This is a genomic window from Pseudoalteromonas rubra (assembly GCF_000238295.3).
GTDB lineage: Bacteria > Pseudomonadota > Gammaproteobacteria > Enterobacterales > Alteromonadaceae > Pseudoalteromonas > Pseudoalteromonas rubra.
On the sequence record NZ_AHCD03000020.1, the window covers coordinates 461372 to 517678 of the forward strand.

Here is a 56307-nt window from a genome sequence, read left to right on the forward strand (position 1 = left end):
GTTGAAAAGGGCATTTTGTATCAAGGCAAACGTCATGATGGTACGCCAAAATTGGCGGGTACTCATCTTAGTTTTGAACCACTTGAAAACTGGAAAATAGGCATCAACCGAATGATGCAGTTTGGCGGTGGACCAAGGGAAGTTGGCTTCAAAGATGTCTTAAAAGCCTACTTTGATCCCGCGGGCAACGACAATGTTGACAAGGTTGGGAGCTCAGATGAAGAACTTGGCGATCAGTGGGCAAGTATTACCTCTGTCGTTAAAACCAGCTGGTTGATGCCAGTAGAGTGGTATTTTGAGTATGGTGGCGAAGACACGAAAGACCACAAGAACTACCAGTTTGGCAACATCGCTTCTAACTTTGGTTTTTATCTACCAGCCCTGACGCAAGACCTGACATTCAGATATGAATATACCAATATGCATAGCCTGTGGTACCAGAACTATATTTACCCAACGCAAGGCAATACGATAGATGGGTTTGTTGTAGGTCATGCGGTGGCGAACCAGCGCACTCTTTACGATGGTGTACCTGGGAAAGGTCATTTGATCGAGGTGACTTATCGAGAAAACCTGGATTCAATGTGGCGCCTGGAGCTATCGACGGTCAAGAATAGCAACCGATTTGTCACTTTCGACAGAGTGCATTTACGAGACTACGAGCAGGCCAGACAACTTCAGCTTGCCAATACTCGGCGCATGTATGACAAGCAAGTAGAGACATCACTGACCTACGGCAAAGATGTCTTTGGCGAAAGCTACACTTGGTTGTCTGTCAATGTATACTGGTAGTCTGACGCACAGCGTCACCATTTAATTTAACACGGGTTAGTTTTTGACTTTGTCACGATGACAGAGTCGCATTATTTATTAAGGATCACTATGTCAATCAATGATCACATCAAACAAAGCTATCAGGCCAGCTTAGAGCGACATATGGCGTTGTTCGCAAAAATGGCTGATTATCACACTCAGTCCGTGGAATTACTGGCTGCCTGCAAAGCAACCTTAGAGGCAGGTGGCAAGGTGATTTGGTTTGGTAATGGTGGCAGCGCGGCCGATGCTCAGCATTTGGCAGCCGAGTTTGTGGTCCGCTATAAACTCGAACGTGGTCCTCTGGCGTCGATTGCTTTGACGACTGATACCTCTATTTTAACGGCACACAGCAATGACTATCATTTCAATACGGTATTCGAACGCCAGGTGCAAGCGCTATGTAAACCACAAGACTTGGTGATTGGCCTGACCACGTCAGGGACCAGTGAGAATATTAACCTGGCATTGCAGGCGGCCAATGACATTGGTGCGTTCACTGTGGCCTTGACCGGGCGCACGGGCGGTACTGTGAAAGACATTGCCAAGCTGCCAATTATCATCGACTTTGATGAGACCGCACGGATCCAGGAAGCCCATATGTTTATCGGGCATTGGTTATGTGAGGCAGTGGATATGGTAATTGCGGAGCAGTCGGCATGAATCTGAATGCACTGAGAAACTTAAACCAGGCGAAGGTCCTGGTGGTTGGTGATGTGATGCTGGATCGTTACTGGCATGGTAATACAGGCCGTATTTCACCAGAAGCGCCTGTTCCCGTGGTCAAGGTGAGCAGCCTTGAAGATAAAGCGGGTGGGGCGGCGAATGTGGCGAAGAACATTGCTCACCTGGATGGCCAGGTTGGGTTGCTGGGCCTGATTGGTGAAGATGACAATGGTCGCCAGCTGGAGTCTATTCTGGCAAAAGAACAAATTGCTTCACAACTCGTCAGTGTTGCGGAGTTGCCGACAATTGCCAAAATGCGTGTCATCAGTCGTCACCAGCAGGTCGTACGATTAGACTTGGAAGAGCCCTTTGTGCAGTCTCACAGCCAACTGTTGCTGACGCGATTGGAACAAGTCATTAATGACTATGATTTTGTTCTATTTTCAGACTATAACAAAGGTGCCTTAAGCTGCATCGAAGAAATGATTAGTGTGGCCAAGGTTGCGGGTAAAACGGTACTGATTGACCCTAAATCGTCTGATCTGACCCGTTATCGGGGCGCGGATTATATTACACCAAACCTCAATGAATTCCGTTTGGCCGGTGGTGATTCCAGCAGTGAAGAAGCTTTGACGGTGAGCGCCCGTAGTCTGATAAAGCAAGCAGGCATTGGCGCTATGCTTTTGACTCGTTCTGAACAGGGTATGTCCCTGATCACCCAGGATGAGAAGCATGATTTCGCAGCGCAGGTTCAGGAAGTCAGTGACGTTACCGGTGCGGGAGATACCGTTATTGCGACATTAACGACTATGTTGGGTGCTGGACTATCGCCCAGTGAAGCGGTAGAGCTTGCGAACTTAGCGGCGGGGATAGCGGTTGCTAAACTGGGCGCTGCTACTGTGACACCAGAAGAACTGAGCCGCAAACTGGGACAGTATTTGCGTCAGACTGGTGAGCATTATCAAACCCCGTATGAAGAAGTGCTTAAGCACATTGAATTTGCCAAACAAAATGGCGAAAAAATAGTGTTTACCAATGGCTGCTTCGACATTCTGCATGCAGGCCATGTGCGTTATCTGGCACAAGCGAAAGCCAGAGGAGACCGGTTGGTGGTCGGGTTGAATAACGATGATTCAATTTCTCGTTTGAAAGGTCCTGAGCGTCCAATTAACCCCCTGAACGAGCGGGCTATGGTCCTGTCCGCTCTGGCTTCTGTCGACTGGGTGATCCCGTTTGGCAAAGAGAGTGAGGGTGACACACCGGCTAAGCTGATTGAACAGATCAGCCCGCACATACTGGTCAAAGGTGGCGACTACCAGGTATCTGAAATAGCAGGAGCAGATCATGTCCTTGCTATGGGAGGTCAGGTAGAAGTGTTAGCGTTTCTGGATGGTTGCTCAACCTCTAATATCATTGCGAAAGCAAGAGAGACAGAATAGCGACCTCTGACGATACAAGAAGCCGGTTTTAAACCGGCTTTTTTTTCATCTCACTTTGATAGGCATCGATAAAGCTTTGCCAGTCTTGTGGTGGACAAAAGAACTGCGCAGAGCGGTTAGCTTCTTTTTTAAGTGAGCGTGCGAGACGGTCAATATTGGCCATCTGCCATTCTTTTGCAGGCGTTTTTAACGCACCTTTGTCGAAATCAATGAGGTACACTTCCCCGCAATCATCGAACAGAATATTGTTGCAGTTTAAATCATCGTGATAGGCGCCTGCGTGATGAAAGCGCGCCAGCGTGGCAGCAACCTGCTGCCAGTCTTGTGCACTGAGTGGCGCCGACTGTAGCCGTTCACACAGACTTTGTGCACCAGAGATGGCATGTGTCAGGATATCGGCGCGATAAATCCCCGCTGATACGGTTACTTTGGCACCCAAAGGGGTGGGGACTGGCAAGCCTAAGTCGGCGAGTTGGTTCAGCAGGTGTAGTTCGAGGTATACCCGGGTGTTCTTGAGGCCTGTAAACAGGTATTGATCTTTGAGTAACTTACCAATTAACCCGCCACGCCAGTAGTGTTTGAGAACAGCAATATCCTGGTTGGTATAGCGTACGAACCAGGCTGCTGCACGACCTTGTTTTGAGGTCACAACGGCATTATTCCGCTGCCAGAATGCCATGTCGAACCAGTCCAGAGATAAAGTATCTGGCGTATGGTTGGTGCGCAACAAGTAGTGATTATGATGTTGTTCAATTTTTAGCATGACCGAATAATAGCAGGGGCTGAATGGATAAACGCCCAGTGTAACGGCTTTTGTTGTCAGGGAGAATCTCATAGGTTGCAAAATAGTGGGTTTTATTTAAGATCGGGTGCTTATTTTCAGTTACAGGCGAAATGTGTGTCTCAGGCAATTTCTTCCATTTGTATTCTCCGGCTTTCGGCCATCGGTGATGTGTGTCATGCCGTCGCGGCTGTACAGGCTATCCAGCGTGCGCACCCACAGGCGAAAATAACCTGGGTTATAGGCAAGGTTGAAGCTATGCTGTTAGCCGATTTGCCTGGGGTTGAGTTTGTTGTCTTTGACAAGAAACAAGGTAAAGCGGCATTTAAACAGCTTAAAGCACGGTTTAAAGGGCACAGGTTTGATGTGCTTTTGCATATGCAAGTGGCGTTTCGTGCCAATCTGGCGGCGCGTTGTATCCCGGCTAAAGTCAAAATTGGGTTTGATAAAGGGCGCTCTAAGGAGTTTCACTCGCTGGTGATTAATCAGCGCATTGAGTCACAGCGGGAACCGCATGTGCTGGAAGGTTTTCAGAACTTTGCCCGGGCAATAGGCGCTGAATGTGGCGCGCCAAGTTGGGACATGCCCGTTAGCGATGAAGATAAACGAGAAGCACAAGCTTTGCTTACCGGGCTGTCACGTATCTTTGTGATTTCTCCTGCTGCCAGCAAGGCGGAGCGAAACTGGTTACCTGAGCGCTATGCTGCGCTGGCTGAACATGCTGCGGAACAAGGTTTTAGTGTGGTTCTGACTGGGGGACCAACTGAACTGGAGCGTAACCTGAGTGACGCTATCATTGCGCATGCAAAGTGCGATATCACCAACCTGGTTGGTAAAACCAAATTAAAAACCTTGCTGTGTGTGTTGGCGCAGGCACAGCTGGTTCTGGCACCGGATACCGGGCCCGCCCATATGGCGGTGACAGTCGGCACGCCGGTCATTGGTTTGTATGCGCACTCCAATCCTAAGCGCACTGGTCCGTATTTGTATCAGGACTATGTGGTTGAGGTCTATCATGACAACCTGATGGCGCAAAAGGGCAAAAATGCACAGCAACTCAAATGGGGCACACGTATGAAGGGCAGCGACCTGATGCGCCAAATTTCGATTGAACGGGTGACACAGATGTTCGATAAGGTAGTAAAGCAGGAACAGTTATGACACACAAAGCCGTATTTCTGGACAGAGACGGGGTGATCAATCAGGATCATGCCTACGTGCATAAAATTGAAGACTTTGAGTTTATCGAAGGCGTGTTTGAGGCTTGCTATCAGTTTCAGGCAATGGGCTACAAACTGATCGTGGTGACTAATCAGTCAGGTATCGGCCGGGGATACTATGACGAAGCCCAGTTTGCGCAACTGACAGACTGGATGTGCCAGCAGTTTCAGGCTCATGGTGTCACCATTGATGGAGTCTATTTTTGCCCCCACCATCCGCATAAAGCACAGCCGCCTTATCAGCGTGAGTGTACGTGTCGTAAACCCAACCCCGGTATGCTTTTAGAAGCCATTGAAGCACATAACATTGACCCAAGACAAAGTGTTATGGTGGGTGATAAGGGGTCGGATATTCAGGCGGCATTGGCTGCGGGAGTTGGTACTAAAATACTGGTTGAGTCGGGACAGACTTTCAGTGAACAAGTACGCGACTCAGCAGACTATGTGTGTGGATCATTATATCAGGCACTTGATCTGCCTCCGTTTATCTCATAAGCGTTTACAAAGCGTCTGCGAACAAGATAATCACAATCCGTGCATTTAAGGTGCGAACCTTTTAAAATATAAGCAACGAATTTTATGACACAGCCGATATTGAGCATAAAGGATATCGGCATTTTAGTGTGTGCCAGGGGCACACACCCCGTGCAACTAATGGAGACTCCCGATGAGAGCAGCGGCATTTTTTAGCCAGCTTCAGCAACAGATTGAAGAAGTAAAAGCTGAGGGTTTATACAAGAAAGAGCGTGTGATCACGTCTCAGCAGCAAGCAGAAATTGCAGTATCAACTGGCGAAAGTGTTATTAACTTCTGTGCCAACAACTATCTTGGTCTGGCTAATCACCCGGATTTGATTGCGGCTGCTCAGGGTGGCCTGGATGAGCACGGGTTTGGTGTCGCGTCTGTACGTTTTATCTGTGGTACTCAGGATATCCATAAAACACTGGAAGCCAAAGTCAGTGAGTTCCTGCAAACTGAAGATACCATCTTGTACTCTTCTTGCTTTGATGCCAATGCAGGCCTGTTCGAAACCATTTTAGGCCCTGAAGATGCCATTATTTCGGATTCACTGAATCACGCATCTATCATTGATGGCGTGCGCCTGTGTAAAGCGAAACGTTTCCGTTACGCCAATAATGACATGGCAGATCTTGAGAAGCAGCTGATCGCTGCTGACGAAGCCGGCGTGAAAACTAAACTGATTGCGACCGATGGTGTGTTCTCAATGGACGGGGTGATTTGTAACCTGTCTGAGCTGTGCGATCTGGCAGATAAGTACGATGCGTTGGTCATGGTTGATGATTCGCACGCAGTCGGTTTTGTAGGCGAAAATGGCCGTGGTACGCCAGAGTATTGTGGCGTGATGGATCGAGTTGACATCATTACGGGTACTTTGGGTAAAGCGCTGGGCGGTGCGTCAGGCGGTTATACTTCTGGTAAAAAAGAAATTGTTGAGTGGCTGCGTCAGCGTTCACGCCCTTATTTGTTCTCCAACTCACTGGCCCCGTCTATCGTGACTGCGTCAATCAAAGTGCTGGACATGATGAAAGAAGGTGAGGCACTGCGTAACAAGCTGTGGGAAAATGCTGCACACTTCCGCAGTAAAATGGAAGCGGCAGGCTTCACCTGTGCCGGTAAAGATCATGCGATTATTCCTGTCATGCTGGGCGATGCAAAAGTGGCCTCTGATATGGCGGACCGCTTATTGGCCGAAGGCATTTATGTGATCGGCTTCTCATATCCGGTTGTGCCTAAAGGTCAGGCACGTATCCGTACTCAGATCTCTGCGGCGCATACCACAGAGCAGCTGGACAAGGCAATTGATGCCTTTATTCGCATTGGTAAAGAACTGGGCGTGATTTAATCACTGCCCCACAGCCAGGGCTGTGAGCGATTTTTAACGCAAGCTGATGGCTTGCGTGTTTCTAATGAGTGAAAACACATGAAAGCACTATCCAAGTTAAAAGCAGAAGAAGGGATTTGGATGACGGATGCGCCCAAACCGGAAGTTGGGCATAACGATCTGCTGATCAAAATCCGTAAAACCGCCATTTGCGGTACTGATGTACACATTTACAAATGGGATGAATGGGCACAAAACACCATTCCAACACCTATGGTCGTTGGGCACGAATATGTCGGTGAAGTTGTCGATATGGGTCAGGAAGTACGTGGCTTTGACATTGGCGACCGCGTATCTGGTGAAGGCCACATTACTTGTGGCCATTGCCGTAACTGCCGGGCTGGTCGTGTACATTTGTGCCGTAACACCATAGGCGTGGGTGTCAATCGGGAAGGGTCGTTCGCAGAATACCTGGTGATCCCTGCATACAACGCGTTTAAGATCCCGGATAACATCTCAGATGAACTGGCATCTATCTTTGACCCGTTTGGTAATGCTGTACACACTGCTTTGTCTTTTGACCTGGTGGGTGAAGATGTTCTGATCACAGGTGCAGGCCCAATTGGGATTATGGCCGCTGCTGTTGCCAAGCATGTGGGCGCACGTCATGTTGTGATCACCGACGTAAATGAATATCGTCTGGAGCTGGCTCGTAAAATGGGCGCAACGCGCGCTGTAAACGTGGCTGAAGAGCAACTTGAAGATGTGATGACTGAGTTAGGCATGACAGAAGGGTTTGATATCGGCCTGGAAATGTCGGGTGTGCCTGTGGCCTTCAATAGCATGCTGAACAACATGAACCATGGCGGTAAAATTGCCATGCTGGGTATTCCACCAAGCGACATGGCTGTTGACTGGAATCAGGTGATCTTCAAAGGGTTAGTGATCAAAGGTATTTATGGTCGCGAGATGTTTGAAACCTGGTATAAGATGGCCAGCCTGATCCAGTCGGGTCTGAATTTAGACCCGATCATCACACACCAGTTCCATGTTGATGAATTCCAGCAGGGCTTTGATACGATGATCTCTGGTCAATCGGGTAAAGTGATCTTAAACTGGGATTAAGGTCTACATGATCCTGTTTTAAAACACCTCGGGTCCGTGACCATTAACGAGGTGTTTTTTGTGTCTGCTTATTAATTAGAGAGTACTATGAGTTTTAAACATATTTCAGTCGCCCAAACCAAAGAAATGCTGGCGCAATCTGAGCTGGTCATTGCCGATATCCGTGATGCTAACTCGTTTGCGCAAGGACACATTCCGGGGGCGGAGCATTTGTCGAATGATAACCTGGGACACTTTTTACAGGAAAAAGAGTTTGAACACCCAATTATCGTGGTGTGCTATCACGGGATCAGCTCTCAGGGTGCTGCGAATTACCTGGTTGAGCAAGGGTTTGAAGAGGTATACAGCATGGATGGGGGGTTCACTCAGTGGGCGCAAGAACTCCCGGATAGCGTGGCAAAATGAAACTGTTAGGCTCCCACGATAACCCGCGCGCGGTTCAGGGAGTCGCTGACTATCTGAAAACCCACAATATAGAGTGTCGGGTGACCAGTGAAGACGGGCAGCAGGTTTCTGTGTGGGTTGCTGAGCAACACTGGTCTCAGGCCAATGAGATCTGGCAGGAGTTTGTCGCAGACCCTTATCAGGATAAATACCTGGCAGCGTCCTGGCAACTTTCGCCAAAAGAATCTCCGCTTGTCTATCAGGGTACCAAACTAAACCTGTGGCAGCGTTTTACCCAGCTTAGCTGGATGCTTAAAGCCGTTTTTATTCTCTCTTTGGGGATATTCATGAGCTTCTTTGTGTATGGCGTTGAACCGGTCTTTGACACTTTGCAGTTTGACCCTCAAACCCCCTGGCGCTGGATCACCCCTGCTTTTTTGCATTTTGGCCTGCTACATTTGGTTTTTAATCTGTCCTGGTGGATTTATCTGGGTAATATGATTGAGCGTCGCTTGGGTAATTGGGTGCTCTGGACTGTCTTTGTGGCCGGTGCGTTACTGAGTAACTGGATGCAGTATCTGTTAGCCGACGCAAACTTTGGTGGTCTCAGTGGTGTAGTTTATGCGTTGTTGGGTTTTTGCTGGATCCACTCTGTTAAGCATCCACAGTCTCCTCCTTTGATAGGAACCCCTGTCGTTGGCTTTATGCTGATCTGGATGGTGTTAGGCTTTACAGATGTGTTGTTCGTCAATATGGCGAATTGGGCACACTTGTTTGGCTTATTGGCTGGTATGAGCGTCGCGATGCTGCTGCGTGTACGCGATTCGGAGCAGGTTTAACGCGAGGCGATTGCCCTCGCGACATTAATGGTACAAATACTTAGTGAACAGCACCTCGCGGATGATTTCTTGTCCGGTTTCTTCTTTGAGGAGTGTTTTCAGCTTTTCCGCACAGCGCTGGCGTATTTCTTCACGCCCGGTCAATGATTTGATGGTTTCTTCTGGCTCTTTACTCAGGATTTGCACGATGGCATCTCGCAAGAGGGGAGTGTGATGCTCCACAACGGCGATATTACTGACATCATCAAGCATTAAATCTACCGTTACCCTGACGTAGCCGAGCTTTTTATTAGACTGCCCGATGTAATTAGTAATGATGTCAGGCTCAAATCCAAAGTAGCCAACGGTTGATTCAGCGCGTGAGTTTGTACTCACACAAAGCAGCAAAAATGCCATCAACACGATACAGATCCGATTCATAATAGCCTGAAAATACTTAACTAAATACCAACAATAGGATTAGTTTATACGTAAAATCAGATTATGAACAGCAGTGAGTAAGGGAAAGGTAAACTTTTTTGCCGGAGTAAGCTTTGCTATTATGGCGCGGTTATTACCTGAATTGAATTACTGACTTGTTTAATCTGCCAAATTTATTGCAATCAAGCTGGGAACCGCTTACCCGGCATAAGGACATCCCGGACGCCCTGCGCGCATTGTTGTGCGAAACTGGCTCTCTGACAGCCTTACTGCGCTCACAGTGTCGTATACTGCATGTCGAGGTACTCAGTGAGCAGGTGCGCCTGCTTGATGGGGAAGTACAAGCGATTCTGAACTGCGACAGCGCCTTGTGTCGAGAGGTCGTGCTATATTGTGATGATGTTCCCGTGGTTTACGGCCAGAGCTGGATACCTGATAGTGCCAATGCGCTGGGGTTAGATAACATTGGCAATACCCCGTTAGGTGAGCGCTTGTTTGACCAACAGGCATGGCAAAGAGGCGACATTGAGGTTGCGACACTGGAACAAAAAGTGCTCCCCTCATTTTTCCCGGCCAAAGAGAAATTATACAGTGATCCTTGTTTTGCAAGGCGGAGCGTTTTTACGCGTCAAACTTGCAAGGTGCTGGTGTGCGAAATCTTCCTGAATGGAGTTAAGGTATGAAGCTATCGCGGCTGCGAGCAGACCACATAAACGAATATAAGCAGCTCATGCGTGTCGAAAAGCCCATTGGTACTTTACTGCTGATGTGGCCAACGCTTTGGAGTTTGTGGATAGCGTCGGGTGGTATACCGCAGTGGCATTTATTGCTCATTTTTGCACTGGGCACGTTTATGATGCGCAGTGCCGGTTGTGTGATTAATGACTTTGCAGATCGAAAGGTTGATGGTGCAGTAAAACGAACGGCACAACGGCCACTTGCCCGAGGCGCTGTCAGTGAAGGCGAAGCGCTTTCTTTGTTCTTATTGTTGGTCGGCGCCTCTTTTGTGCTGGTATTGATGCTGAACTGGCAAACTATCTTATTGTCATTTGGCGCGCTTGCACTAGCCAGTGTTTACCCCTTTATGAAGCGCTATACGAATTTGCCTCAGGTGGTTCTTGGCGCCGCGTTTAGCTGGGGAATACCTATGGCGTTTATGGCTGTGCAGGAAACGGTTCCTGCCATTGCCTGGGTGTTATTTATTGCTAACTTGCTCTGGACCGTTGCCTACGACACTAAATACGCCATGGTTGATAAGGACGATGACCTTGTCGTAGGTATTAAGTCTACCGCTATCTTATTCGGGCGTTGGGACAGACATGTCATTGCTGTCCTCAATCTCGCATTTTTAGGCTGTATGGCCTGGGTTGCAACCCAGGTTTCCCTGTCTGTGTGGTTCTGGTGTGGTTTTGTGGTCGCCGGTTTGTGGCTGACTAGGCTGCAATGGCAGATCAATGACAGAAGCAGAGAGAAGTGTTTTCAGGCATTTTTGAGCAATAACTATGTTGGGTTAGCGATGTTTGTTGGGGTAGTAGTTGGTATCTGACGGGTATCTTCACCCATATTGACTCAGAGGCTTGTTCGTTATTCGTCGTGGCTTTTTTGACAGGAAATGTAAGGGTGAGCGAATTTTTTGACTCTATTACCGCGGGTTTATACTTATAAAACCCGAACAGAATACCTAAAACTCGCTCTAAACTCCCATTTAACCAAACAGTATAAGAAATCTAGTTAGCTAAACGTTAACTATTTACCGCTGTGGCAACGGCGTTTTTCTGTGCTGTTTGTTCGATTAATGACAACAAGTTACTGACGTGTGAACCACTGCCAAGTTGGTGGCTGGTCTGCACGACAATTTGCTCATGACTAGCGTCCTTGTTAGTCTTCAGTAAGATCAGTTCCGGGTCTTGTGCGATGACCTTAGAATGTTCAATGCTTGCAATGGCAAAGCTCTGGCTATTCTTCAGTCCGTCAATCACCTGGCTGATATTACCAATTTTGACATTGGTTGATTTGTTAAGCCCTTCAACCGCCTCATTGAGCATGTTCTGTACCTGTTTGGACTGAGAGAAACAGCCGTACATCGGGTACTGAGCAAGCTCACTGCGACGAATACTGTCTTGTGTTGCCAGCGGATGCTGTTTAGCAACAAACAAAACAAGTTGGTCAGGCAGATGGATATCACTCACTAAGCTGGTTGCAGACTCAAGATAAACACTAATGTCTATTTCACCCAGCTGTAGCTTGCGAAGTAGATCGTGTTCATTTAAAAGTTGCATCTCAACTTTGACGTTAGGGAAATCCGCCAGAAACTGTCCACATGACGTTGGCACTATGCTACTGGCTTGCGCAGTGTAACCAACAACAACACGTTGTTGATCACGACCAAACAAGCTTTGTTTGATAGTGTTTCTGGTTATGTCTAATTCCGATAAGGTCGACTTACAATAATTCAGAAAAAGTTCGCCCTGTTCGGTCAGTTTGACGGAGCGGGTAGATCGTTTGACAAGTTCACAGCCAATTTCATCTTCCAGTGTCTGAATGCTTCTGGTGAGTGCGGAAGTACTGATATTGGTTTGTTCTGCGGCTTGCCTAAAGTGGCGTAAATTGCCTAAAGCAACGAATTGCTCGAGTTGTTCAAATCTCATGTGAAATTCCTTTTATTTCAACAAAAATGCAATGACAACGTTGATTCCCTAATACTAATACAGTTTAGAGAAACATCCAAGTGAATTTTTTACATTTCGCTTACAAAAATTAGTCTGGGTACTGATCGCGTATTGCGAGGAATTGTTCCAGATTTTCTACAAACAGATCAACCAGTTTGGGATCAAATTGTTGGCCACGCTGGTATTTTATCTCTGTTAGAATTTTTTCAAGTGTCCAAACCGGCTTGTAACAACGAACACTTCCCAATGCATCGAACACATCAGCGAGTGCTGTAATTCTTCCGGCAATGTCTATTTGTTCACCTTTAAGCCCTTGCGGGTATCCGCTACCGTCCCACTTTTCGTGGTGTTGGTGTGCGATAATTGCGCCGCATTGCAAAATATCATTTGTTGAGTTTTTTAGTATTTCATAACCCTGTTGGGCATGAGTCTTCATTATTGCCCATTCATCGTCATTCAGTTTTCCTGGTTTATTGAGAATGACATCTGGGATGCTAATTTTGCCAATGTCGTGCAATGGTGACGCTAGTTTAATAATTTCGGCTCTATAATCGTTCAATCCGACCAATTTAGCCAGTAATAAACTGTAATGTGCCACGCGCTTAACATGTGAACCTGTTTCTTTAGAGCGCTTTTCTACGGCCTCTCCGAGTATATAAGACAGCTCTTTTTGTGATTCTTTTACTGTTTCTCTGAGGTTCAGATTATCGTATGCCAGTGCGATGTTGTTCGCGAAGAAGGCGAGCAACTGACAATCCGTGGGTTGCAACAGGCCTTTTTTACTCACGTATAACATGGTCTCCAGACCAGCCTGACTGGTAAAGTAACCGACGTACTCGTGGTCGGACTTACTGGATGTTTTACGATTGTGTGTTTCTATAAAGCGACTTTTCACTTTATCCGGTAAGGCGGTTTGTTCCGGCTCAATGCCTGCACCAGATGCGGCAAGCAGTTGAAACTCTGCTCCTGCGCCGTTTTGCTTGTTCACCGCCGCTGCACAGTAGATATCGGAATCCGTGAGGCCCATCACATCGGCAACGTGCGATAGGATAGTCGAGGCAAAGTCCTGCACGTTATTACATTTAAGAAAGCTTGAAGAGGCATCAATAATGCGCTCCAGCCCTCGCTTATGGCGCTCAATAGTTTGAATATCGCGGTGAGAACGCAGTGCCGAGTAAAGCAAGGTCTTTAATTTGACTGCGGTGAGTTCGGTTTTATTTTTGTAATCATTGATATCATAATCGCGAATAACTGATTCTTCGGGCGCCTCTCCGGGCTGCCCTGTGCGCAAGATCAGGCGAATATCATGGTTGGCCATATCGTTGCGAATGAACTTGATGAGATCGAGCCCTGCGTGGTTGCTTTCCATAACAACGTCGATTAGTCCCACTGAAATGGACTCTTCGGAATTTAGGATATCCATTGCCTGCTTAGCTGAGTAGGCATGATGAAAACGCAAGGGTTTTTGTTCAAACCTGAAATCAGATAACACTAATTTAGTTACCTGATGGATATCCTCTTCATCATCAACCACCAGGATATCCCAGTGGGCATTGTCCACTGTAATTTGCTCCTCATCCTTAAGTGGCTCATTTGTAAAGAGAAAGCTGCTCACATAGAACCTCTGCTAAGTGCCTATTCTCTGTTAGTATAGCCAGCAAAAAAGTGAGTTGCTTAATCTTGTATTGGCTTTTTTTCAATATTGTTGAGCTCAATCTCGATGGCATCACAAGAAATGTGTATCTCATAGAGCGAAAGCAGCAAAGAAAGTGCGAGGCAGCAAAGACTGGCACCAAACAAAATGACCCCTAAAAGAGCCACTTCAATGAACAGGGCAAACATGGACATGGTACAGAGTAAAAAGGCGATGACGCCCCATACCTGCATCAGGCGGATGAGTTTGATACGCTTTTTGAGGTTATCGATTTGTGCAACGACCAGTGGCCTGAGTTGGTCGCCTTCTCTGGCGTTTAACTCTCTTATCAGCTGTGCCAAAACTAAGAATCGATTGGTGTAGGCCAGTAATAACAAAGAAATTGCGGGGAACAGCAATCCGGGTGTGGTGAGCGTCATTTTTGTACTCCGTCTAAGCACGCTACAATAGTGATTATCATAGCAAAATTTTGGAGTCCAGTGATGAGTAATGCAATGTTTGACTGGACGTGCGTATATCGCACGGATAACCCGTTGGAAGCCCATATCGTACTTGGATTATTGGCTCAGGCGCGACTCAAAACGCACGTCGAAGGAGAGGCACTGGCAGCTGCATTGGGAGAGATGCCCTTTGCGCACAACACAATAAAAATATTTGTCTGTGCGATAAAAGTACCCGAGGCAGAAGAAATCTTGGTAAACTATCAGCAAACTAATTTATCGGAAGACTGGCAGTGCAGCAGCTGCTTTGAACACAATGGTTCGGGGTTTCAATATTGCTGGCACTGTGGAAAAAGCTATGACGAAGGCAAATAACTTTCAGCGCATCAGAGAGCTAAATTATTTACAAAAAGCGGTACTTGCGGCTGCGATATTAGAACGTATGCTGCCAAATTACGGTTTGTTCAGTGAAGCGACTGGGTTTGGAGATGAGACGACCCTGCGCAGTGCATTGAATGTTTGCTGGGAAAAAGTGTTGCTGCCGAAAAGCAAAATCAGCTTAGAAAAACAAATTGAAAAAATTGAGCCTAATGTTCCGGAGCTAAAAGACTTTGACATGTTCGGCACCTATGCGGCAATTGACGTGGCCACGGCGTTACTTGGCTTTATCCAAGGTGTGATGAGTAAAGATGAAAGTGAGTTTGTTAATGTGGCCAAAATCTCTCAGGCAACTGTAGCCAGGTACATTGAATTCTTACTGATGGCAGAAGACATTGAGCCGGATAATCAACATGTGAGAGAGCATCCTTTGATGCAATACGAAATCGAGGTGCTTGGTGAACTCATCGATTGTGTTGCACAAATGCCGAGGATTGACAACCAGTCGGTTAAAACGCTCAAGGCACTGGCATTGAGCGACGGCCAGACAAACATTGGTCTGGCAATCGACGCCTGAATTTTTTGTCCAAATTTTTAAGTAGTGGAGAATCAACATTGCGAATTCTAGGTATCGAATCCTCTTGTGATGAGACGGGGATTGCCATCTATGATGACGAGCAGGGACTTTTGGCGCATCAGTTGTACAGTCAGGTAAAAGTGCATGCGGATTATGGGGGGGTAGTACCGGAGCTGGCGTCCAGAGATCACGTTCGCAAAACCATTCCTTTAATTGAAGCCGCTTTTAAACAGGCTGGCTGCGGCCCTGAGTCGCTTGATGGCATTGCTTACACCGCCGGACCGGGTTTAGTCGGAGCTTTACTTGTTGGGACTTCTATCGGTCGCTCTTTGGCATTTGGTTGGAATATTCCCGCAGTGGCTGTTCATCACATGGAAGGGCACTTGTTAGCACCTATGCTGGAAGATGATATGCCCGAATTTCCATTTGTCGCCTTACTGGTATCTGGTGGTCACACTATGATGGTGAAAGTGGCAGGCATTGGGGAATATGAGGTACTTGGTGAGTCGGTGGATGATGCTGCCGGTGAGGCCTTTGATAAAACGGCCAAACTACTTGGATTAGATTATCCGGGTGGACCAATGCTGGCTAAGTTGGCGACGCAAGGTGTGGCTGGCCGGTTTGTATTCCCAAGGCCGATGACAGATCGTCCAGGCCTGGATTTCAGCTTTAGTGGGCTAAAAACCGCAGCGGCCAATACCATTAAGTCGGCAGGGGATGACGAGCAAACCAAAGCGGACATTGCTCATGCATTCCAGACTGCGGTGGTAGATACACTGGCGATTAAATGTAAACGTGCCCTGAAAGAGACAGGCATCAATCGCTTGATCATTGCAGGTGGTGTCAGTGCGAATACAGAGCTGCGTACTAAGCTTGAGCGCATGATGCAGGGGATGAAAGGCAAAGTGTACTATCCTCGCACGGAGTTTTGTACTGACAATGGTGCGATGATCGCCTATGCCGGCATGCAGCGTCTTAAAGCGGGTCAAACCGCTGAATTAAGCATGAAAACCCAGCCACGTTGGCCGCTGGATAGCTTACCACCTCTGTAATGGCCCGACGCTAGTCGACATTTTTCTTACCGAGCTTAGGCTCGGTGCCACTCAGGAGTCGACGAATGTTGGCTCTGTGGCGAAATATGATCAGTAAAGTCAGAAAGCACACTGGCAATGTGTACATAGGTTTGATGAGCCAGGTGTAGGCCGGCGCGGCTAATACGGTGACAATCGCTGCGAGTGAAGAGTAACGTGTCAGTGCCAACACGATCAGCCAGGTGCCAATCAGCATCCCACCAAGCGATAGTCCGATTGGCAACAGTGCCCCAAAGGCTGTCGCAACCGCTTTACCACCGTTAAAGTGGAAAAATACCGGGTAAATATGGCCCAGGCAGGCACACACCGCGACAACGCCCAGCCAGATGGGTTCAATACCCAGAAAGTAGGCTCCCCACACCGGAATTGTCCCTTTGAGAATATCAAATACCAGGACCAGAGCGGCAGGGAGTTTTCCACCCAGCCGTAACACATTGGTTGCGCCAGGGTTATTTGAACCGGAAAAGCGGGGATCAGGCAACGAAAATAGTCTGGAAATCAAAATCGCGGAAGAGATTGAACCAAATAAATAAGCACAAATACATATTAAACTGACTATCACAAGCTTCCTTATTTTTTCTTGCCGTTATTTGGGCTATCATCGTCGCTTTATTTTAAGGCGGCTGAGTACGTGAAAAAGCCGATCCGAATCAGTCATGTCAGGAGTTTACATGGACACGGTCTATATCTCGCAATTACACGTCGAGACCATAATAGGAGTTTACGACTTTGAAAAAGAAAGTAAACAAAGCCTTTTCTTTGATATAGCGATGAAGACTGATATCTCGGCTGCTGCGCGACAGGATGACATTACGCTGGCCGTGGATTATGCCAAAGTCAGTGAGCGAGTAATTGCCCATACTGAGGCGAGTCGGGTTGAGCTACTTGAGACACTGGTTGAGCAACTGGCTGCCATTATCCTACAAGAGTTTGCTATTGAGGCTATCACTATCCGGGTTAGTAAGCCGGCAGCCGTTCCTCAGGCACAAACTGTTGGCCTGGAAATCACGCGGAACCGATAGTATGGCGCATGTGTTTATCAGTATAGGATCCAATGTCGATCGCGACCGTCATTTCCGCCAGGGGCTGACAACGCTCATTCAGCATTTTCCTGATTATGTTCATTCGGACGTTTATGAAAGTGAGCCGGTGGGGTTTAACGGTAAGAACTTTTACAACTCTGTGTTTGCTACGCATACAGATATGTCATTGCCTGATTTGTGTGTGTTGCTTAAACAGATAGAGCGCGATAATGGCAGGACACCTCAGGATAAGAAATTCAGCCCCAGAACACTGGATCTGGATATCCTGTTTTACGATGACGTGATCTGTGACTCCCCGGCTCAGCTGCCACGTGATGAGATTACAAAGAACGCCTTTGTACTCAGGCCTTTGGCTGAAATTGCCCCAGCGTTTATTCATCCCGTATTGGGCTGTAGTATGGCTGAGATCTGGCAAGCTTATGACAACCAAACCCAAAAACTATGGAAAGTGGAGTTTTCTTTACCGTGAGTATCATTGAAATTATTGTCCTGGCATTGATCCAGGGGTTAACCGAATTTCTGCCGATTTCCAGTTCAGCACATTTGATTTTGCCGTCTCAGATTTTAGGCTGGCAAGATCAGGGGCTGGCATTTGATGTTGCCGTGCATGTAGGCTCATTGGCCGCTGTACTCATTTATTTTCGCAAAGAAGTGGCCGACATATTGGGCGCCTGGTTTAAATCCTTCGGCAAACAAGGTTCGACGGATGATAGTCGCCTGGGTTGGTGGATTATCGTGGCAACGATCCCGGGTCTGGTGATTGGGTTTTTGGCTAAAGATCTGGTTGAAGACTTTTCCCGTAGCGCCTGGGTTATTGCGGCAACGACGGTCATTTTTGGCTTGCTGCTTTGGTATGCCGATGCCACTGCAAAACAAACCAAAACCATATATCAATTGAACTGGCGCAGCGCTCTGATCATTGGCTTTGCTCAGGTCGTAGCAGCTTTGCTGCCAGGCACGTCGCGTTCAGGGATCACGATGACGGCAGGGATGATGTTGGGGCTAAACAAGCAAAGTGCGGCCCGGTTCTCTTTTTTAATGTCTATTCCAATCATTGCTGCTGCGGGTGGCTATTACACCTTGAAGCTGGCCACGGGCGATGAGCTGATTGACTGGAGCGCCATCATCACCGGGGCTGTGTTGTCGTTTATCTCCGCCTACACGTGTATTCACTTCTTTTTGAAAGTGATAGAACGGATGGGGATGTTGCCATTTGTGATCTATCGTTTGCTGTTAGGTTTGTTCCTGGTGATTTTCCTGATGGTATAAGCTGACAAAAAGCGGGTATGTTTACCCGCTTTTTGTTATACCGCTTTTCGATAATACACCACATCCATCGGTCCAGCCGGGCCTTCATGAATACCCTCTCGTAAGAAAGTCATGGAGAGCTTTTTCATGATGTTAATTGAGCCCAGGTTCTCTTTGAGTGCCTCTGCGCTGAGATAATCCATTTTATCCTGCTCAGCCAGATGCGTGGCAATGTGTCTGGCAGCTTCGGTTGCATAGCCTTTTCCCCAGGCGATTTGTTTGAAGCGCCAGCCTATTTCCAGATCCCGCTCGTCTATTTCACCATTAAAGAAATACATGGGACGGATCAACACCCAGCCCAGAAAAGTCTCGTCATCAATCAAGCTACAATGCCACAGGCCCCAGCCCTGTTCCGGGTTCGTAAACTTAGCCAGGCGAGGCAGGTAGAATTGCTCAATTTGTTCACGAGAAGTCGGTTTGCCATTGGTTAAGTAGCGCATTACCGCCGGGTCACTGTCCAGTTCGGTGAGTAAATCACCATCATTTTGAGTCATGAGGCGGTATTTCAAACGTGCTGAAGGGGCAATTATCATCATTGTTATACTGCTTTTATTACTAGAATTGTCTAAGATAGCCGGCCCAAGTTTGAGGAGAGAAGTGTGGAAAACTCGGTACTGGCATTACGAGCCCAACAAATAGCATCCGCGCGGCGGGAATTCAAGGCCCGGGGGTCAAAATTACCTCGTTGTGAGCGGTGTTTACTGGCACAGCCGCTGTGTATTTGTGCGGGCATTCAGGTCGCCGAGTGCGATAGTGCAGTTTGCCTGCTTATGTACCATAACGAGAGCTTTAAGCCTTCTAATACGGGGCGACTCATTGCTGATATTGTTCCGGATAACCATGCATTTCGCTGGGACCGAACTGAGCCTGAGCCAGGCTTGCTGACTTTACTAGAAGATCCGGCTTATCAGCCTGTCGTGGTCTTTCCAGCCGAGAATGTGGAACCGAAACGCGTAGTGCACCGTGTAACTCGGCAAAGTGGTAAAAAACCGCTCTTTATTTTCCTGGATGGTACCTGGCGTGAAGCGAAAAAGATGTTTCGTAAAAGCCCTTATCTGGATCAATTTCCGGTGTTGTCGGTAACGCCTGAAAGCTTGTCGGATTACAAACTGAGAGTGGCTCCGCACGCTCATCAGCTTGGTACCGCAGAAGTCGCTTGTGTGGTGTTGGCTGAAAATGGCGAGACGCAGGCTGCAGAGTACCTGACTCAGCATTTTGTGGATTTTCGAGATGCCTATCTGAAAGGGAAAAAAAGTAAGCTTTCTTGAGTGAATGAGAGCACGCGAAGTGGCAGTCAGACAAAATAAGAAGAGCGCGACCCTTGCGGGCCGCGCTTGACGGAATCTTCTAAATAGCATCCTGCTATGTTGATGAGATCAACTCCTTACATGCTCGTCCATGTCTCGCCTTGCGTTGTCATTCTGCGAGATGTACATCCTGTACTGTCCTTTAAGCAATCAGCAGTCCCAGTTGCTGAATTAGTCCATGCTAACCATCCTTTGTGTCGTCATCCTGACTTGTTCCTATCTCCCTGTATTCCAATACACCATCCACCTGTGTATCAACATCCTTACTTAATCGGCATTTCCTGTTGTCCGAAGCCTAATCCTAGTTCCTGACACTCCTACCGCACAAACTCCCTGATAAGCAACTCAATCCATTTCCATGTTGCTTTGTGCTCTCCCCTTGAGATGACTAAAGTATATGGGAGTCTGGGTGAGATAACAGCACGAAAAAACGCTTTGAATTTCGTTTAAATAAGTTGCTTGTAAAAAAACTTGTTATCTAACAAAGACCTTTTTATATTTTGCTGATAAAGTCAGCGTTATCTTCATAGATTGCGACAGGCTTAGTGAGAGATCTCTCACAACTAAATGTCCGGATGTCGCTAATTAATAAAATTGCAATATGTTGAACTATCGGCTGTATTTTGCCGGGATCCGGGTTACCATAGCCTGAGAATAGTTATTGTTATTATTTGGAGCCTATATGAAAAGTGCAATCGCAACACTGCTTGCTGCTGTAACCAGTTTATCTGCTGTCGCTGCGGATGAAGTGAACATCTATTCCTATCGTCAGCCTTTCCTGATCCAGCCGATCCTGGATGACTTTACTAAACAGACCGGCATTAAAACCAATGTTGTGTTTGCCAAAAAAGGTTTGATTGAGCGGGTTAAACGTGAAGGCAAACACGGTCGCGCCGACTTGGTTCTGACCTCAAACTTCAGCGCCATGATCCAACTAGAAGAAATGGGGCTGACTAACCCCATTGACAGCGATAAAGTTGATAAAAATATCCCGGCCAGCTTTCGTGATCCGGATGGTCATTGGGTCGCGCTGACCAAACGCGTACGCAATGTCTATTCGTCAAAAGACAGAGCGGGCAAGTTGACCAGTCTGAGTTATGAAGAGCTTGCTAGCCCTAAATACAAAGGCAAAATCTGTACACGTTCGGGTAAACACCCATACAACCTAGGGCTGGTGGCTTCTATGATTGCGCATCATGGTGAAGCCGAAACCAAAACCTGGCTGCAAGGGGTGAAAGCAAACCTGGCACGTAAGCCACAAGGTAATGATCGCGCGCAGGTAAAAGCCGTAAAAGAAGGCTTGTGCGACCTGGCGCTGGGCAACAGCTATTATTTTGGCAAAATGCTCGAAGACAATAAGCAAAGAGCCTGGGCTGATGCCGTCTATATTAACTTTCCAAACCAGAGTGATCGGGGTTCACATTTGAACGTTTCGGGTGTCGTGATGACCAAGTACTCGAAAAACAAAGAAAATGCCTTGAAACTGATCGAGTTTATGACCGACAATAAAGCGCAGAACATGTACGCCTCGATGAATATGGAATATCCGGTTAAACCGGGCGTCGAATTGTCGAAATTAGTGGCATCCTGGGGCACTTTTAAGGAAGACAGCCTACCATTGTCCGAGATCAGTAAATACCGTCCGATGGCGCTTAAGCTCATCGATGAGGTAAAATTTGACCTGTAAATGCAATTAAAACAAAGTCTGTCCTCGTGGCAGAGCATAGCGTGGTTGATAGGCATTGCGCTGTCAATCCCGCTGGCATTTTTGATTTTCGAAGCGCTGCAAGGCGAATCGGAAGTATTCAGCCATCTATGGCAGAGCGTGTTGTGGGACTACACTCGTAACACCCTGGTGCTGATCGCCGGCGTTGTGGCGCTCAGCGCATTGATTGCCCTGCCTCTGGGGTGGTTAACTGCCTATTGTCGTTTTCCCGGTAAGCGGGTGTTTGAATGGGCGTTGATGCTACCCCTGGCACTGCCTGCTTATATTATCGCATACGTCTATACTGACCTGTTGGATTATGCGGGCCCGGTTCAAATCTGGTTACGGCAACAATTTGGCTGGCAGGGGCCGGATGATTACTGGTTTATCGACCTGCGTACTTTGCCTGGTGCGATTGTAATGATAGCGCTGGTGCTCTATCCCTATCTTTATTTAATTTTTAAAACCGCATTGCGAGAACAGTCTTTTAAACTGGTTCAGGCAAGCCAGCTGATGGGCATGAGTCCGGCGCAAAGTTTCTTTAAAGTCAGCCTGCCCCTGTCTCGTGGCGCAATTGTCGCGGCACTTGCGCTGATCAGTATGGAGACCATGGCAGACTTTGCCACAGTCCATTATTTTGCGGTCAGTACCCTGACGACGGCAGTGTATGACACCTGGTTGGGGTATTATTCCCTGACTGCGGCAGCCAAAATCTCGGGCATTATGTTGCTGTTTCTATTTGTTGCCCTGTTACTTGAACGAATGAGCCGTAAAACTCAGGTGGTGCACGAGCGTCAATCCGGGGTTAATGACACCCACTTATATGACTTAACGGGTTATCAGGGGTGGCTGGCCTGGGGGTTTTGCATGCTGATCCTTGGCGTCGCGTTTTTTGTTCCGGTCGGCATATTGCTCAATTATGCATTTCATTATTTCGAACAGGCCTGGAATGCCGAGTTCTTTACCTATGCGCTGCAAAGCTTACAGATCAGTCTGTATGTGAGCGTGATTGCCATGTTTATCAGTTTACTGGTGGTGTACTATCAGCGCATCGAGCCGGGTAAGTTCACCAATCTGCCGGGGCGCTTTGCCAGTACGGGTTATGCCCTGCCAGGTACTGTTTTGGCTATTGCGGTTTTGCTGCCGCTGACGCTGATGGATACCAAGCTTAATGACTGGCTGGATGGCAGTGGTTTTGAGCCGGGGCTGTTACTGAGTGGTACCTTGTTCGCGATGATTTTTGCTTATGTGGTGCGCTTCTATGCCATCGCACATGGCGCGGTTGAATCCAGCTTTGTGCGGATCAGCCCAAGTATTGACATGGCCAGTCTGTCACTCGGGAAAGGGCGCTTCCAGACTCTGACTCAGGTTCATATGCCCCTGCTCAAGCGAGGCTTGTTGACGGCTGGATTACTGGTCTTTATCGAGTGTATGAAAGAACTGCCTGCGGCGCTGTTATTACGCCCCTTTAATTTTGAGACCCTGGCCACGCATGTTTATCAGTATGTCAGTGATGAGCAGTTAGAGTTGGCCTCGATTTCAGCGCTGTTTATCGTCCTGGTCGGACTTATCCCATTATATTGGGTTAACCGCTCAATGGAGCAACATAACTAATGCCAAGTTTAGAAATTCAATCGTTAAACTATCACTATGACGGCCATCCTGTGATCCAGCAGCTTGATTTAACCGTGGCTGAAAATGAAATAGTGTGTTTGCTTGGCGCCAGTGGCTGCGGCAAAACCACGACCCTGAAAGCGATTGCTGGCCTGTTGCACCCTCAACAGGGAGAAATCCGCATCAATGGTAAAAGTGTCAGCAGCGAGCGGCACTTTGTCGCTCCTCAGCATCGTAATATCGGCATGATGTTTCAGGACTATGCGTTATTTCCTCACCTGACAGTGGCACAGAATATTGCCTTTGGCCTGAATAAACTGAGTAAGGCAGAACGCCGGAATCGTGTGGCGCACATGTTAGAACTGGTGCACCTTGAAGGCTATGCAGCGCGTTTTCCTCATGAGTTGTCAGGTGGTCAGCAGCAGCGTGTGGCCATTGCCAGAGCGCTGGCATATCACCCTAACTTGCTACTGCTGGACGAACCCTTTTCTAATATTGACGCCCAGGTGCGTTTTCAGCTGATCAAAGATATTCGCGATATTATTAAGGATCAGCAGGTATCCGCTATCTTCGTCAGCCACTCTAAAGATGAAGCGTTTGCTTTTGCCGATCGACTCGCCATCATGCACCAGGGGCAGATCGCTCAGTTGGGTACACCCAAAGAACTCTTTCAGCACCCGAGCAGTCGTCAGGTCGCTGAGTTTTTAGGGCAGGGTGCGTACGTTTCGGCACAGCGTCACAACGGTGCGCAGGTTGAAACCGCGTTTGGGTCGGTAGAGTCTCTGATTGATATTGAAAGCCCGTCCCGGGAAGGGCAGATTTACCTCAGGCCCAGCCATATTGAGTTGTTTAATACCGAGCAGGGACAAGTTGATGTGGCGCAATATCGCTTTGTTGGCACCGAGTATTTATATGCCATCGAGCTGGAAGGTCAGATGCTGGAGGTCGCTATGCCATCAGATAAACCGCTTGATCTGAGTCGGCCGGTAAGTTTGAAAATTAAGCCCCATGCGATAAACTTCTTTTCTTAATGCATAACAATTCGTTACATTAGCTTATAGCAATTTAGGTAAGTGCAAATGATTGGGCGGTGAAAGGAAATGGCCAAGAAGTAACCGGCAAAACCGCACCGTTCAGGTTCAGGATGGTTGGCGAATATAGCAATCAGCACTTACACAACCACTGTGAGGGGGTTAAATCAGCCGCTGACTGTGTAAAAAATTCTTATTTAGAGCATTTAAATGACAATTTTTTACTTGGTTAGCACCGGGATTTTTCCGTCTCAAGATGAGCGACTTAACTATGCGGATTGATATTATGTCAGATTTTCGCGTGTTGATATAATGATAGGATGGGGTGATGGCGCAAGCACAATCAGGGGTATGTGCCGAGGCAAACCTGCATGGTTTGCACTTATTTTTTAATGTACTGGATGGTCAGGATGAGGTCGTGCGCTCGGCACTCAGTCAGGCCGGCAGACTACAGGACGAACTCAGCGACCGCTTTTCAGAGGCCATGCTCAGCAGCTTTGTGGCTGTGGGTGCACAGTATTGGCCGCATATTTATCCCGAGTTCATTCCCCCTCAGCTGAAAGGTTTCCCCCTGATTAAAAGCAGTGAGCATTTGTGCCACAGCCAGCCTTTTGATTTGCTCTATGTGATCCGCTCAGATCGGGAAGACGTGAATCACCTGTTCGCCCAGAGTGTGCTGCACATGTTGTCCGGGTGTGTAGAGCTGGTTGCCCAGGTACGCGCTTTTCGTTTTCTCGATGGACGCGACTTCAACGGGTTTGTTTATGGTGCCGATATACCTCATGGTCGATTTAAACGTCAGGTGGCTTTGGTGAGCAACTCAGGGGGCCTGGATGATCAGGGCAGTTATATCCATATTCTGCGGACTCAGTTCGACCTGGCCCGCTGGCAGGCGTTGCCCTTGTCAGATCAGGAGCAACTGATGGGACGCACTCGACTGGACAACGAGTTGATTGACGATGCGCCGCCATACAATCACGCTCGACTTAATGAGATCAAAGACAGTGAAGGAAAGCCTTTGCTGTTGAATCAGAGTATGCCCTATGGAGATGTTTATGAGCAGGGGAGCCTGTGGCTCAGTTGCGCTGCAAAAGGCAATGCGTTTGAGCAGCTGTTACATAGCCGCTTTGGTTTGTCTGGTGACGGGGACTATGATCCGCTACTGGATTACTCGCAAGGTGATATGGGGGCAGCTTTTTTTGCGCCATCGCTGCAGTTCTTGCAACAAATGGCGCAGTCGTGAGCGCTATCAGACGTTATCAAATAGTGTTTTGACCCGCTCCAGCGTCGCGTCGATTTCAGAGACTTTGGCGGGGGCAATAAAAATGGTGTCATCGCCAGCGATGGTCCCTAACACTCCATCGGCAGATCCCAGAGAATCCAATAAGCGCGCAATCAGCTGAGCTGCGCCCGGGCTGGTGCGTATGATGATCATCATCTCGTTGTGGACGATATCAATGACCAGTTGGCGTAGCGGGCTTTTTGCCGTTGGTACGCCCATCTCTGCGGGCAAACAATATACCATTTCCTGTTTGGCATTGCGGGTCCGGACTGCACCGAACTTACTTAGCATACGAGAGACTTTACTTTGGCTGATATTGTCAAATCCCTGATCTTTTAGGGCATCGACGATTTCACCTTGAGAACCAAAATTTTCTTCTTTTAACAGGGCCTTAAAGGCTTTAACGAGGGCTTCTTGTTTTTCCTGCGGCTGCATACTTAATACTTCTTTGTGACTCGACTGTTAGGATTTTACACAAAACCAGTCTGTTACCCAAATTTCAGGACAAGAAGATTCTTCAAGCTGTGCAGATTATCTATATTAGAAACGCATGGCATGCGTAAACCATTAGTAGCAGAATTTGTCGCGAACTTTACAACTATAGTCGAAAAAAAGACGAAAATTGCGCGTATAAATTTGTTTTTGGCGGCGCTTTTCATTATCTTTACAGCACATTTAATTCCACCTTCAAATTATGGAGAATTCCAATGAAAGTTGCTGTATTAGGTGCCGCTGGCGGTATCGGTCAAGCATTGTCTCTTTTGCTTAAAAACGGTTTGCCTGCTGGTTCTGAGCTTGCGCTATATGACGTAGCGCCAGTAGTACCTGGCGTAGCGGTTGATCTGTCTCACATCCCAACAGCGGTAAAAGTCGCTGGTTTTGGTAAAGACGACCTGGATGCAGCGCTGGTTGATGCAGACATCGTATTGATCCCTGCAGGTATGCCACGTAAGCCTGGTATGGATCGTGCTGATCTGTTCAATGTAAACGCAGGCATCATCAAGACTCTGTCTGAAGGCATCGTTAAAAACTGTCCTAAAGCCCTTGTTGGTGTGATCACTAACCCGGTAAATGGCACTGTGCCAATCGTTGCTGAAGTATTCAAAAAAGCGGGTACTTACGATCCAGCTCGCGTTTTCGGTGTAACAACACTGGACGTGATCCGTGCAGAGACTTTCATCGCTGAGCTGAAAGGCCTGAACGTAAATGACGTTAAAGTACCAGTGATCGGTGGTCACTCAGGTACAACTATCCTGCCTCTGCTTTCTCAGGTTGAGGGCGTTGAGTTCTCTGACGAAGAAGTCGCAGCACTAACTAAGCGTATCCAGAATGCGGGTACTGAAGTGGTTGAAGCGAAGGCGGGTGGCGGCTCTGCAACTCTGTCTATGGGCGCAGCGGCAGCGCGTTTCTGCTTCTCACTGGTTAAAGGTCTGCAAGGTGAGAACGTGGTTGAATACGCTTATGTTGAAGGCAACACTGGCGATGCAACTTTCTTCGCACAACCAGTTCGTCTTGGCAAAAACGGCGTAGAAGAGCTACTTCCTTACGGCGAGCTGAGCGCGTTTGAGCAACAAGCAAAAGACGACATGCTTGCGACTCTTGAAAAAGACATCAAAGAAGGTGTTGATTTCATGGCATAATTGCCACTTTACAGTGCAATAATTTTCACTGTAATCGAAACTAAAAAAGCCTGTCTGGTGACAGGCTTTTTTGTGTCCGCGGCAGTTGCAGTTTATTAGTGCAGGATCCGGGCGCGGATAGTACCTTCTACAGCGCTTAGCTCTTTTAATGCCACTTCAGAGTGGTCACTGTCAACATCGATGACCACGTAGCCAATGCTGTCATCCGTTTGCAGATACTGCGCAGCAATGTTGATACCATGTTGTGCAAACGCCTGGTTAATTTGTGTCAGGACGCCCGGGCGGTTTTCGTGTACATGGAGCAGGCGACTGCGGTTTGATAGCTCAGGCAGTGATACTTCCGGGAAGTTGACTGCGGTGACGGTGGAGCCATTGTCTGAGTACTTAGTGAGTTTACCCGCGACTTCAATGCCAATGTTCTCCTGTGCTTCCTGCGTAGAGCCGCCGACATGGGGCGTTAAGATCACGTTGTCGAATTGACGCAGTGGAGAGACAAACTCTTCATCATTAGACTTGGGCTCGACCGGGAATACGTCGATAGCAGCACCAGACAGTTTACCGGCGCTGAGCGCTTCTGCTAAGGCATCGATGTCTACCACGGTACCGCGAGATGCATTGATCAGAATTGCGCCTTGCTTCATCACTTCCAGCTCGGCCATGCCGATCAGGTTTTTAGTTTGTGGCGTTTCAGGCACATGCAGGCTAACGACATCGGCACGTTGAAGCAGCTGAGTTAAGCTCTGCACCTGTTGTGCATTCCCTAACGTCAGTTTGTCTTCAATGTCGTAAAATTCGACCTTCATGCCAATATTCTCCGCCATGATCCCCAACTGAGTGCCTATGTGACCATATCCTATGATCCCCAGTGTTTTACCTCGGGCTTCAAAAGAGCCGATGGCCGATTTAAACCATTCACCTCGGTGTGCCATAGCGTTGCGTTTTGGAATGCCACGTAGCAATAGCAGGATCTCACCCAGAACCAGTTCGGCCACTGAGCGAGTATTTGAAAATGGGGCATTAAAGACGGCAATGCCACGCTTTTTGGCTGCGCTGAGATCGACCTGGTTAGTGCCAATACAAAAGCAGCCAATCGCGACCAGCTTTTCAGCTGCTTCCAGCACCGTCTCATTTAGGTGAGTGCGTGAGCGGATCCCCACAAAGTGGACATTCTTGATCCGCTCAATCAGTTCATTTTCAGGCAGCGATGTCTTCACGTACTCGATATTGCTATAACCGTTGCGTTTGAGCGTTTCAACGGCGCTCTGATGTACGCCTTCCAACAATAAAATGCGAATTTTGTCCTTAGACAGGGATACCTTACTCATGACTCATTCCTGTTACTTAATTTGTGGCCCCTCTGGGGTACCAGTGATGACGATGTCGGCACCGCGCTGAGCAAACAGGCCATTGGTGACAACGCCGACGATTTGATTAATTTTCTCTTCCAGTTCGGCAGCTTGTGTGATGGACAGCCCATGAACATCCAAAATCACGTTGCCGTTATCTGTTACCACACCCTGACGATAAACAGGATCGCCACCGAGTTTAAGTAATTCGCGGGCAACGTAGCTGCGTGCCATCGGGATCACTTCAACGGGTAAAGGAAACTGTCCCAGTACGTCTACGTGCTTGGTATTGTCGACGATACAGATAAACTTGCGGGCAACCGCTGCGACAATCTTTTCGCGTGTCAGAGCTGCTCCACCACCTTTGATCATCTGGTTGTGGGCATTAATTTCATCTGCACCATCCACATAAATATCCAATTCAGAGACGTCGTTGAGTTCGAACACGTCGATACCCAGTGCTTTGAGCTTTTCTGTAGAGGCTTCTGAACTTGAAACGGCCCCTTTGATGGTGTCTTTAACACTCCCCAGTGCGTCTATAAAGTGGTTAACGGTGGAACCTGTACCTACACCGACAACTGTGCCAGCTTCTACATATTGTAATGCCGCCCAGGCAGCTGCTTTTTTCATTTCATCTTGAGTCATAACGCGATCACTGTTTTAGTTAATTATTGGTTCGCAATTATACGCTCAAAGCACAAAAAAAATATGTCATATGCCATCAATGACTGAAATTATGACCAGATACTCAAAGCTAGTGCTCAGTGGCAACGCGTGATTGCACGCGGTACCACATGTGTTACCACTGATAGTAATGCTGTGGCGTGATTATGGTTGGAAGAGGCACATCCCAGGCTTCGGTTGGTAGCGCTGAAACTTTCTGACATTCATGGGCCAGACCAATCAATTTCGGCTGTTGCCAGTTCTCACGGTAATAACGCGCCAGCGTACGATCATAGTAGCCACCGCCCATACCAAGGCGGTTTCCTGAATCATCAAATGCCACTAATGGGAGCAGCAGGTAGTCTAGCTGCGCCAGCGGACAAATTTGGCTACAATTCAATTCTGGCTCTAAGATAGCATAGCGATTCTGCTTCATGGGTGAGTTTTTTTCATACTTCTGAAAGAGTAAAGTAACGCCGCTGAAGGGGTGTATTACAGGCAGATAAAGGTCCATACCTTCGGACCAAAGTGATTGAATTAAAAGGTTAGTTCTTAGTTCGCCATCGTTCTCAAGGTAGACCCCGATACGGGCGTTTTTAGTGGGTTTTATATGTTGAAAAAAATTAATAGTTAGTTTTTTGCTTGCCTCTATTTGTTGTTGTTCAGTTAGGCTATTACGCAATTTTCTAATGCTTTTTCTGATATCTTTCCTTGATGATGCAATTTTTTCATTTTCAAGTGAGGCTGCTTTCATTACATAGGTACCAATTCAGGGAAAGCCAGACTGAGCCCCAACACAATCAGTAACAACAGTAATAATGACAGGAGAATATACAGCAGCTTCTTAGAGCGTTTGGGGGGCTCATTGTCGAGTTCCAGTTCACTAAATAAAGCTTCATCTTCCCACTCATCTTCTTCATGCTGTTCATCCTGAACTTGCTTGCCATCGATGCGTTGCTCCAGTTCATCGAGCTTTTCTTCGATACGGATGAGACTGCTGGTGATGTAATCCAGAGCATCAAATACACGTTCATTAGCTGCATTTTGAATGTTTTCTGCGGGGGCTGAGGCCTGTGATTGCAGTTTACTCTGGATCCCGTATACGGCGAGTAATTTGGCCTGCTTTAGACATTTTTGCTTATCACCTGGGCCAAATAAGGGTTTACCGGCAGTGAAGTCGACGACTTTCTGTGTCGGTACTTTTAACTTGGCAGCGAGTTGCTCTGTGGCTGCCTGGCTGTCAGTGTCGGGCTTAAAGCCGGAAAACACGACGCGAAAATGTTCGCTCATGAGGTTTCCTCAAAATTGTTACTTCGGGTCCATTATATACTCCGCGCCCCTGTGAATTGTCGTTAACTTATTGCTGGGTAAGCGGAATAAAAAAGATGGACATCGTCAATTGTTGTTTTGAGTATACCTAACTTTTAAGCATAGTGTGTGAAGTAATCACAATGGTCATTACGAGACAAGAAACGGCACTGCATTGCAGCGCCGTGAGAGACTTGTGTGAGATCAGTATTTAGCAGGTTGATTGTACTTTAATGCGTCAGTAATGAATGCTCGCAGATCCTGATTGGCCAGGGTGAGGTCCGGGCGGCGCAGATACATCATGTGGCCAGAGCGGTAGCCTTTAAAACGCAACCGGTCCTGCATTTTACCACTGGGGTCGAGGTGCCAGAGGTTATACTTACCGTCAAAGTAGTTGGTGGCACCGTCATAGTAACCTGATTGCACCATCACGTTCAGGTAAGGGTTTTTGGCCATTGACAAACGCAGTTGCTCACCCACCTCGTTTTTGCTGCGATCCCAGGGCCTTACATCGCCAAACATATTGTATTTGATATCCGTTTTATAGTTCAGCTCGTGGCGGAAGTAATGATTAATTGCCGGCGTAAAGGCATGCAGCCAGGCATCCAGTTCAGGCCAATAGTCGGGACCTTCACCGGCGTCTCGTTTATCAATGCCCAGATAGCGGGAGTCAAGACGGCCGACGGTATAACCACGCTCGCGTAACAGCTCTTTCCAGAAACTGTGGTTGGGAATGTCGAGGTTATTTTGTAATACGAACTGCTCTGATAGCCCGCTGAAGTGTGCGACTTGCTTTGCTACTGCCAGGCGCTCTTGCTCACTTAACATAGCGCCTTTGGCCAATGCTGGCAGATAATGGTCTAAGGTGTAGGCTTCCACCTGCTCAAGTACACTCAATAAATCTTGATTTTGCAAAGCATCGGGGAGCGCCTTGTGATACCAGGCGGTTGCTGCGAAATAGGGAAGACGGTTGGCACTTTTTACCGGTCCCTGACGTTTAATGCCAATATCTGTTGGAGAAACCAGCACCACGCCGTTTAAGAATAACCATTGCTTGTTTTGTAGCTCATGGGCCAGGCCAGAAACGCGAGTTGTACCATAGCTTTCACCAATCAAAAATTTCGGTGACAGTGCACGGCCATGTCGATTGATAAAGGTATTGAGCCACCCAGCCAGATATTTGATATCAGCATTCACACCAAAAAAGCGTGATTGCAGGGTTTGCTTGTCAGCCATTGAGCCGTCTTGTTCTGGCAGCACACGAGAGTAACCTGTGTTGACTGGGTTGACGAACAGAATGTCGGCGACATCCAGTACAGAATCTGGATTATCTTTTAAGCCATAAGGCTGCATCGGGTAACCTTCATCGTCAATCTTCAGTACCCGAGGCCCGGTGTAAGCAATATGCATCCATACAGAGGCAGAGCCTGGGCCACCATTAAATGAGATCAGCAGCGGACGGGTAGCGGGATCTTTGACTTTGTTCTTTTTGTAGTAGGTATAGTGAAGAGTCGCTATCGGGTGGCCTGTTTTATCCCACACTGGCTGAGTACCTGTGGTGGCAGTGTAGGCGATACGCTCCCCGTTAAAGGTTCCTTTGTGTTCGGTGATGACCTGAGCATCAATTTGCTGGGTCAATTGACCTTGAGTATCGGCTTGTGCCGATGCGGTGTGGGGGAGTGTGGTAATAAAAGTCGCAGAAAGAGCGAACAGTAATGGCTTCAACAACATGTTTTTATTTTTTGGGTGAAATCGATCTGCTTATTTAAGACGCATCCAGGGCAGAATTCAAAAAACTTGAGACTAATTGCCAAAAAATAGGCTATGCGCAATGCGTGTTAATTTTTATGGTTTTTTTGGTTTGTTTTTTGTGTTTTAAATTGCCCGAGACGCCTGAACTTGCGCGAGCTTTTGTTGCGGTCTGTTTACAATTTTATTGGCCGGTGAGTTTTTTTTGTCACAGAAATCGCGTATATTTAATCCTTATGTCTGTAGTATGAAAGTATTTAGCGCTGTTAAATTCTTGTATCTCTTCCCTTTTCTCGTAGTTTTAGTAGAGCATCGTAATGCAAAGAGTATTAGTCGTCGAAGACAGTAAGGTAGTGCAACAAATCCTTCGCCACCTTGCATCACAACACCTGGATGTGGAAATTGATTATGCCTGGTCACTGAAAGAGACCCAGGCATTACTCGAGAGCCAACATTACACTCTGGCTTTGGTCGACCTGACCTTACCAGACGCCCCTGATGGAGAGGTCGTGCAGCTTACACTGAGCCGCAATGTGCCTACTGTGGTATTAACCTCTAAAATTGATGAGTATAGCCGTCAGCAAATGCTCGAGATGGGCGTCGTTGATTATGTGATCAAGGACAACCGGGATTCTTATCTTTATGCTATTAAACTCGTATCACGCTTACTGCGCAACGAAGGGTGTCAGGCGCTGATCGCAGATGACTCGATGATCAGCCGGGCAGTGATGAGACAGATGCTGGAAAAGCAGTTGTTTACGGTCTTTGAGGCGCAAGATGGTGAGCAGGCTCTGAATATGCTCAATGCCAAGTCAGACATTAAATTATTGCTGACGGATTATGCGATGCCGACCATGGACGGCTTTGAACTGGTTAAAGCGGTGCGTAACAGTCGAGGGCGTGATGATCTCGCTATTATTGGGCTGTCTGGTGCTGGCAGTCATGGTTTGTCTGCCAAGTTCATCAAATATGGCGCTAATGACTTTCTGACCAAACCCTTTATGAATGAAGAGTTTCATTGCCGGGTGATGCAAACCATGGATCAGTTGAACCTGATCGCAGATATTAAAGAGTACGCACACAGAGATTTTCTGACAGGCCTCTATAATCGTCGTTATTTTTGCCAGCACATGGATAAAGTGCTCAAGAACAAGCCTGATCAGTTCACGCTGGCGCTACTGGATCTGGATCATTTTAAGGCAATCAATGATCAGTACGGTCATCTTGGCGGGGACAAAGTCCTGTCTCAGGTCGCTGAGCTACTTAATAGCTCTTTCAACCACTGCCTGGTGGCACGTGTCGGTGGGGAGGAGTTTGCTGTGCTAATGCCTGGCAATGACCTGGCTGTGGCTAAAAATAGCTGTCAGGATTTCAAAGAACGCTTTGCCAACACTCAGTTTATGATCCAGGAGCAGGCATTGCACTGCACACTCAGTGTGGGGATTGCCCGGTGCGACAAAGCGACTCTCAGTGACGTCATGCGTGCGGCAGACAGCGCTTTATATCGTGCTAAAGAAGCCCAGCGTAATTGCGTCATGGTCAGTGAAAGCTAACCCTCAGTTAACCCTACCCTGCATTGCACCATTTCAAGTCAGACAATAAACAGGCGCACCAGTACGGTGCGTTTGATGTTCAATTTATATCTCTGAATTAATCTAACTATTTGTAAAATAATTACTTTTATTATTGGCATAAAGGTTGGATTACCTCCCCCGACAGGATCATCTGCCCTGGGGGGGCAAATAATGAAAATGATAAGCGCAATAATTAAACCGTTTAAGCTGGATGAAGTCCGCGAAGCCCTGGCTGAGCTGGGTATCGAGGGCATGACAGTGGTCGATGTGAAGGGTTTTGGTCGTCAGAGGGGTCATACCGAGCTTTACCGTGGAGCTGAATATCAGGTCGACTTTATTCCAAAAATTAAGCTTGAAATAGCGACCCGCAGTGAAAATACCCAACGCGTCGTTGAGGCGATTACTGAGATTGCCAGTACTGGCAAAATTGGCGATGGCAAAATATTTGTCTATGACCTTGAGCAAATTGTCCGGATCCGTACCGGTGAACTCGACGAAGAAGCGATTTAAGGGGTGAAATAATGGAAAACACGGTAATCGAATTACAATTCTCTCTGAACACCTTTTACTTTCTGGTGTCAGGTATTCTGGTGATGTGGATGGCTGCTGGCTTCGCGATGCTTGAAGCCGGGCTGGTACGTTCAAAGAACACCACAGAAATTCTCACTAAAAATGTCGCTCTGTATGCCATCGCCTGTACGATGTTTCTATTGGTTGGATATAACATCATGTACGTGGATAACGTTGAAGGCGGGGTAGTGCCTAACTTTGGTGCGCTCATTGGTAGCGCTGCCGACGATGCTGATCATGCGTTAGAATCGGACTTCTTTTTTCAGGTCGTGTTTGTGGCAACTGCCATGTCTATTGTCTCCGGGGCAGTCGCTGAGCGAATGAAACTTTGGGCTTTCTTGTTGTTTACTGTGGTCCTGACTGGGTTGATTTATCCTATTGAAGGATACTGGACTTGGGGCGCTGGGTTCTTGTCTGAAATGGGTTTTGTCGACTTTGCAGGCTCTGCGATTGTGCATGGTGCAGGTGCCGCAGCCGCATTGGCAGGCGTTTTGTTACTCGGGGCACGTAAGGGCAAGTATGGAAGAAACGGTGAAATCTATCCTATTCCCGGTTCAAACCTGCCTCTGGCGACATTGGGAACCTTTATTTTGTGGATGGGATGGTTTGGGTTTAACGGTGGCTCTCAGCTGTTTCTCGCAGACAAAAGCAATGCCATCGCAGTCAGCCAGATCATGGTAAACACCAATGCTGCGGCGGCAGCAGGTGCGATTGCAGCATTGGTGGTGTGTAAGCTGATGTGGAAAAAAGCCGACCTGACCATGATCCTGAACGGTGCATTGGCTGGTCTGGTGACCATTACCGCTGAGCCTGCGTCACCGACACCGATGCTGGCCTGTATTTTGGGGATGCTGGGTGGTTCTTTGGTGGTATTCAGCATCGTGGCACTGGATAAACTGCGTATAGATGATCCGGTTGGTGCCATTTCAGTGCATGGTGTGTGCGGGGCGCTGGGCATTATGATGGTACCTTTCTCGAACAGTGATGCCAGCTTTATGACTCAGGCCATCGGCCTGGTGACCATACTGGGCTTTGTGTTTATCGCGTCTTACATCGTCTGGGGGATCATCAAAACCTTGATGGGGATCCGGGTGGGTGAAGAAGAAGAACTCAGTGGTATGGACCAGCATGACTGTGGCATAGATGCGTACCCAGAATTTGTGACCATTCGCAATAAGTAAGCAAGAATTCACCAAAAAGCGCGGCTTATCGCGCTTTTTGGTTTAAGCGGCAGTTAATCTGAGATAATCTAGCATCTATTCACTCTCAGTAAGCATTCCACGGTCAATGGCAGACAACAAAAAAGCAGCAGGCAAACCTCGCAAGTCCACCCGTAAATCATCGGCCAAATCAGGCAAAAAAAAGACCGCTAACTCCGCTTCCTCATTTAAGCAACGCTTACGGACATTGCGTAACCGGACACTGAGCACGCTGTGGTCGTTGTGCTGGAAGCTGAGTCTGGCTATGGTATTTGCGGTTGCAGGGTATGTGGTTTATCTCGATGCCAAAGTCAGCCGTCAGTTTGAAGGGAACAAGTGGCAGTTACCTGTACAGGTGTATGCCCGCGCTATGGCGTTTTATCCGGATCAATATCTGGCTGAGCAGGAAGTGATCTGGGAACTGGAGCGGCTCAATTACTCGCGGGTAAACCGCATTAAACATACGGGCCAGTTTGTGGTGCAGGGTCGTACGATTACCGTGTATCGCCGCTCCTTTGAGTTTTATGACGGGGTTGAGCAGGCGCGTATCTTTACCCTCAATTTTGCTGGTAAAAAGCTGGCCAGTATTGTGAATGATCAGGGGCGGCGAGTTGAGAGTGCCAGACTTGAGCCGGTACAAATTGCTCGAATAGGCAATGAAAGTCGTCAGGATCGGGAATTTGTGCCACTGGACAAAATACCGGATATTCTTAAAAACACCTTGTTGGTGGTTGAAGATCGGGCTTTTTATGAACATCACGGGGTGTCTGTGTGGTCGATTATGCGCGCCTTATACCACAATATTCGCGCAGGACGCACAGTGCAGGGGGGAAGTACCCTGACCCAGCAGCTGGCAAAGAACTTTTATTTAACCCGGGAACGTTCTTTGCTGCGCAAGATCAATGAAGCTTTTATCGCCCTCATTCTTGATTTCCGTTACAGCAAAGATGAAATTCTTGAAGCTTATCTTAACGAAGTCTACCTCGGTCAGGCTTACAACCAGGGCGTCCATGGCATGGGTCTGGCAGCGGAGTTTTACTTTGCAAAACCCGTCGATGAGCTGGAGTTTGATCAGATAGCCATGCTGGTGGCTATGGTGAAAGGCCCGTCTTATTACAACCCGCGTCGATATCCGGAGCGGACCATGGAACGACGCGACCTGGTGCTCAGGTTGATGGCAGAAAATGGCCTCATCACCACCAATGAGTATCGTCAGGCGCTTGAGCGGCCTGTTGCAATTCAGCCTCTGAAAGAAAGTCTGATGCAAACTTACCCGGGTTATCTGGAGCTGGTGAATCGCGAACTTCAGCAATTGTTGCCAGATGAAAACGTCGTGAATGCGGGGATCAGGATATTTACGTATTTTGATTTGCAAAAGCAATCCGCCATGGAAGAGGCGGTCAGTGAAGGTTTGCCCTACCTGGAACGGCGCTTTTCGACCGCCCAGTTGGAAGTGGGGATGATTTCTGTGAACACCGAAAAAAGCGGCGTATCAGCTTTGGTGGCGGGGCGTCAGCTTCGTTATTCCGGGTTCAACCGGGTGCTGGACACCCGTCGTAATGTGGGTTCTCTGGTAAAGCCTGCGATATACTTGTCAGCACTTGAGCAGCCAGGCTATAACCTGGGCACTTTGCTGGAGGATGCGCCATTACAGGTGACTAATGCAGCGGGGAAAACCTGGCAACCGGAAAATTTTGACCATCGATTCCGGGGATCGGTACCTTTGTATCGTGCGTTCAGTGAGAGCATCAATATTCCAGCGGTTAACCTGGGTCTGGATGTCGGTGTCGACTCTGTTGCCCAAACCATAGGACAGCTAGGTGTCGACAGTGATATTCCTTTGTATCCTTCTATGCTGTTAGGGGCTGTAGAGTTATCAAGTTTTGATGTGGCTCAAATGTACACCACATTGGCAGCCAACGGCCAATATGCGCCATTGACGAGCATTTCTGCCATTACGAATACCACAGGTAAGCGTCTGTATCAGCATCGTGTTGCCAGGCAACCCAGGTTTTCCCAGGAAGCCATGTACATGACCCGTTATGGGCTAAAGCGAGTCACCAAAAGCGGCACTGCCAAGCGATTAAATCAGCATTTTCCTTCTATTCAGTTGGCGGGTAAAACGGGCACCAGTAATGAATTGAGAGACAGCTGGTTTGCCGGGTTTGATCATAATACGGTGACGGTCACCTGGATTGGCCGGGACGACAATAAGCCTGCTAAATTGACTGGCGGGCGCGGTGCGCTGGAGCTCTATATCCGTTATTTAAAACCTCTGAATCCACAGGCGATTGCGGATCAGCGACCAGCGGGTGTGCGCTGGGCGTTTGTCAACGAACAAACGGGTGAGCAGGCTGCACCGCATTGTGGGCCGACTATTCAGCTACCTATTCGCATTGAGGAATTTAACCCCCGGCCGGGATGTGGCTGAGCCAGAGCCAAACACCGGAGGGCAGTCAGTTAAGTTCTGAATTTAGCGATGAGTTGCTTTAAGGTTGCTGCCATATCGCTGAGTTGCTGAGCGTCGCCCCGTGTGGCCTCTGCTGAGCTCAGTGTATGGTCAGCCAGATGACTGATTTCACTCGACTCTACCAGCGCCTGTTGGGTGGCGACTGCCTGACGTTTTACCTGATCACTGATGACATGGCCTTGCTGGTCGATGTCAGCCATACTTTGCTCTGCGGCACTCAACACCTGGTTAGTCTCCGTAGCTGCACTGACACCTTGCTCCATTTTTTCAACACTGCTGAGCATTTTCTTCTGAGTGTCGTTAGAGGCTTGTTGTAGTGAGTGGATAATAGAGTGGATCTCTTCGGTCTGTTGCTGCGTTCTTTGCGCCAGTGTACGGACTTCATCCGCGACAACCGCGAAGCCTCGGCCCTGCTCTCCAGCCCGGGCAGCCTCAATAGCAGCGTTAAGCGCCAGCAAGTTGGTTTGTTCGGCAATTTCACTGATCCCCAGACTGACTTTACTGATGTCCTGGCTGTCTTGCGCAAGCTTATCCAGTGCAATGCGGCTTTCTTCGAATTCACGTTGTAACACCGTCATATGTTCTGCCAGTCGGGTGGTATTTTCACTCCCTTGTTTGACTTGTTGTGCCGCGGTTGCTGCAAGCTCAGTGGCGTGGTGTGCGGAGGTTTCAACGGCATCGGCGGCATTGGCCATTTCACTGAGTGCCTGATGCACGGTCTGGATTTTGGCTTGCTGTTGTGCCACATCTTCTCGGGTGTCCTGACTTATCTGGCGCAGTTTATCGGTGGCGCCATATAAATCAGTTGAGGTCGTTCTGACATTGCCCAGTAAATGGACGAAGGCGTCCAGCACGGCGTTGTACTGGCGCAGGATGTCGCTGAGCTCATCTTTGCCCCGCGGCTGTGCTCGTGCCGTTAAATCACCACCAGATGCTTGCTGCGCTGAAGCTGAAAATTCCGCAATGGTGTCTACAACTGCAAAATAGAAACCCAGCATCAGATACAAGGCGAGTAGCAAGCTGAGTATAGATGCCAGTGCGACCAGGTTTCGGATCCGACGCTCATTAGTGAGCTTTTCATCGAGCAAGGTTTTCAGAGTGGGTGTGGCTGCATTGATCAGGCCGGTCAGCTGAGTGAGTACCTCGCGATGTACGCTGCTAAAGGCGCCACTGGTCAGTTCGATGTCGTCGGGCTCCAGCAGTTTATCGTTAATGGTGCGGTGATAGTTATCCAGCGCGCGGTTTAACGCTGTAATCTTATCCTGAAGTCGCTTGCTAACCTGTTTGTTGTTGGCCGTAGCGACTTCCAACTTGTTGTTCAACTGCATTTTTACCAGCGGGAGTACTTTATTCAGATTTGACAACGCGATGAAGGTATCGGGCGTGAAACGGCCGCTGCTGATGATCTTATTTGCCTGCTCAGCGATGCCATTCACCTGAGTGATCACATTAGGCAGTGATTCCACCAAAGAGCGGTTGAGGTAAGAGCGGCTCAGATCATTGTCTATCGCCAGCTTAGAAGCAATGGATAAATGCTCCAGCTCGTCACCTGGCTTAACGCCTTTGGCAAATGGACTACGTGCCAAAACCTGAGCATTGCGCTGGGCTTGTTGGTTTAACAGGTTTTCTAAAATGGGCGGATAAAATTGTAAGCCAGCACGCTGCTGCTGACTCACCTGAATCGACTGAGTCAGGGTTGAGTTAAGAAAAAATAAGCTCAGGCTGAGGGGTACTAAAAGAATACCAAATACCAGGCTGATTTTGGTTTTGTATTTTAGCTGTGCCATAAAGGCAATCGCGGGGCTAGCGGCTGATCTGAGTCCTGTCATAATTTTATCTTTGTTTATAAGTCATTTGTAAGAGACCGGGTATAAACAAAGAATAGTTCAAAGCCCTGAAAGTTTTTACTGCCAAAAACAAAAAAAGCCCCGCAGGGCTTTTTCATCTCACTGAACTGAGCGAGCTTGTTTAAGCTGCTAGCTTAGCAAATGCGCGTTCAGCCGCTTTGATTGTCTCAGCAATGTCTGCATCACTGTGCATGGTGCTGACAAATCCGGCTTCGAATGCGGATGGTGCCAGATACACGCCTTCTTCCAGCATCAGATGGAAAAAGCGCTTGAAGCGTTCCAGGTCGCACTCAGTTGCCTGCTGATAGGTATCAACACGCTCGGCATCGGTGAAAAAGAAACCGAACATGCCACCGGCATAGTTGGTAGTCAGGGCAATGCCTGCGGCATCCGCAGCGCGCTGGAATCCATCACACAGTTGCTTACTCTTACTTTCAAGTGCATCGTGCAGACCAGGCTCTGACAATAGCTCAAGTGCCTTGAGACCAGCAGCCATAGCGATAGGGTTACCAGACAGGGTGCCTGCCTGATAAACCGGGCCTACCGGTGCAATGTAGTCCATAATGGCACGTTTACCACCAAAGGCACCCACTGGCATACCGCCACCAATAACCTTACCCAGGCAGGTCAGGTCTGGCTCGATATTGTAATAGGCCTGAGCGCCACCCAATGCCACTCGGAAGCCTGTCATGACTTCATCGAAAATAAGCACGGACTGATGTGTATCACAGATCTCGCGCAGACCCTCCAGGAAACCTTCAACTGGTGGGATACAGTTCATGTTACCAGCCACCGGCTCGACGATAATACAGGCAATCTGGTCCGGGTATTGGGCAAAAATGGCTTTCACTTCGTCCAGATTATTGAAAGACACGGTAAGTGTGTGTTTCGCAAAGTCTGCCGGAATGCCCGGTGAGTTTGGTACACCCATAGTCAGCGCACCAGAACCAGCTTTAACCAGCAGTGAATCGGCATGACCGTGGTAGCAGCCTTCAAACTTCAGGATTTTATCTCTGCCCGTGTAGCCACGTGCCAGGCGGATCGCACTCATGGTGGCTTCGGTCCCTGAGCTGACCATTCGCACTTTGTCGATGGAAGGAACCAGTGCTTTGACTTTTTCAGCCATCAGAATTTCGCTCTCAGTCGGCGCACCATAGCTCAGACCATTTTCTACCGCATCCAGCACAGCCTGCTTAATTTGCGGGTGGTTATGGCCGAGGATCATCGGACCCCAGGAGCCAACATAATCGATGTAGCGTTTACCATCGGCATCAAACGTGTGCGGGCCTTCTGCTTTGTTAATGAACAGAGGCGTGCCACCGACGCCGTTAAACGCGCGGACCGGTGAGTTAACGCCACCCGGGATAGATTCCTGGGCACGAGAGAAGAGGTCTTGACTGATTGTCATAATGTGTCCTTTGTTATGTACATAAGGTATCGGTAATAAAACTCGATACCTCAGGTCATGAAACGAATTTAGTAGATTAGGCTTCGCGTTTGCGGCTGAACCAGGGCACGTCTACTTCATATTGCTCAACCTTGTCGGCAACGCCCAGTGTCAGTGCAAATAGCGCCATGCGGATCAACACGCCATTTTGAACCTGACGGAAGATGGCCAGGTTGTCATTATTATTTAAGTCGTTATCCAGTTCATTGGCATCGCCACGGCTATCACGGGGCAGCGGGTGCATCAATACGGACTCTGGCTTACAGTGCGCATCGTAAATGGCCTGGCTGATACGAAAACCACCGCGATATTTATTGGCTTCTTCTTGTGACGGGAAGCGTTCTTCCTGAATGCGGGTTTGATAGACGATGTCCGCAGCCAGGTTGCCCTCCATTTTTGAGACCAGTTCAATGCGGTGACCTGCGTTGCTGACGGCATCCAGAATATAGTCCGGCATTTGCAAGCCGTCCGGGGCGACCATAGAAAAGCGTACATTTTTATAGTGGCATAGCAATTTAGACAGTGAGTGAACGGTACGGCCATATTTCAGGTCACCAACCAGGGCGATGTGCATCCCGTCAATGCCGCGTTCGAAGCGGCCCAGTTCACGCTCTATGGTTAACAGATCCAGCAGTGCCTGGGTTGGGTGTTCATTTGGTCCATCTCCGCCGTTGATCACCGGGACGTCTGAGCCTGTGGCAAATTCCGCAACTGAGCCAGCATCCGGATGGCGCATTGCGACGGCATCAGCATAAGCGGAGATCACGCGGGCGGTGTCATACAGGGATTCCCCTTTTGCTAAAGCGGAACTTTGCATACCTGTGGTCTCACGGACCGTACCACCCAGCAGGTTAAAAGCAGTTCCGAAACTGACACGCGTTCGGGTACTGGGTTCAAAAAACAGATTGGCTAAGACTGCACCTTCTAGCACATTAGTGCGTTTGTACTTTTTAGCGTAGGGTTCCATTTTCTTAGCAACATTGAAAATCAGCTCAATGGCTTCTCTGTCGAGTTCGTTGACGGAGAGGATGTTTTCACCTTGGAAACTTAACATGCGGCGATTCCTAATCACAGATTGACAACAGGAGGCGGGGAGCGCTCCTAACCGAGCTCGCAAAACAGGGCGCATCAGGCACGCTGCGTTGAGTAACTGGAGCGACATAATAGCACAAATCTGTTTTTTAGGCGTGGAAAATGACGGCTAAGTCGCCGTCACAGACTGATATCAAAAAACCGGTTTCAAGATGGCGAGCAGGATGATGATCAGCAGTAATATCACCGGAAACTCGTTAAAGATGCGATAGAATCGGTCACTGCGTTGATTGCGGTCATGTTTAAAATCTGCCAGCAGCTTGAAGCAATAAGCGTGATACAAATAGAGCATAATGACCGGTATCAGTTTGTAATGTAGCCACAGGTTGGCGCGAAACCACTCCCGGCCATAACTGGTGATGAGCAATACGCCAAATACTGCGGTGAGTATCGCAAAAGGCGTGACAAAATAGAGCAGGCGTCGCTCCATGATTTTAAGCATCGCGGAGCAGGGCTTTTCGTCTGTCATCGCGTGATAAACAAACAATCTTGGCAGATAGAATATCCCGGCAAACCAGGCAACCATAAAAAAGATGTGTAGCGCTTTGTACACAAGTATCGTCGTCATAAAACCTCTGGGTTGTCTAAAATCACAATTACAGCAAGCTGTTTCTCATAGTGAGAATATGGCGGATCTGATCCCACCGGAGCAGGCCCATAATTTGTTCGTTATTTTTTTGATTATACACATAGACGGCGCCTGAGCGCTTGTCTTTGAGGATATCAAATGCGTCAGCCAGCGTGGCTTGTGTGCTCAGCCCTTGTAGTTCGATATAAGTGATGGTCATGCTCTGCTCTGAGATCAGGCTGAGGTCATACTCTGCCAGCCGATAACCATGCTCCTCGTCGTACACTATCAGTGGCGTCTGACTGTCGATGGCCGACAAGGTCTCTTTGATTTGGTCTTTATCGTCCGAGTAGAGGAGTTTAAAGCCCTCGTCCATTTCTTCCATAATCCCAACCTTTTGCAGTGCCTCTTTGGCTGGGGAAACCTGGTAGGGCAGCGCCTGGAAATCCAGCTGCTGTAAGAAAATCGAACGATTCCCAAAGACTTGTAATGCAGTGACATAAGCGCAGGAAATTACAATCATAGCGGGCACGACGATCTGAGGGCTGGAGGTCAGCTCCATGACTGCGGTCAGGGCTGCCAGGGGGGCATGCAATGTCGCAGCTAGCAGCCCGGCCATGCCCAGAACACCGTAGGTTCCGGCAACACTGACGTCAGGAGAAATATACTGAGCAAAATATGCCATTAAGGTACCAATCAAGACTCCCAGTCCGATGACCGGGCCTATGATCCCTCCGGGGATCCCCAGGCCAATGGCAAAGATGGTTGCCAGCAGTTTAGCAATCAAAATGGTAGTCAGCAGTTGCAGCTCGCCGGGCGTTTCCACGGCAATTTTAATTGCGCTCATACCCGAGCCCATGGCTTCCGGCACCAGGTAGCCTATCAGTCCGGCCAGTAATCCGGCCAGCATCAGGCGCGGAAACATGCTGATAGGTTTAAAGGTTTTTATGATCATCATCAGGTTCTGATTAAATGCAAAAGCAATGGCACCCAGCACAAAACCACACAGAATCAAAAACGGATAATGCCAGAACGACAGTGTCGAAACACTGATGAGTGATAGCTCCAGGTCGTGGCCAAACACGTATTGTGTTGCCAGGGCGCCAGTCACCGCTGCGAGCATGATTGGCACGAAGATATGAATTTTGTATTCCCGCAGTACCACTTCCATGACAAAGATGACGGCGGCCAGGGGGGTATTAAACGAAGCCGCAATGCCTGCTGCAACACCGCACCCAGCCAATGTCCGGGCTGCGTTCATGGGTAAATGCAGGCGTTCGGCCAGAATACTGGCTCCCGTCGCGCCCATGTGTACGGATGGACCTTCGCGTCCGACTGAAAAGCCACTGATGAGTGCCACAGCGCCGCCGAAAAATTGATTGACCGAGTTCCAGATGGGCATTTGTCCATAATGCTGTTTGATACGATAGATCACAAACGGGATGCCGAGGCGATAGTGTTTAAACCCGGTCAGACTGGCAAACAGGGCGATCAGTAACGCGGCACCGACAGGTAGCAGTATGCGCTGGTGATCCGGTAAGGTGGTGAAATCATCTGGACTGTCTAAAAAAGTGCTTTGCACCAGCATGATGGTGAGACGAAATAAGATGATCAATATTGCTGCAATTAAGCCGGCACCAATTCCCAGTAAGCAAAGCTGAATGGAAGTTTTGGGTTTCGCTAAGCGACGGCGTACATTATCGAACGACATACAATATTGGCCTGTTGAGAATCTGATTTGTTGCGAGTGCAGTTGTGCTGCCTGGCTGCCTGTACTAGCTCAATTTCTGAGGTGTTTCATAATGCCCGAACACTCGCCAGCGTCAGCGCCGTGGTGTTTGATTTCCGGGAAGACAGCAGAAGTAGCATAGTACACTTGGTGGATAAGTGTATCAAATAATCTAAGTCCTTGTAATTAAGTAAATCAGACGACTAGGTAACGCAGAGGAGGGAATATGGAGATCGTTGCTGGATGAGTGCCAGTCTATACTTGATTAAAATAGTCAGGTATTAGATAATTCCGCTATTAAATGTACAGGGGTCGAATACACATGTCTGATCAGATACCAATTAAATTTTCCGACGCGGCGGCCAGCCGTGTGAAAGAACTTATCTCAGAAGAAGAAAACCCTAACCTTAAGCTGCGAGTGTATGTGACCGGCGGTGGGTGCTCTGGGTTCCAGTACGGATTTACCTTTGACGAAAAAACCAATCCGGGTGACCTGGAAATTGAGAAAAACGGAGTGTCCATGGTGGTAGATCCAATGAGCATTCAGTATCTGGTCGATGGTGAGGTTGATTACACTGAAGGCCTGGAAGGTGCGCGCTTTTTTGTCAGCAACCCTAACGCAACCACCACCTGTGGTTGTGGTGCGAGCTTCAGCGTATAAAGCCGTCCCGATGTAGTATTTTTATTCTCAAAGGCCATGCACAAGCATGGCCTTTTTGTATCTAAAATTAGACCAAAAGCGACCATCTTTTTTCTGTACAGTTTGCTAAAGTACCTGTATATGACCAAAACACGGGTGTTTAAGTCAGCACGATGCTGGCTATCCCGGGTTGGTAAGGTGGATCATCAGAACAAAAAATCCCAGCACCAGAGTGGAAAAAGCGAGAATATAGATGAATCCGCGTTTGCCTTGTTTGAGTGGTACGCCATTTACACGTAAAAAGTAATACCAACCCAGACAGAGCAAAATGGGTAGCAAAAATATGAGCCGGATCATCAAAAATTCTCCCAAAATTTGTTACTTTATGACAGATTAGCGCTAAACCACTATTTTTTAAAGAAAAAATAAATTATTTCGTATACTGGTACAAGATATAAAATTTTTGTTAAAGTGTCACAGTAATCTTACCTCTCTATTTTAGGTAAGAAAGTTGCAAATTTAATTAGGTGTTAGAGAAAAGATCGTCTATACCTAATTTGGTACATAGGAACAGGGCAGGCAAATTGGGTGTTTTATGCCCAGCTTATGTGTCCTGTTATAAAACAAGCTGCCGGTCGAGACGGGCAAATTTCGTACGGCAGCATTAATTAATCATCGAGTAGGAGATGTTTTATTATGATGGGGAAAACGGTTTCTTCTGAGGAAAACAGTAAGTTGACTAAGTGGCTAAAATCAAAGCGTCACGAGAAAGGTCATACAATGCGCAGTCTGGCCCAGGTGTTAGGTACACCACATTCTTTCATTGGCAAAATTGAGAATCAGGAACGTCGTTTAGACGTGATTGAATTTCTGCGTTACTGTGAAGCGCTTGAAGTCGACCCATATGAAGGTCTGGCTCTGATCAAAGAAGAGCAGATGTAAGCCACTGGCGTTGCCAGTATGAGTGAAGGTGCAAGGAACTGCACCTCTATCCCTTTAGCATGGACCAGAAACGCCACGTTTTTTTCTTACCCTTGTTCTCCCTGATTGTGATAATTCCGTTCTATTTGATAGAGTTTATGACGGATTGCATACAAGAATATCAAAGAAGGCACGACCATCAGTGCTGTCAGCGCGAAGAATACCGCCCAGTTTCCCCCCAACCAGTCATCTATTACGACACCACTGTAACTGGAGAGCACGGTACGACCGAGACTACCGAGTGAGGCAAGCAGTGCATAATGGGTTGCGCTGAAAGCGCGATCACATAACATCGAAATGAAGGCCACCATGGCGACCAGCGACCAGGCCTGGGTAAACCCATCGATGACGATAGCGAGGGCATACAGGTGTTCCTTGGGACCTGCAACGGCTATCCAGGAAAACATCAGGTTAGATGCCGCCATGGCAACGCCACTGATAAACAGGCCTTTTACAATGCCGTATTTGTGGTTAAAGATGCTACCCAGAAACGCAAAAATAATCGTGATAAGACCGGTTCCCAGTTTTGAATACTGAGCTATCTGGCTGTTGCTAAAGCCAATCTCTTTGTAAAACACGATAGACATGCGTGCCAGAAAGGCCTCACCAATTTTGAACAGAAAAATAAAGGCCAACAGGGCCAGAGCCGTTTTGACGCCATTGCGGTTAAAGAAGCTGCGAAACGGCTCAACCAGGGTAACAGCCAGCCAGGCCAGAATGCGCTGCAGTCGATTGTGTTCCAGCCCGCCAAGCCGGGACTGATATTGCGCTTGTAGTTGTTGCTGTGTGTGCTCCCGGTGAGACTGAGGTTCACGGGCACTGAGTGTGACCACTAATAGCGCCAGCATAATGGCTGCCAGTAGTGTGTATATCTCGGGCCAGCTGACACCCGGTAAGTCTGCCGCAAAAAACGGTATGGCACCAAGCAGGGCGTAGCCACTCCACCATCCAGATGTGGCCATCGCGGCGGCAGCGGTGGATTTTTCACTTTCTTCTGGTGGCAGGATGTCAATCCGATAGGCGTCTATTGCAATATCATGGGTAGCAGCACTCAGGGCAATAATGAAACACAATAATGCAGCCAGATAAAGATCGGTTGTGAGGTCAACCTGACTTAAAGCCAGTGCTGACAGTGCAACAATCAGTTGTCCGGCCGCGATCCAGCTGCGTCTTTGCCCCAGCCATTTCGTCAGCAATGGCAGACGAACCCGATCCAGCAGCGGGGACCACAAGAAGTTGATGGTGTAGGCACTGAACACAATGCCGAATAACCCTATCATGCTGCGGCTAAGCCCTTCGTCTTTAAGCCAGGCAGACATCACTGAGCCAATTAAAACCCAGGGGAAGCCCTGACTGACCCCAAAAGCAAAGACCGTGAGCAGGCGTTTATCGCGATAGTAGCTGGCATAGTCACGCAGGCTGGATGAAATGATCATAGTGTTTTCCAATCCAATATCGCCCTGTTATGGAGCAAGGCGATACTGATAAGTGATTACTCGAAGGTCTCTTCCGGCAGCATTTCTATGCTGTGGATGATCACAGGTGTTTTGGGGATAAAGGTATAGCCCAGCTTTTTGTTGTAGTCTGTCTCGACTTGCATGATTTTGTCGAGTGTATCGAAGCCATCCGCGACATTACCAAATACTGCAAAACCCCATCCGCGCCCGGGGTTAAGGTGGTCATTGTCATCCATATTAAAAAAGAACTGGCGGGTCCCTGAATGTGGCTTATTGTCCTGATAAGCCATGGCAATGGTGTACATATTATTTTTCAGGCCGTTGCCGCTCTCGTTAAAGATTGCGGGACGCTCGAACATGCCATCATAGTCTTTATCATAGCCACCGCCCTGGATCACGAAATCACGCTCGTTGGCTTCGTCCCGCTCTACCCGGTGAAAGACAGATCCTTTATAGTCACCGTTGATCACGTAAGTGAGAAAGTTATTGACTGTGATCGGGGCACGGGAGCGATCCAGTTCTACGATCACTTTGCCCAGTGAGGTATTGAGCTGAACTTTAGGAAACAGGTTATCTTTTTGGACAAAGCGCCCTTCTTTATTGTTCGCAAATGAGAAACTACTCGTCAGTAGTAATGTCAACAGGATCAGGATACGGAGCATAGCTTAGCCTTTTATTGTTGCAAAAAGTTGATTAATTCTTTATCCGACAGCATGCGAGTGACCACCTGCTCAGCAAGGCGGTTTAGTTGCCCCTCTACCTGAGATTGGTCATGTTTTAGTGGTTTACTGAATATTGCTTCACCAGTGAAGGGCTTGGTAAATGTGCGTTGCCCTTTACTTGCTTCTATAACAAATTCGGCCTGTGCTGTACTTTCATGGCGACTGAGCGTTTCATCAACTTTGGCAATAAAGGTGCGAATGCGCAGTGTCAGCTGAGTATCGCTTTGTGATGACAGCGTCACCCCGTTGGCCTCAAGTGCCTGAGCCAATAGTTTGTTTAAGATGACAGGCAGCTCTGCATTCGGAAGGTAAACCGCAGGCTCTTGCTCCAGTACTTTAATGGTGAACTTGGTTGTTCGATTGTCGATCACCTTAATTGCCAGGGTTTGCGATAACTGGCTGATATTACCACCCTGATAGCTGGGGTTAAGGATCACAGTTTTAGGTGCACTGCTGCACCCCGCGAGTAAACTGAGGGCTGCACCAAAGAGAGATGCAGAAAATGCTAAGCGCATGATTAGCTCCTTTTAATAGAACTTAATACGGTAAACTTTTTATTATTGCCTATCACCTTACAATTCCCGAACAGGCGCTGCAACTTATCAAGGTAATCAAGGTGGCGATTGCCAATGATCCGCAATTCTCCGCCATTTCTCAGCGTATGTTTAGCTTGTAAGAACATTTGCCAGGCAATGTGATCGGTAATGGCCTGTGCCTGATGAAACGGGGGGTTGCATAACACCAGATCGGTGGAGTTAGGCGAAAAATCACTGAGACAATCATTTTGCATAAACTGGCAGTCACCTACTCTGTCCGGGAGGTTGTGACTGACGTTTTCGCGAGCACTGGCAACGGCCATGGCGGATTCATCGACAAATGTAACCTGTGCATTTGGCATCCGCGCCAGTGTTTGCAAGCCAATGACGCCGTTTCCGCAGCCCAGATCTATCACCCGCAGTGGTTTTTTACCTGCCGGCAGATAGTTCATAAAGAACCGGGCGCCGATATCCAGAGAGTCACGGGAGAATACATTGGCATGGTTATGTATTGTGAAAGGGGTGTTTTCCAGCGCCCAGCTAACCGGAAACTTATCGGTCACGGGTTTGTCGGTGGTGGTACAAAAGATTAATCGGGACTTTTTAACCGCCAGACTGGTGGTAGGCGGTTGCATAAAGTGACTGAAACTCTTTAGCGTTGAAGTATGAATTTCTTTGGCTTTACCCGCTGCCACAATCGGGATACCCGCGGCGAGGTGGCTGAGTTGGGATAACTGATGTTGCAGCAGTCCGGCATTTTTTGGCACCTTTATGAGGATCAGGTCGCACTGTTCCGGCAAGGTTGCGAGACTATCTAGCTGAGTGAGTTTAGTTTCATCCAGTACCCACTCCAGCTGGTTTTCTGCCAGATTGTGGCGGGTTGCCTGTTGCGCCACAAAAGAATCACTGACCTGAGTAATATGCCACTGCGCGTGATCTTTTAGCCGTGCAGCCAGCGTACAGCTTAATGCGCCAAAGGCATCATTCAGAATTAGGATATCGCGTGCATCCGGATAGGCTGTGGTAATATGATCCAGCAGATATTCGTCGGCCGCATCCCAGGCTTGCAGACTACGGTTTTTTTGCTCAAGGGGAAAACGATGCAGGGTCAGAGCCGTGCCAGCCAATACAGCGTCGGTGATCATGATGGGGTGAATCTCACTCAAGGTTGGTGCTATCACCTTGCACACTAGCAAAGCGCAGCAGAACTAACAGAACACGTAATATAGCATGTCGAGACTGAACAAAGAATGTTTGCCGGGGCAAACACCACAATTGCCGCCGGGTTTTGAATACCTGCCAGCCTGTCTGAGCTTTGAAAAAAGCCTTGCGCTTTATACCCATCTGGCGTCCTCCTTGGATTGGCAACAGCCCACGATTACCTTGTTTGGTCGTACTACACCGATCCCCAGATTACAGTGTTTTATTGCCGATAAGTCTGTGTCATATGGTTATTCGGGCACTGTGCTTGAGAATGCCCCCTGGCCGGATGTACTCAGCGCCATGCGTGCACGCCTGAGTCGCCAGTTTGGTCACGACTTTAATGCACTGCTTGTTAACTGGTATCGGGATGGGCAGGACAGCATGGGCTGGCACAGTGACGATGAAGCTGAGCTTGGAATTAATCCGACGATTTTTTCTATGTCGCTGGGGGCGACGCGCAATTTCAAAATTCGTCATAAGCAGACACAGGAAACCCTGACTTTGCCTTTGCCGACGGGAAGCGGGTTACTGATGACGGGGCGCAGTCAGCATGACTATCAGCATGCATTGCCGAAACAAGCACGCGTCACCCAGGGGCGGATCAACCTGACATTCAGAACAGTTGGTTAATGGTGCATAAGTGCGTATAGTATGAGCTAAATTTTCTCCGCATCGGGAGTGAGTTATGTCAATGCAACAACAAATCTACAGTAAGCTCGCAGACGCCATCGCGTGCAAACATCTCAATGTTATTAACGAAAGTCATATGCACAGCCGGGGTAGCGAGTCACATTTCAAAGTGATTGCTGTCAGCGAAAAATTCGCGGGACAGCGTTTATTACAACGTCATCGCTTGATTAATGAGGTATTAAAAGAGGAGTTGGCACATCATATTCATGCGCTGGCCATTCATACTTATACCCCGGAAGAATACGCTGAACAGCATGGCGAAGTCCCTGATTCACCGAGCTGTCTGGGCGGCTCGAAATTTGATAGTGAGTGATCAGACCTGTGTTTGCAGGATCTGCATTTAAACTAACGCAGTTTTCATAATACAGAATATGTAGGAATAGACATGGTCATCAAACCTAAGATCCGTGGTTTTATCTGTACCAATGCTCACCCGGTGGGCTGTGCTGAGCACGTAAAAGAACAAATTGCTTATGTTAAGGCGCAGGGCCCAATACATAATGGCCCTAAAAATGTCCTGGTGATCGGTGCCTCTACCGGTTATGGCCTGGCTTCTCGTATCACCGCTGCTTTTGGCGCTGGTGCAAAAACACTGGGTATCTTCTTCGAAAAAGAAGGTACAGAGAAAAAGCCTGCGTCAGCGGGTTGGTATAATACCGCAGCATTTCAGCAAGCCGCTGATGAGGCTGGCCTGTGGTCAAAGAACATCAATGGTGATGCATTCTCGGATGAGCTAAAAGCCAAAGCGATTGAGACCATCAAGGCCGAAATGGGCAAAGTTGATTTGATCATCTACAGTCTGGCATCGCCGCGCCGTACTGATCCTAAATCGGGCGAGACCTTTTCATCGGTGCTTAAGCCAATTGGTCAAACCATCACAACCAAGAACCTGAATACCTCTAAGCGGATCATTGATGAAGTGACCGTTGAAGCGGCCAATGAAGAAGAAATCGCCAATACCGTGAAAGTGATGGGCGGTGAAGATTGGGAGTTGTGGCTGGAAGCACTGAAAGAAGCGGATGTGCTTGCTGAAGGGTTTAAAACCACGGCATACACTTATATCGGTAAAGAGCTGACCTGGCCTATCTATGGTCATGCGACCATAGGTAAAGCCAAAGAAGACCTGGATCGCGCGACAGATGCAATTAAAGCCTCAACTGCGCACTTAAACGGTGAAGCCTATGTTGCTTCATTGAATGCGGTCGTGACTCAGGCAAGCTCTGCTATCCCAATTATGCCTCTGTATATCTCTACTTTGTTCAAAGTGACCAAAGAAGACGGTACCTACGAAGGGACAATTGAGCAGATCCAAGGGTTGTTCAGTGAAAACCTGTACGGAGAGACCCCACGCTTTGATGACGGTGGTCACCTGTTCCAAAACTACAAAGAGCTGGAAGACGGGGTTCAGGCGCGCATTAAAGTGATCTGGGATAAAGTCGACACAGACAGTATCGATGAGCTGACTGATTACGCCGGTTATCACAATGAATTCCTGAAGCTATTTGGCTTTGGCATCGAGTCCGTTGACTATGATGCAGACGTGGATACGGCGGTTAAGATTAACCACCTAATCTAGTCGTCAGACGGACGAAATCACTGATTTCGTCCGTTTCATTGCGCGCTCCTCATTAAGAAAACGCCCCCCAGCAGGACTGTCAATTTCTCATCAATACCACTTTGGTCTATATTTAGATTCTTGCAGTGACACCTGATGAACTAAATCCATTGTTAAGTCGTATTATTTTCATATTTCCACTCGCATAGTCAGTACGATTAATGTTAAAATTGCGGAAATATGTAAGGACTATATACCACGGTGCTGGTTCCCGTTGCGGACAGGTTGGCCCGACTTTGTGTATGTTGTGCCAGCTCTTTGACTCCAATACAACTCAGAGAATAGTGCCGTGGTAAGTAAAGATTTATCAATTTCTTTCCGTTAATGTAATGCAAGTGCGTATGATCAACATAAAAAAAGGTCTGGACTTACCCATAGAGGGCGCACCACAGCAAGTTATTCATGATGGTTCTGCTGTCAAACGAGTAGCTGTGTTGGGTGAAGAGTTTATTGGTATGCGTCCAACCATGCGAGTGCGTGTGGATGACCAAGTCAAGAAAGGCCAAGTTCTTTTTGAAGACAAAAAGAATCCTGGCGTCAAGTTTACTGCGCCAGCCTCTGGTGTAGTTAAAGAAATCAACCGTGGAGCCAAGCGTGTTCTTCAGTCCGTTGTGATTGAAGTACAGGGCGATGAGCAAATCACTTTTGAAAAGTTCCCGGCTGCTGAACTCGGCAACCTGGATCGTGAGAAAGTGAAAGAAGTGCTGATCGAATCGGGTCAATGGCCAGCGTTGCGTGCACGTCCTTTCAGTCGTGTAGCCGTACCTAGCGCGTCGCCAAGCTCGATCTTTGTTACCGCAATCGACACTAACCCTCTAGCTGCGGATCCTGCTGTTGTGATCGCTGAAAACGTGGAAGCGTTTGAAGCTGGTCTGGCTGTAGTTTCGCGTCTGACTGACGGTAAAGTGTTTGTTTGTAAGCAATCTGGCAGTAAGGTGCCGAGCTCTTCGCTTTCTCAGGTAGAAGTACATGAGTTTGCGGGTGTTCACCCTGCTGGTCTGGTTGGTACACACATCCACAATCTCGATGCTGTCGGTCCAAACAAGCAAGTATGGCACCTGGGTTACCAGGACGTAATTGCTTTCGGTAAGCTATTCCTAAGTGGTGAAATCTACTCAGACCGTGTTGTTGCTTTGGCCGGTCCGAGCGTGAAGAATCCACGTCTTGTTAAAACTCAAGTTGGTGCGTCGTTAACCGATTTAGTTGCAGGTGAAACTGAAGATGGTGAAAACCGGGTCATTTCTGGCTCTGTGTTAGCTGGTAAAACAGCCGCTGGTCCTCATGCTTACCTGGGTCGTTATCATGTACAGGTTTCTGTGCTGTCTGAAGGTCGCGAGAAAGAGCTGTTTGGCTGGATCGCACCAGGTAGTACTAAGTTCTCTGTAACCCGTACTTTCATCTCTCACTTTGCGCCAAGTCGTCTGTTCAAGATGACCACCTCTACCGGTGGCTCAAAGCGTGCGATGGTGCCAATTGGTAACTATGAGCGTGTAATGCCGCTTGATATCCTGCCAACTCTGTTGTTGCGTGACCTGATCTCTGGTGATTTGGACAGCGCGATTTCACTGGGTGCGCTAGAGCTGGATGAAGAAGATCTGGCGTTGTGTACTTTCGTTTGTCCAGGCAAATACGACTATGGATTAATCTTGCGTGATTGCCTGACTACAATCGAGAAGGAAGGTTAAAATGGCCTTAAAGAAATTTTTAGAAGACATTGAACCTCACTTTGAACCTGGCGGTAAACACGAGAAGTGGTATGCCCTGTATGAAGCAGTAGCAACTGTTTTCTACACGCCAGGTTATGTCAACAAAGGCGGCACTCACGTACGTGATAATATCGACCTGAAACGTATCATGATCTTAGTTTGGATGGCGACATTCCCAGCTATGTTCTTCGGTATGTTCAACATTGGCCACCAGGCAGCGATTGCGATTGGCAATGGTTTTGAAATCGCAAACACTTGGCAGGCAGCATTATTCCAGCTGTTTGGCGGTGAGCTAACAGCCGATTCTGGCTGGGGCGCAAAGATGTTCTACGGGGCCTGTTTCTTCCTACCGATTTACGCGACAGTATTTATTGTCGGTGGTTTCTGGGAAGTATTATTTGCTTCAGTGCGTAAGCACGAAGTAAATGAAGGTTTCTTCGTAACATCAGTACTGTTTGCCCTGATCTTGCCTGCAACGATCCCGCTATGGCAAGTTGCGTTGGGTATTACCTTCGGTGTTGTGGTAGCAAAAGAAGTCTTCGGTGGTACAGGCCGTAACTTCCTGAACCCGGCACTGGCTGGTCGTGCATTCCTGTTCTTCGCATACCCAGGTGACATCTCAGGTGACACTGTGTGGACAGCGGTAGACTCTTTCTCAGGTGCAACTTACCTGGGTCAGGCTGCAACAGGCGCGCTTGATTATGACAACATGGTACTGTGGTGGAACGCATTCTACGGCTTTATTCAAGGTTCAGTAGGTGAAACCTCTACACTGGCTATCATGATTGGTGGTTTGTTCCTGATTTATGTTCGTATCGCATCGTGGCGTATCGTCCTGGGTACTTTCCTGGGTATGGTAGTGATGTCTATGCTGCTGAACATGATCGGTTCAGAAACTAACACTGTATTCGCTATGCCTTGGCACTGGCACTTAGTACTGGGTGGCTTTGCATTCGGTATGTTCTTCATGGCAACCGACCCGGTATCTGCGTCTTTCACAGACAAAGGTAAGTGGGCATATGGTGCATTGATTGGTGTAATGGTCGTGCTTATCCGTGTTGTTAACCCGGCATACCCAGAAGGTATGATGTTAGCAATTCTGTTCGCAAACCTGTTCGCACCACTTTTCGACCACATGGTTGTGCAGTCTAATGTGAAGAGGAGATTAGCACGTGTCTAGTAACAATGAATCTATCGGCAAAACGCTAGGCGTTGTTGTTGGCTTATGTTTAGTGTGTGCGGTTGTCGTATCTTTTGCGGCAGTACAGCTTCGCCCACTGCAACAGGCAAACAAAATCGAAGACGTACAGCGCAACATTTTGGCGGCTGCTGGCGTTGAGAACGTTGAGAACGTGTCAGAAACCTACAATCAAGTGATTGACGCACGCGTTGTAGATATGAAGACCGGTGAGTTTGTAGACACAGATCCTAACTCATTCGATTTCACTATGACTAAGTTCGATGCGGCGCGCAGTGTTGCTTTGCCAAAAGCAAAAGACGTTGCGGGCGTTCAGCGTATGACGACTGAGTCTCCGGTTTACCTTGCTAAGAACAGCAATGGTAAATTTGAGTCTGTGATCCTGCCAATTCAGGGTTACGGTCTTTGGGGTATCATGTACGGCTTCGTAGCATTGGACCTGGACGGTGAAACCATTCAGGCAATCAAATTCTACCAGCACACTGAAACTGCGGGTCTGGGTGGCGAAATCCAAAACCCAAGATGGACTGCAACCTGGCAGGGCAAAAAGCTACCAATCGACGTAGTAAAAGGCACTGCAGGTAGTGATGTACATAAAGTAGATGGTCTGTCTGGTGCAACGTTAACGTCTAACGGTGTTGAAAATACATTTACGTTCTGGACAGGCGACGATGCGTTTGGTCCATTCCTTGCGAAAGTACGTGAAGGGGCATTGAACTAATGGCTAA

Annotated in this window: 59 protein-coding genes (2 of these 59 only partly in view); 36 read left to right on the forward strand and 23 right to left on the reverse strand. The window is 48.1% G+C overall.

Annotated features, from left to right (window positions below; all coding sequences use genetic code 11):
- From PRUB_RS02065 to hldE, 3 genes are all read left to right on the forward strand, one after another.
- Positions 1–792: the 3' portion of a capsule assembly Wzi family protein gene (locus PRUB_RS02065; protein ID WP_010383028.1), read on the forward strand. It extends 657 nt beyond the left edge of the window; 792 of the gene's 1449 nt are visible here — the last part of the coding sequence; the start codon falls outside the window, past its left edge; it ends in the stop codon at positions 790–792.
- Positions 793–882: 90 nt separating this feature from the next.
- Positions 883–1476 (forward strand): D-sedoheptulose-7-phosphate isomerase, encoded by a 594-nt coding sequence (locus PRUB_RS02070; protein ID WP_010383026.1) that lies wholly within the window; start codon positions 883–885, stop codon positions 1474–1476.
- Positions 1473–2918: a bifunctional D-glycero-beta-D-manno-heptose-7-phosphate kinase/D-glycero-beta-D-manno-heptose 1-phosphate adenylyltransferase HldE gene (hldE, locus tag PRUB_RS02075; RefSeq protein ID WP_010383025.1), complete on the forward strand. Its 1446-nt coding sequence runs from the start codon at positions 1473–1475 to the stop codon at positions 2916–2918. The genes PRUB_RS02070 and hldE overlap by 4 nt, the downstream gene beginning before the upstream one ends.
- A gap of 28 nt (positions 2919–2946) precedes the next feature.
- Here hldE and PRUB_RS02080 read toward each other — a convergent pair whose 3' ends face one another.
- On the reverse strand, positions 2947–3753 hold the full coding sequence (locus PRUB_RS02080) for a 3-deoxy-D-manno-octulosonic acid kinase (protein ID WP_010383024.1): 807 nt from the start codon (positions 3751–3753) through the stop codon (positions 2947–2949).
- A 63-nt stretch (positions 3754–3816) separates the two neighbouring features.
- On the opposite strand from PRUB_RS02080, the gene PRUB_RS02085 reads away from it, so the two are divergent.
- From PRUB_RS02085 to glpG, 6 genes are all read left to right on the forward strand, one after another.
- Positions 3817–4860, forward strand: a complete 1044-nt coding sequence (locus PRUB_RS02085; RefSeq protein ID WP_040645057.1) for a glycosyltransferase family 9 protein — start codon at positions 3817–3819, stop codon at positions 4858–4860.
- Positions 4857–5414 carry a D-glycero-beta-D-manno-heptose 1,7-bisphosphate 7-phosphatase gene (gene gmhB, locus PRUB_RS02090; protein WP_010383022.1) on the forward strand — a complete coding sequence of 186 codons (558 nt, stop codon included), beginning with the start codon at positions 4857–4859 and terminating at the stop codon, positions 5412–5414. The genes PRUB_RS02085 and gmhB overlap by 4 nt, the downstream gene beginning before the upstream one ends.
- Before the next feature lie 172 nt (positions 5415–5586).
- A complete protein-coding gene (locus PRUB_RS02095) occupies positions 5587–6783 on the forward strand; it encodes a glycine C-acetyltransferase (protein ID WP_010383020.1) in 1197 nt (398 codons plus the stop codon).
- A 78-nt stretch (positions 6784–6861) separates the two neighbouring features.
- Positions 6862–7887 (forward strand): L-threonine 3-dehydrogenase, encoded by a 1026-nt coding sequence (tdh, locus tag PRUB_RS02100; protein WP_010383019.1) that lies wholly within the window; start codon positions 6862–6864, stop codon positions 7885–7887.
- 87 nt (positions 7888–7974) lie between these two features.
- Positions 7975–8292, forward strand: coding sequence for a thiosulfate sulfurtransferase GlpE (gene glpE / locus PRUB_RS02105; protein ID WP_010383018.1), 318 nt, complete (start codon positions 7975–7977; stop codon positions 8290–8292).
- A complete protein-coding gene (gene glpG, locus PRUB_RS02110) occupies positions 8289–9110 on the forward strand; it encodes a rhomboid family intramembrane serine protease GlpG (protein ID WP_010383017.1) in 822 nt (273 codons plus the stop codon). Before glpE ends, glpG begins: the two co-directional genes overlap by 4 nt.
- Positions 9111–9134: 24 nt before the next feature.
- Here glpG and PRUB_RS02115 read toward each other — a convergent pair whose 3' ends face one another.
- Positions 9135–9506, reverse strand: a complete 372-nt coding sequence (locus tag PRUB_RS02115; RefSeq protein WP_422623697.1) for a flagellar basal body-associated protein FliL — start codon at positions 9504–9506, stop codon at positions 9135–9137.
- Positions 9507–9685: 179 nt separating this feature from the next.
- Here PRUB_RS02115 and PRUB_RS02120 point away from each other — a divergent pair, with 179 nt between their 5' ends.
- A complete protein-coding gene (locus tag PRUB_RS02120; protein ID WP_010383015.1) occupies positions 9686–10213 on the forward strand; it encodes a chorismate--pyruvate lyase family protein in 528 nt (175 codons plus the stop codon).
- The gene (gene ubiA, locus PRUB_RS02125; protein WP_010383014.1) at positions 10210–11076 is read left to right on the forward strand and encodes a 4-hydroxybenzoate octaprenyltransferase; all 867 of its coding nucleotides are present in this window, start codon (positions 10210–10212) and stop codon (positions 11074–11076) included. The genes PRUB_RS02120 and ubiA overlap by 4 nt, the downstream gene beginning before the upstream one ends.
- Positions 11077–11272: 196 nt before the next feature.
- Here the strand turns inward: ubiA and PRUB_RS02130 are convergent, their stop codons facing one another.
- The 3 genes from PRUB_RS02130 to PRUB_RS02140 all read right to left on the reverse strand — a co-directional run bounded on the left by PRUB_RS02130 (position 11273) and on the right by PRUB_RS02140 (position 14272).
- Positions 11273–12178, reverse strand: coding sequence for a LysR family transcriptional regulator (locus PRUB_RS02130; RefSeq protein WP_010383012.1), 906 nt, complete (start codon positions 12176–12178; stop codon positions 11273–11275).
- A gap of 109 nt (positions 12179–12287) precedes the next feature.
- Complete coding sequence (locus tag PRUB_RS02135) at positions 12288–13814, reverse strand: DUF3369 domain-containing protein (protein WP_010383009.1); 1527 nt, start codon at positions 13812–13814, stop codon at positions 12288–12290.
- Between the two features lie 59 nt (positions 13815–13873).
- Positions 13874–14272: a DUF2721 domain-containing protein gene (locus PRUB_RS02140; RefSeq protein ID WP_010383007.1), complete on the reverse strand. Its 399-nt coding sequence runs from the start codon at positions 14270–14272 to the stop codon at positions 13874–13876.
- Positions 14273–14335: 63 nt separating this feature from the next.
- On the opposite strand from PRUB_RS02140, the gene PRUB_RS02145 reads away from it, so the two are divergent.
- The 3 genes from PRUB_RS02145 to tsaD are packed head-to-tail and all read left to right on the forward strand — an operon-like array spanning position 14336 to position 16300.
- Positions 14336–14668: a putative signal transducing protein gene (locus PRUB_RS02145; protein ID WP_010383006.1), complete on the forward strand. Its 333-nt coding sequence runs from the start codon at positions 14336–14338 to the stop codon at positions 14666–14668.
- Positions 14652–15248, forward strand: a complete 597-nt coding sequence (locus tag PRUB_RS02150) for a YjaG family protein (protein WP_010383003.1) — start codon at positions 14652–14654, stop codon at positions 15246–15248. Before PRUB_RS02145 ends, PRUB_RS02150 begins: the two co-directional genes overlap by 17 nt.
- Positions 15249–15286: 38 nt before the next feature.
- Entirely contained in the window at positions 15287–16300 is a 1014-nt protein-coding gene (gene tsaD / locus PRUB_RS02155) for a tRNA (adenosine(37)-N6)-threonylcarbamoyltransferase complex transferase subunit TsaD (protein WP_010383001.1), read from the forward strand.
- Between the two features lie 10 nt (positions 16301–16310).
- On the opposite strand, the gene plsY is transcribed toward tsaD, so the two are convergent.
- Entirely contained in the window at positions 16311–16901 is a 591-nt protein-coding gene (gene plsY / locus PRUB_RS02160) for a glycerol-3-phosphate 1-O-acyltransferase PlsY (protein WP_010382999.1), read from the reverse strand.
- A gap of 109 nt (positions 16902–17010) precedes the next feature.
- Between plsY and folB the strand changes: the two genes are divergently transcribed.
- The 3 genes from folB to PRUB_RS02175 are packed head-to-tail and all read left to right on the forward strand — an operon-like array spanning position 17011 to position 18651.
- Positions 17011–17361, forward strand: a complete 351-nt coding sequence (gene folB / locus PRUB_RS02165) for a dihydroneopterin aldolase (RefSeq protein ID WP_010382997.1) — start codon at positions 17011–17013, stop codon at positions 17359–17361.
- 1 nt (position 17362) lies between these two features.
- Complete coding sequence (gene folK / locus PRUB_RS02170) at positions 17363–17851, forward strand: 2-amino-4-hydroxy-6-hydroxymethyldihydropteridine diphosphokinase (protein WP_010382996.1); 489 nt, start codon at positions 17363–17365, stop codon at positions 17849–17851.
- The gene (locus tag PRUB_RS02175) at positions 17848–18651 is read left to right on the forward strand and encodes an undecaprenyl-diphosphate phosphatase (RefSeq protein WP_010382995.1); all 804 of its coding nucleotides are present in this window, start codon (positions 17848–17850) and stop codon (positions 18649–18651) included. The genes folK and PRUB_RS02175 overlap by 4 nt, the downstream gene beginning before the upstream one ends.
- 35 nt (positions 18652–18686) lie before the next feature.
- Here PRUB_RS02175 and PRUB_RS02180 read toward each other — a convergent pair whose 3' ends face one another.
- Complete coding sequence (locus tag PRUB_RS02180) at positions 18687–19226, reverse strand: GNAT family N-acetyltransferase (RefSeq protein ID WP_010382994.1); 540 nt, start codon at positions 19224–19226, stop codon at positions 18687–18689.
- Positions 19227–19289: 63 nt separating this feature from the next.
- On the opposite strand from PRUB_RS02180, the gene PRUB_RS02185 reads away from it, so the two are divergent.
- The 5 genes from PRUB_RS02185 to PRUB_RS02205 all read left to right on the forward strand — a co-directional run bounded on the left by PRUB_RS02185 (position 19290) and on the right by PRUB_RS02205 (position 25590).
- On the forward strand, positions 19290–19958 hold the full coding sequence (locus PRUB_RS02185; protein ID WP_010382993.1) for a tRNA-uridine aminocarboxypropyltransferase: 669 nt from the start codon (positions 19290–19292) through the stop codon (positions 19956–19958).
- A gap of 721 nt (positions 19959–20679) precedes the next feature.
- Positions 20680–21684: a Fe(3+) ABC transporter substrate-binding protein gene (locus PRUB_RS02190; RefSeq protein ID WP_010382992.1), complete on the forward strand. Its 1005-nt coding sequence runs from the start codon at positions 20680–20682 to the stop codon at positions 21682–21684.
- Positions 21685–23316, forward strand: a complete 1632-nt coding sequence (locus PRUB_RS02195; RefSeq protein ID WP_010382991.1) for an ABC transporter permease — start codon at positions 21685–21687, stop codon at positions 23314–23316.
- On the forward strand, positions 23316–24347 hold the full coding sequence (locus tag PRUB_RS02200; RefSeq protein WP_010382990.1) for an ABC transporter ATP-binding protein: 1032 nt from the start codon (positions 23316–23318) through the stop codon (positions 24345–24347). Before PRUB_RS02195 ends, PRUB_RS02200 begins: the two co-directional genes overlap by 1 nt.
- 328 nt (positions 24348–24675) lie before the next feature.
- Positions 24676–25590: a Dyp-type peroxidase gene (locus PRUB_RS02205; RefSeq protein WP_010382989.1), complete on the forward strand. Its 915-nt coding sequence runs from the start codon at positions 24676–24678 to the stop codon at positions 25588–25590.
- 6 nt (positions 25591–25596) lie between these two features.
- On the opposite strand, the gene argR is transcribed toward PRUB_RS02205, so the two are convergent.
- Positions 25597–26064 carry a transcriptional regulator ArgR gene (gene argR, locus PRUB_RS02210; RefSeq protein ID WP_010382986.1) on the reverse strand — a complete coding sequence of 156 codons (468 nt, stop codon included), beginning with the start codon at positions 26062–26064 and terminating at the stop codon, positions 25597–25599.
- Between the two features lie 272 nt (positions 26065–26336).
- On the opposite strand from argR, the gene mdh reads away from it, so the two are divergent.
- The gene (mdh, locus tag PRUB_RS02215; protein ID WP_010382983.1) at positions 26337–27269 is read left to right on the forward strand and encodes a malate dehydrogenase; all 933 of its coding nucleotides are present in this window, start codon (positions 26337–26339) and stop codon (positions 27267–27269) included.
- Between the two features lie 95 nt (positions 27270–27364).
- Here mdh and serA read toward each other — a convergent pair whose 3' ends face one another.
- The 5 genes from serA to PRUB_RS02240 all read right to left on the reverse strand — a co-directional run bounded on the left by serA (position 27365) and on the right by PRUB_RS02240 (position 32317).
- The gene (serA, locus tag PRUB_RS02220) at positions 27365–28594 is read right to left on the reverse strand and encodes a phosphoglycerate dehydrogenase (RefSeq protein WP_010382981.1); all 1230 of its coding nucleotides are present in this window, start codon (positions 28592–28594) and stop codon (positions 27365–27367) included.
- A gap of 12 nt (positions 28595–28606) precedes the next feature.
- Positions 28607–29260: a ribose-5-phosphate isomerase RpiA gene (gene rpiA, locus PRUB_RS02225; RefSeq protein ID WP_010382979.1), complete on the reverse strand. Its 654-nt coding sequence runs from the start codon at positions 29258–29260 to the stop codon at positions 28607–28609.
- A 154-nt stretch (positions 29261–29414) separates the two neighbouring features.
- Positions 29415–30032: a 5-formyltetrahydrofolate cyclo-ligase gene (locus PRUB_RS02230; protein ID WP_010382978.1), complete on the reverse strand. Its 618-nt coding sequence runs from the start codon at positions 30030–30032 to the stop codon at positions 29415–29417.
- Positions 30032–30568 (reverse strand): hypothetical protein, encoded by a 537-nt coding sequence (locus tag PRUB_RS02235; protein WP_010382976.1) that lies wholly within the window; start codon positions 30566–30568, stop codon positions 30032–30034. Before PRUB_RS02235 ends, PRUB_RS02230 begins: the two co-directional genes overlap by 1 nt.
- Positions 30569–30790: 222 nt before the next feature.
- Positions 30791–32317, reverse strand: coding sequence for a S10 family peptidase (locus PRUB_RS02240; protein ID WP_010382974.1), 1527 nt, complete (start codon positions 32315–32317; stop codon positions 30791–30793).
- A 335-nt stretch (positions 32318–32652) separates the two neighbouring features.
- Between PRUB_RS02240 and PRUB_RS02245 the strand changes: the two genes are divergently transcribed.
- The 4 genes from PRUB_RS02245 (at position 32653) to mrcB (ending at position 38109) form a co-directional block, all read left to right on the forward strand.
- Positions 32653–33888 carry a GGDEF domain-containing response regulator gene (locus tag PRUB_RS02245; protein ID WP_010382973.1) on the forward strand — a complete coding sequence of 412 codons (1236 nt, stop codon included), beginning with the start codon at positions 32653–32655 and terminating at the stop codon, positions 33886–33888.
- Between the two features lie 192 nt (positions 33889–34080).
- Positions 34081–34419, forward strand: coding sequence for a P-II family nitrogen regulator (locus PRUB_RS02250; RefSeq protein ID WP_010382970.1), 339 nt, complete (start codon positions 34081–34083; stop codon positions 34417–34419).
- An 11-nt stretch (positions 34420–34430) separates the two neighbouring features.
- Entirely contained in the window at positions 34431–35660 is a 1230-nt protein-coding gene (locus PRUB_RS02255; RefSeq protein WP_010382968.1) for an ammonium transporter, read from the forward strand.
- Between the two features lie 106 nt (positions 35661–35766).
- Entirely contained in the window at positions 35767–38109 is a 2343-nt protein-coding gene (mrcB, locus tag PRUB_RS02260; RefSeq protein ID WP_010382966.1) for a penicillin-binding protein 1B, read from the forward strand.
- 29 nt (positions 38110–38138) lie between these two features.
- Here mrcB and PRUB_RS02265 read toward each other — a convergent pair whose 3' ends face one another.
- The 5 genes from PRUB_RS02265 to PRUB_RS02285 form a co-directional block, all read right to left on the reverse strand.
- Positions 38139–39977: a methyl-accepting chemotaxis protein gene (locus PRUB_RS02265; protein WP_010382964.1), complete on the reverse strand. Its 1839-nt coding sequence runs from the start codon at positions 39975–39977 to the stop codon at positions 38139–38141.
- A gap of 139 nt (positions 39978–40116) precedes the next feature.
- Entirely contained in the window at positions 40117–41403 is a 1287-nt protein-coding gene (hemL, locus tag PRUB_RS02270) for a glutamate-1-semialdehyde 2,1-aminomutase (protein WP_010382961.1), read from the reverse strand.
- 76 nt (positions 41404–41479) lie between these two features.
- Entirely contained in the window at positions 41480–42496 is a 1017-nt protein-coding gene (locus tag PRUB_RS02275; RefSeq protein ID WP_010382960.1) for an aspartate carbamoyltransferase, read from the reverse strand.
- 171 nt (positions 42497–42667) lie between these two features.
- The gene (locus tag PRUB_RS02280; protein WP_010382958.1) at positions 42668–43102 is read right to left on the reverse strand and encodes a CopD family protein; all 435 of its coding nucleotides are present in this window, start codon (positions 43100–43102) and stop codon (positions 42668–42670) included.
- Between the two features lie 28 nt (positions 43103–43130).
- Positions 43131–44813: a chloride channel protein gene (locus PRUB_RS02285; protein WP_010382955.1), complete on the reverse strand. Its 1683-nt coding sequence runs from the start codon at positions 44811–44813 to the stop codon at positions 43131–43133.
- A 340-nt stretch (positions 44814–45153) separates the two neighbouring features.
- Between PRUB_RS02285 and erpA the strand changes: the two genes are divergently transcribed.
- Complete coding sequence (gene erpA, locus PRUB_RS02290) at positions 45154–45492, forward strand: iron-sulfur cluster insertion protein ErpA (protein ID WP_010382953.1); 339 nt, start codon at positions 45154–45156, stop codon at positions 45490–45492.
- A 159-nt stretch (positions 45493–45651) separates the two neighbouring features.
- On the opposite strand, the gene PRUB_RS02295 is transcribed toward erpA, so the two are convergent.
- Positions 45652–45828: a hypothetical protein gene (locus tag PRUB_RS02295; RefSeq protein WP_010382951.1), complete on the reverse strand. Its 177-nt coding sequence runs from the start codon at positions 45826–45828 to the stop codon at positions 45652–45654.
- 339 nt (positions 45829–46167) lie between these two features.
- Between PRUB_RS02295 and PRUB_RS02300 the strand changes: the two genes are divergently transcribed.
- Positions 46168–46413, forward strand: a complete 246-nt coding sequence (locus tag PRUB_RS02300) for a helix-turn-helix domain-containing protein (protein ID WP_010382949.1) — start codon at positions 46168–46170, stop codon at positions 46411–46413.
- 86 nt (positions 46414–46499) lie between these two features.
- Here the strand turns inward: PRUB_RS02300 and PRUB_RS02305 are convergent, their stop codons facing one another.
- The 4 genes from PRUB_RS02305 to PRUB_RS02320 are packed head-to-tail and all read right to left on the reverse strand — an operon-like array spanning position 46500 to position 50312.
- Positions 46500–47888, reverse strand: a complete 1389-nt coding sequence (locus PRUB_RS02305) for an AmpG family muropeptide MFS transporter (RefSeq protein ID WP_010382947.1) — start codon at positions 47886–47888, stop codon at positions 46500–46502.
- 56 nt (positions 47889–47944) lie between these two features.
- Positions 47945–48571 (reverse strand): peptidylprolyl isomerase, encoded by a 627-nt coding sequence (locus tag PRUB_RS02310; RefSeq protein ID WP_010382945.1) that lies wholly within the window; start codon positions 48569–48571, stop codon positions 47945–47947.
- Positions 48572–48582: 11 nt separating this feature from the next.
- The gene (locus tag PRUB_RS02315) at positions 48583–49146 is read right to left on the reverse strand and encodes a YajG family lipoprotein (RefSeq protein ID WP_010382943.1); all 564 of its coding nucleotides are present in this window, start codon (positions 49144–49146) and stop codon (positions 48583–48585) included.
- Positions 49147–49148: 2 nt separating this feature from the next.
- Positions 49149–50312 (reverse strand): methyltransferase, encoded by a 1164-nt coding sequence (locus PRUB_RS02320; protein WP_040645052.1) that lies wholly within the window; start codon positions 50310–50312, stop codon positions 49149–49151.
- A gap of 85 nt (positions 50313–50397) precedes the next feature.
- Here PRUB_RS02320 and PRUB_RS02325 point away from each other — a divergent pair, with 85 nt between their 5' ends.
- The 7 genes from PRUB_RS02325 to PRUB_RS02355 form a co-directional block, all read left to right on the forward strand.
- Positions 50398–51000: an alpha-ketoglutarate-dependent dioxygenase AlkB family protein gene (locus PRUB_RS02325; RefSeq protein ID WP_010382939.1), complete on the forward strand. Its 603-nt coding sequence runs from the start codon at positions 50398–50400 to the stop codon at positions 50998–51000.
- A gap of 55 nt (positions 51001–51055) precedes the next feature.
- A complete protein-coding gene (locus tag PRUB_RS02330) occupies positions 51056–51373 on the forward strand; it encodes a BolA family protein (RefSeq protein WP_010382937.1) in 318 nt (105 codons plus the stop codon).
- Between the two features lie 72 nt (positions 51374–51445).
- Complete coding sequence (gene fabV / locus PRUB_RS02335) at positions 51446–52636, forward strand: enoyl-ACP reductase FabV (RefSeq protein WP_010382935.1); 1191 nt, start codon at positions 51446–51448, stop codon at positions 52634–52636.
- A 380-nt stretch (positions 52637–53016) separates the two neighbouring features.
- Entirely contained in the window at positions 53017–54360 is a 1344-nt protein-coding gene (locus tag PRUB_RS02340) for a Na(+)-translocating NADH-quinone reductase subunit A (protein ID WP_010382933.1), read from the forward strand.
- A gap of 1 nt (position 54361) precedes the next feature.
- Positions 54362–55561: an NADH:ubiquinone reductase (Na(+)-transporting) subunit B gene (locus PRUB_RS02345; protein ID WP_010382931.1), complete on the forward strand. Its 1200-nt coding sequence runs from the start codon at positions 54362–54364 to the stop codon at positions 55559–55561.
- Entirely contained in the window at positions 55554–56300 is a 747-nt protein-coding gene (locus PRUB_RS02350; protein ID WP_010382929.1) for a Na(+)-translocating NADH-quinone reductase subunit C, read from the forward strand. The genes PRUB_RS02345 and PRUB_RS02350 overlap by 8 nt, the downstream gene beginning before the upstream one ends.
- Positions 56300–56307, forward strand: partial view of an NADH:ubiquinone reductase (Na(+)-transporting) subunit D gene (locus PRUB_RS02355; protein ID WP_010382928.1) — the 5' end (the start) only. The gene runs 625 nt beyond the window's last position; only the first 8 of its 633 coding nucleotides appear in the window; it begins with the start codon at positions 56300–56302; its stop codon lies beyond the right edge, outside the window. The genes PRUB_RS02350 and PRUB_RS02355 overlap by 1 nt, the downstream gene beginning before the upstream one ends.

What these genes read in the sequence shown, in the direction of transcription:
- PRUB_RS02240 (WP_010382974.1), bottom strand. Translation starts at nt 32,317, where the DNA reads ATGTTGTTGAAGCCATTACTGTTCGCTCTTTCTGCGACTTTTATTACC.
- PRUB_RS02195 (WP_010382991.1), top strand. Translation starts at nt 21,685, where the DNA reads ATGCAATTAAAACAAAGTCTGTCCTCGTGGCAGAGCATAGCGTGGTTG.
- PRUB_RS02265 (WP_010382964.1), bottom strand. Translation starts at nt 39,977, where the DNA reads ATGACAGGACTCAGATCAGCCGCTAGCCCCGCGATTGCCTTTATGGCA.
- folB (WP_010382997.1), top strand. Translation starts at nt 17,011, where the DNA reads ATGGACACGGTCTATATCTCGCAATTACACGTCGAGACCATAATAGGA.
- PRUB_RS02150 (WP_010383003.1), top strand. Translation starts at nt 14,652, where the DNA reads ATGACGAAGGCAAATAACTTTCAGCGCATCAGAGAGCTAAATTATTTA.
- PRUB_RS02340 (WP_010382933.1), top strand. Translation starts at nt 53,017, where the DNA reads ATGATCAACATAAAAAAAGGTCTGGACTTACCCATAGAGGGCGCACCA.
- serA (WP_010382981.1), bottom strand. Translation starts at nt 28,594, where the DNA reads ATGAGTAAGGTATCCCTGTCTAAGGACAAAATTCGCATTTTATTGTTG.
- PRUB_RS02295 (WP_010382951.1), bottom strand. Translation starts at nt 45,828, where the DNA reads ATGATCCGGCTCATATTTTTGCTACCCATTTTGCTCTGTCTGGGTTGG.
- PRUB_RS02205 (WP_010382989.1), top strand. Translation starts at nt 24,676, where the DNA reads ATGGCGCAAGCACAATCAGGGGTATGTGCCGAGGCAAACCTGCATGGT.
- hemL (WP_010382961.1), bottom strand. Translation starts at nt 41,403, where the DNA reads ATGACAATCAGTCAAGACCTCTTCTCTCGTGCCCAGGAATCTATCCCG.
- PRUB_RS02250 (WP_010382970.1), top strand. Translation starts at nt 34,081, where the DNA reads ATGAAAATGATAAGCGCAATAATTAAACCGTTTAAGCTGGATGAAGTC.
- erpA (WP_010382953.1), top strand. Translation starts at nt 45,154, where the DNA reads ATGTCTGATCAGATACCAATTAAATTTTCCGACGCGGCGGCCAGCCGT.
- PRUB_RS02235 (WP_010382976.1), bottom strand. Translation starts at nt 30,568, where the DNA reads ATGAGCGAACATTTTCGCGTCGTGTTTTCCGGCTTTAAGCCCGACACT.
- PRUB_RS02095 (WP_010383020.1), top strand. Translation starts at nt 5,587, where the DNA reads ATGAGAGCAGCGGCATTTTTTAGCCAGCTTCAGCAACAGATTGAAGAA.
- PRUB_RS02245 (WP_010382973.1), top strand. Translation starts at nt 32,653, where the DNA reads ATGCAAAGAGTATTAGTCGTCGAAGACAGTAAGGTAGTGCAACAAATC.
- tdh (WP_010383019.1), top strand. Translation starts at nt 6,862, where the DNA reads ATGAAAGCACTATCCAAGTTAAAAGCAGAAGAAGGGATTTGGATGACG.
- PRUB_RS02325 (WP_010382939.1), top strand. Translation starts at nt 50,398, where the DNA reads ATGTCGAGACTGAACAAAGAATGTTTGCCGGGGCAAACACCACAATTG.
- PRUB_RS02310 (WP_010382945.1), bottom strand. Translation starts at nt 48,571, where the DNA reads ATGCTCCGTATCCTGATCCTGTTGACATTACTACTGACGAGTAGTTTC.
- PRUB_RS02145 (WP_010383006.1), top strand. Translation starts at nt 14,336, where the DNA reads ATGAGTAATGCAATGTTTGACTGGACGTGCGTATATCGCACGGATAAC.
- glpE (WP_010383018.1), top strand. Translation starts at nt 7,975, where the DNA reads ATGAGTTTTAAACATATTTCAGTCGCCCAAACCAAAGAAATGCTGGCG.
- PRUB_RS02115 (WP_422623697.1), bottom strand. Translation starts at nt 9,506, where the DNA reads ATGGCATTTTTGCTGCTTTGTGTGAGTACAAACTCACGCGCTGAATCA.
- PRUB_RS02255 (WP_010382968.1), top strand. Translation starts at nt 34,431, where the DNA reads ATGGAAAACACGGTAATCGAATTACAATTCTCTCTGAACACCTTTTAC.
- PRUB_RS02330 (WP_010382937.1), top strand. Translation starts at nt 51,056, where the DNA reads ATGTCAATGCAACAACAAATCTACAGTAAGCTCGCAGACGCCATCGCG.
- ubiA (WP_010383014.1), top strand. Translation starts at nt 10,210, where the DNA reads ATGAAGCTATCGCGGCTGCGAGCAGACCACATAAACGAATATAAGCAG.
- PRUB_RS02070 (WP_010383026.1), top strand. Translation starts at nt 883, where the DNA reads ATGTCAATCAATGATCACATCAAACAAAGCTATCAGGCCAGCTTAGAG.
- PRUB_RS02230 (WP_010382978.1), bottom strand. Translation starts at nt 30,032, where the DNA reads ATGAAAGCAGCCTCACTTGAAAATGAAAAAATTGCATCATCAAGGAAA.
- gmhB (WP_010383022.1), top strand. Translation starts at nt 4,857, where the DNA reads ATGACACACAAAGCCGTATTTCTGGACAGAGACGGGGTGATCAATCAG.
- argR (WP_010382986.1), bottom strand. Translation starts at nt 26,064, where the DNA reads ATGCAGCCGCAGGAAAAACAAGAAGCCCTCGTTAAAGCCTTTAAGGCC.
- fabV (WP_010382935.1), top strand. Translation starts at nt 51,446, where the DNA reads ATGGTCATCAAACCTAAGATCCGTGGTTTTATCTGTACCAATGCTCAC.
- rpiA (WP_010382979.1), bottom strand. Translation starts at nt 29,260, where the DNA reads ATGACTCAAGATGAAATGAAAAAAGCAGCTGCCTGGGCGGCATTACAA.
- PRUB_RS02140 (WP_010383007.1), bottom strand. Translation starts at nt 14,272, where the DNA reads ATGACGCTCACCACACCCGGATTGCTGTTCCCCGCAATTTCTTTGTTA.
- mdh (WP_010382983.1), top strand. Translation starts at nt 26,337, where the DNA reads ATGAAAGTTGCTGTATTAGGTGCCGCTGGCGGTATCGGTCAAGCATTG.
- PRUB_RS02345 (WP_010382931.1), top strand. Translation starts at nt 54,362, where the DNA reads ATGGCCTTAAAGAAATTTTTAGAAGACATTGAACCTCACTTTGAACCT.
- PRUB_RS02285 (WP_010382955.1), bottom strand. Translation starts at nt 44,813, where the DNA reads ATGTCGTTCGATAATGTACGCCGTCGCTTAGCGAAACCCAAAACTTCC.
- PRUB_RS02305 (WP_010382947.1), bottom strand. Translation starts at nt 47,888, where the DNA reads ATGATCATTTCATCCAGCCTGCGTGACTATGCCAGCTACTATCGCGAT.
- glpG (WP_010383017.1), top strand. Translation starts at nt 8,289, where the DNA reads ATGAAACTGTTAGGCTCCCACGATAACCCGCGCGCGGTTCAGGGAGTC.
- PRUB_RS02300 (WP_010382949.1), top strand. Translation starts at nt 46,168, where the DNA reads ATGATGGGGAAAACGGTTTCTTCTGAGGAAAACAGTAAGTTGACTAAG.
- PRUB_RS02275 (WP_010382960.1), bottom strand. Translation starts at nt 42,496, where the DNA reads ATGTTAAGTTTCCAAGGTGAAAACATCCTCTCCGTCAACGAACTCGAC.
- PRUB_RS02180 (WP_010382994.1), bottom strand. Translation starts at nt 19,226, where the DNA reads ATGATGATAATTGCCCCTTCAGCACGTTTGAAATACCGCCTCATGACT.
- PRUB_RS02315 (WP_010382943.1), bottom strand. Translation starts at nt 49,146, where the DNA reads ATGCGCTTAGCATTTTCTGCATCTCTCTTTGGTGCAGCCCTCAGTTTA.
- hldE (WP_010383025.1), top strand. Translation starts at nt 1,473, where the DNA reads ATGAATCTGAATGCACTGAGAAACTTAAACCAGGCGAAGGTCCTGGTG.
- PRUB_RS02080 (WP_010383024.1), bottom strand. Translation starts at nt 3,753, where the DNA reads ATGAGATTCTCCCTGACAACAAAAGCCGTTACACTGGGCGTTTATCCA.
- PRUB_RS02130 (WP_010383012.1), bottom strand. Translation starts at nt 12,178, where the DNA reads ATGAGATTTGAACAACTCGAGCAATTCGTTGCTTTAGGCAATTTACGC.
- PRUB_RS02190 (WP_010382992.1), top strand. Translation starts at nt 20,680, where the DNA reads ATGAAAAGTGCAATCGCAACACTGCTTGCTGCTGTAACCAGTTTATCT.
- PRUB_RS02280 (WP_010382958.1), bottom strand. Translation starts at nt 43,102, where the DNA reads ATGACGACGATACTTGTGTACAAAGCGCTACACATCTTTTTTATGGTT.
- PRUB_RS02200 (WP_010382990.1), top strand. Translation starts at nt 23,316, where the DNA reads ATGCCAAGTTTAGAAATTCAATCGTTAAACTATCACTATGACGGCCAT.
- mrcB (WP_010382966.1), top strand. Translation starts at nt 35,767, where the DNA reads ATGGCAGACAACAAAAAAGCAGCAGGCAAACCTCGCAAGTCCACCCGT.
- folK (WP_010382996.1), top strand. Translation starts at nt 17,363, where the DNA reads ATGGCGCATGTGTTTATCAGTATAGGATCCAATGTCGATCGCGACCGT.
- PRUB_RS02320 (WP_040645052.1), bottom strand. Translation starts at nt 50,312, where the DNA reads ATGATCACCGACGCTGTATTGGCTGGCACGGCTCTGACCCTGCATCGT.